The sequence below is a fragment of the Clavibacter michiganensis subsp. tessellarius genome, assembly GCF_021922985.1.
GTDB classification, from domain to species: Bacteria; Actinomycetota; Actinomycetes; order Actinomycetales; family Microbacteriaceae; genus Clavibacter; species Clavibacter tessellarius.
The window spans coordinates 57,672-115,342 of sequence record NZ_CP040788.1; the positions used below are offsets into that span (position 1 = coordinate 57,672).

The window sequence follows — 57,671 nt, forward strand, 5'->3', positions numbered from 1 at the left end:
TGGTCTCGGGCGCCGCGCACACGACGGCGCACACGATCCGGCCGGGCTTCGAGATCATCAAGACCACCGACGGCGTCTCCGTCGTCTCCTCCGTGTTCCTCATGGCGCTCGCGGACCGCGTGCTCGTCTACGGCGACTGCGCCGTGAACCCGGATCCCACGGCCGACCAGCTCGCCGACATCGCCATCTCGTCGGCGGCGACCGCGGCGCAGTTCGGCATCGAGCCGCGCATCGCGATGCTGTCGTACTCGACGGGGGAGTCGGGCGCCGGCGCCGACGTGGAGAAGGTGCGCCAGGCCACGGCGCGCGTGCGGGAGCTGCGGCCCGACCTCGCGGTCGAGGGCCCGATCCAGTACGACGCGGCCGCCGACGCGGCGGTCGCCGCCACGAAGATGCCGGGATCCGCGGTCGCCGGACGCGCGACGGTGTTCATCTTCCCGGACCTCAACACGGGCAACAACACCTACAAGGCCGTGCAGCGCTCGGCCGGCGCGGTCGCCATCGGGCCCGTGCTGCAGGGCCTCCGCAAGCCCATCAACGACCTGTCGCGCGGCGCGCTCGTGCAGGACATCGTGAACACCGTCGCCATCACCGCCATCCAGGCCGAGGGGATCGACGCGGTCTGACCGCGCGTCCTCCCGCACCGCACCTCCCCGCCCCGCCCCGCCCCGCACCTCCCCACCCCGTCCGCCGCCCCCGTCAGGAGCCCGCCCGTGCCCGTCGTCCTCGTCGTCAACTCCGGATCGTCGTCCTTCAAGTACCAGCTCATCGAGATGGACTCGGAGTCCGTGCTCGCGTCCGGGCTCGTGGAGCGCATCGGCGAGGGGACCGGATCCACCCGGCACAAGGCCGGCGGCGACTCGTGGGAGCGCGAGCTGCCCATCGCCGACCACACGGCCGGGTTCCAGGCGATGCTCGACGCCTTCGCCGAGCACGGCCCGTCGCTCGAGGAGGGCCCGCCCGTCGCGGTCGGCCACCGCGTCGTGCACGGGGGCGACGTGTTCGTCGAGCCGACCGTCGTCACCGACCGGGTGAAGGCCGACATCGACGACCTCTCCGCGCTCGCGCCGCTGCACAACCCGGGCGCGCTCCAGGGCATCGAGGCGGCGCAGCAGGCGTTCCCCGACGTGCCGCACGTCGCCGTCTTCGACACCGCGTTCCACCAGACGCTGCCGCCCGAGGCGTACACGTACGCGATCGACCGGGAGCTCGCGGCCGCGCACCGCATCCGCCGCTACGGGTTCCACGGCACGAGCCACAAGTACGTGTCCGAGGCGGCGGCCCGGCTGCTCGGGAAGCCGCTCGAGGAGACGCGGATCATCGTGCTGCACCTCGGCAACGGCGCGTCCGCCGCGGCCGTGCAGGGCGGGCGATCCATCGACACGTCCATGGGCCTCACGCCGCTCGAGGGCCTCGTGATGGGGACGCGCTCCGGCGACCTCGACCCGGCGATCCTCTTCCACCTCGCCCGCCACACCGACCTCGGCCTCGACGACCTCGAGACGCTGCTCAACCGGCGCAGCGGCCTGCTCGGCCTCACGGGCCTCGGCGACATGCGCGACGTGCAGCGCGCCGCGGCCGACGGCGACGAGGCCGCGCAGACGGCGCTCGGCGTGTACCGGCACCGGATCCGCCACTACGTCGGCGCGTACGCGGCGCAGCTCGGCGGCGTCGACGCGGTCGTGTTCACCGCGGGCGTCGGCGAGAACAACCCGCTCGTGCGGCGCCGGTCGCTCGCGGGGCTCGAGTTCATGGGCATCGGCATCGACGACGACCGCAACGAGCTGATCAGCTCCGAGGCCCGGTTCGTGAGCCCCGAGGGCTCGCCCGTCGCCGTGCTCGTGATCCCCACCGACGAGGAGCTCGAGATCGCCCGGCAGTCCCTGGCGGCCACCGCGGGCTGAGCAGCCGCCTCCTCGAACGGCACCCGAAGGGGCCCGTGATCCGCCTGGATCACGGGCCCCTTCCCCGTGCCATCCGCGCTCGTCGACCCCGTAGCGCCACTGGGACGACTACTGGAGCGGCACCGCATCCGGCCCCGCGCAGATCAGTACGCCGCAGTGTTGTCGCGCCCGCGAGCGGATGCGAGCCTTCGATGACCGTGGGTGTGGTGGGGGCCGCCCCGCGGGACGCACGGCTGCGCCCCACGAGCGCGGCCGGCCATGCAATCGAGGGGAACGCACATGGCTCTACACATGCCCAGGCGCCGAAGCCGCCTGGCGACCGCGACGGCCTTCGGGGTCACCGCGGCTCTCGTCGCGTTCGGGGGCACGCTGCCCGCGAACGCCGCGGCGGGGGATCAGTCCGAGGCGGAGGCGCGTCTCGTGACGCTCACCGGCCTCGCGCAGGCCGTCGCCCTGGACGGCGCGTACACCGCGTACGCGCCCGGCGGGACGGACGACCCCACCCGCCTCGACGGGCCGATCTCGGCATCCGTCCTCCAGCAGCTCGCGACGGCGCGGGTATCGGCCGGCGTCACGCTCGGCTCCGTCCTCGACCTCAGCGGCGTGCGCGCCGGCGCCGACCGGCAGGTGTCCACCAGCGGCACCGCGGGCGCGACCGCCGCCGCGGGCGCCGTCACCGACTCGGGGGCCGTCGCCGTCAACGGCGGCACCGGCCAGGCGGCGCAGCTGGACCTCCAGCCGACGCTGCAGGCCGCGGGAGTCGCCGGCGTCCTCTCGGACCTCGACCTCCGGATCGGGGCGCTCGGCGCCACCGCGACGGACGCCGGGGCCGCCGCGCCGACGAGCTCGTACGGCATCGCCTCCGCGGACGCCACGATCACCAGCCCCGTGATCCAGGGCCTCCGCGCGAACCTCGTCGGCGTCGTCGACGGCGTCAGCGCGGGCCTCTCGACCCGCGCCGTCGTCTCGCCCGCGACGCTGGGCCTGCTCGACGGGATCCTCACCCGGGCGCTCGGCGTCCCGCTGCTCGACACGACCAACGCGACCGCCGACCTCCGCACCACCGTGGACGCGCAGGCGGCCGTGGACGCGGTCCTGTCGCAGCCGCTCACCAGCGGTGCGGTCACCATCGACATCCGGACGGGCACGCTCACGCTCGACCTGGACGCGATCCAGACCCTCGACGGGCAGCCGGCGAACACGCGCGTGCTGACCACTGCGGTGCTCACGCAGGCCGTGAACGCCGCGCTGACGGACATCCTCACGCGGCAGCTGCCCGACCGCCTCCTCGAGGCGGTGCTCGACTCCACCGCCGTGGCGCTGACGATCCGCACCGACATCGGGACGCCGCGCCTCAGCGTCCTCGCGCCCGCCGTGGACCTCGGCGACGTCGTGATCACGACGAACACCACGCTCGCGAACCTGGTGAACCCCACCGGACCGGGCAACTCGGCGCCGGTCATCAGCACCGCGGGCACGGCCCTCCTGCCGCCCCTCACCCTCACGACCGCGCTCACGGAGTCGCTCGTCTCCGGCCTGACGACCGGGCTCCTCCCGGCGCTCGCGACGGATCTCGGCGGCGCGGTCAGCCGCGCGAGCGTGGTCACCGGCCTGACGAACGCCACCGGCGCCGTGCTGACCGCCGTCGCCCCCGTGCTCGCGGCGGTCGACTCCGTCGTCCGCCTGACCGTCAACGCGCAGGACCGACCGGGCGACTTCGCCGACGCGGACGGCCTCGACGCCGGCTCGTTCACGGTGAGCGCCCTGCGGATCGGGCTGCTGCCCACCGCGGGCGGCCCGACCGTGAGCCTCGCGTCGGCCACCGTCCGCGCGGACGCCGCGGTCGTCGGGCCGGTCCAGCCCGTGGCCATCACGTCGCCGGACCCCGCGCAGGCCTTCCCCGCCGGGACAACCACGGTCGCGGTCGAGGGGACGGCGGAGCCCGGCGCCGAGGTCGACGTGACGGTCGGGAACCAGACGCTGACCTCCACGGCCACCACGGCCGGTCGGTACCGCGTGCTGTTCGCGAACCTGTCGTCCGGGACCTTCACCGCCAGCGCACGTCAGCGCGTCGGCGGCGAGCAGACGGGCCTCCCGACGTCGGTGACCTTCGCGATCGCGGCCCCCGCGGCCGACGCGGACACCGCTGACGCCGACGTGCTCGACCTCGACGGCCTCGACCTCCTCGACGCGGACGCCGCTGACCTGGACGCGCTCGACCTCGACGTGGTCGACGCGGTGGACGCCCTGGACGTGGACACGACGGACCTCGACGGGACCGACGCGGACACGATCGACACCGATGCTGACGTCCTGGACGTCGTCGACGTGGCGGACGTGGTCGTGGATGCCGGTGCGGATGTGATCGACGCCGGTGACGTGCTCGACGTCGACGGCGGCCTAGACGTGCTCGACGCGGACGCTGCTGACCTGGACGCCCTGGACATCGATGTGGTCGACGCAGTGGACGCGCTGGACGTGGACACGACGGACCTCGACGGGACGGACGCGGACACGATCGACACGGATGCTGACGTCCTAGACGTCGTCGACGTGGCGGATGTGGTGGTGGATGCTGGTGCGGATGTGATCGACGCGGGCGATGTGCTCGACGTGGACGGCGGCCTGGACGTGCTCGACACGGATGCCGCTGACCTCGACGCACTGGACATCGACGTGGTCGATGTCGTGGACGCGCTGGATGTCGACACGACGGACCTGGACGGGACCGACGTGGACACGGTCGACACGGATGCTGACGTCCTGGACGTCGTCGACGTGGCGGACGTGGTCGTGGATGCCGGTGCGGACGTGATAGACGCCGGTGACGTGCTCGACGTGGACGGCGGCCTGGACGTGCTCGACACGGACGCTGCTGATCTGGATGCCCTGGACGTCGATGTGGTCGATGTGGTCGACGCGCTGGACGTGGACACGACGGACCTCGACGGGACCGACGCGGACACGATCGACACCGATGCCGACGTCCTTGATGTCGTCGACGTGGCGGACGTGGTCGTGGATGCCGGTGCGGACGTGATCGACGCGGGCGATGTGCTCGACGTGGACGGCGGGCTAGACGTGCTCGACGCGGACGCCGCTGATCTCGACGCCCTGGACATCGATGTGGTCGACGTGGTCGACGCCCTCGATGTCGACACGACGGACCTCGACGGGACCGACGTAGACACGATCGACACCGACACCGACGCCGATGTGCTCGATGTCGTCGACGTCGCCGATGTGGTGGTGGATGCCGGTGCTGACGTGATCGACGCGGGCGATGTGCTCGATGTGGACGGCGGGCTGGACGTGCTCGACACGGATGCTGCTGATCTCGACGCGCTGGACATCGACGTGGTCGACGTGGTCGACGCCCTGGATGTCGACACGACGGACCTCGACGGGACGGACGCCGACACGGTGGACGTGATCGTGGACGCCGGCGCGGATGTCCTGGATGCCGGTGACGTGCTCGACGTCGACGGCGGCCTGGACGTGCTCGACACGGACGCTGCTGACCTGGATGCCCTGGACGTCGACGTGGTCGACGTGGTCGACGTGGTCGATGCCCTGGACGTGGACACGACCGACCTCGACGGGACGGACGCCGACACGGTCGACGCCGACCTGGACAGCGCGGACGTGATCGACGCCGGTGACGTGCTCGACCTCGAGGGCGTCGACTCCGACGCCAACGACTCGGACGACTCGACGGACATCTCGTTCGACCTCGACGTGGCGGACGCGGACACCGCGGACGTCGCCGACGTGGTCGCCGACCTCGACGTGACCGACGCGGACACCGCGGACGTGATCGTGGACGCCGGGGACGTGGTCGACGTGGACGGTGGCTTGGACGTGCTCGACACGGACGCCGCTGACCTGGACGCGCTGGACCTCGACGTGGTCGATGTCGTGGACGCGCTGGACGTGGACACGACCGACCTCGACGGGACGGATGCCGACACGGTCGACGCCGACCTGGACAGCGCGGACGTGATCGACGCCGGTGACGTGCTCGACCTCGAGGGCGTCGACTCCGACGCCAACGACTCGGACGACTCGACGGACATCTCGTTCGACCTCGACGTGGCGGACGCGGACACCGCGGACGCGACGGACGCGGCCGATGTGGTCGACGCCGACGGTGACGACGTCTCCGACGTGGTCGACGCCGACGGGAACGACGTCTCCGACGTGGTCGACGCCGACGGGGTCGATGCGGTCGACTCGGTCGACGCGGCCGATGGTGACAACGACGCCGACAACGATGCCGACGGTGACAACGACGCGGACAACGACGGCGACAACGACGTCGACGGTGACAACGACGCGGACAACGACGGCGACAACGACGCTGACGGTGACAACGACGCCGACAACGACGGCAGCGACGATGTGGCCGACGCAGTCGACGCGACGGATGCCGCTGACGCGACGGATGCCGCTGACGCGACGGATGCCGCTGACGCGACGGATGCCGTGGACGCGACGGATGCCGTGGACGCGACGGATGCCGTGGACGCGACGGACGCTGCTGACGCGACGGACGCCGCTGACGCGACGGACGCCGCTGACGCCGCCGACGCCGATGCCGCGGACGCCGCGGACGCCGCCGACGCGGACGCCGCTGACGCCGCCGACGCCGCCGACGCCACGGACGCCGCCGACGGCGGCACCGACGGCAGCGAGCTCCGCACCCTCGCCTCGGTCCGCTTCTTCGAGGTCATGCGCGGCATGGGCATCGACCAGGAGGTGACCGCCGTCGGGTTCATGCCCGGTGAGACGGTCTCCGCCACGGTCAACTCCACGCCGATGCCGCTGCCGGACCAGATCGCCCCCGCGAACGGGCAGGTGACCTTCACCTTCCCGATCCACGAGGACTTCGAGATCGGTCAGCACTCGGTCACCATCTCGGGCAGCGTGACCGGCCCGGTGGACGTGGCGAACACGCGGTTCTCGGTCATCGGCCAGACGGTCCCGGCCGGCCTGCCGAGCACCCCGATCCGCGGAGGGACCGGCGGCTACGGCGGCGGGATCCTCCCGGTGACGGGCGGTGACGCCGACGGGATGCTCTTCCTCGGCGGCATCGCGCTCCTGATGATGCTGACGGGCGCCGGTGCCCTGCACCGCGGCCGTCGCAGCCGCCAGGCGTGACGCACCGCTGACGCGGGCGGGCGGGTGATCCGGCACGACAGCCGGGTCACCCGCCCTCCCGCTCCCGCCGTCCGCCTCGCGGGGCGACCGGCGCAGCACGACCCGCACGACCCGCACGACGAGCACGACCAGCACGACGGCTCGGCAGGATCCACCCGCTCCCGCCGCCGACAGGACCCACCCGACGCACGAGGGGGACGGCGCATGACCGACACGACCCACCACCACGACACCGGCACCGACGATGCCCGGGACGCCGACGGCCTCGACGCCGACGCCGACGCCGAGTCCGACACCGACGCGACCGCCTCGCCGCCGCCCGCGGATCCGCCCGGAGCGCATGCCCGGGACCGCCGGCCGCTCACCCGCGGCGCCCGCATCGGCACCGCGATCGCCGCGCTCGTCGTCGCCGTCTACGTCGCGACCACGATCCTCATGGTCGTCCCGCAGACCTCCACGACCCGCGCGCTCACCGCCCCGGCCCGCCCCTACTTCGGCCAGCAGTGGAACGTGTTCGCCCCCTCCATCCAGAAGACGAACCGCTACCTCCAGATGCAGGCGCAGTGGCGCGACGGCTCGGGCGCGCTGGTGAAGAGCGAGTGGGTGGACATCACGGACGCCGAGTACGAGTCGGGCGACGGGCACGTCCAGGCGTCGCGGGCCAACAAGCAGAGCGCGAACCTCCTCAAGACCTACAGCGCCCGCTACCTCGCCCTCAGCGAGGAGCAGCGGGCCGTCGCGCGGGACACCTTCATCCGCCGCACCGACGACGGCTTCGCGGCCAAGACGCCGACCTCGCTCGTCCAGCAGCTCACCGGCCTCACCGAGGGCACGAGCGGCCGCGTCGTCTCGTTCCTCCGCTACGACTACGTGATGAAGGAGTTCGCGACCTACTGGGGCACGGCCTACTTCGGCCGCGACGTGGAGCGGGTCCGCTGGCGCATCGTCACGACGCGCCCCAACGACTTCGAGCACCGGCTCGACCAGGAGCGCCAGTTCGCGCCCTCGGTCCGCACCTTCGGATGGCGTCACGTCGACGACGTCATCGACCCCCGGGCGCTCGGCGCCTACCAGGCAGTGGTGGAGAGGTACGCACGATGAGCACCCGCACGGACGACACCCGTCCCGCCGACCGTCCCGTCCCCGAGGCCCCTCGCACCGGCCCGCGCGCCCAGGCGGCAGCGCGGTTCCGCCAGGTGGTGCAGGACCGCGAGCTGCTGCGTGCGCTCCGCGACCCGCGCGGCTGGCCGCGCGGCGTCGCCACCTGGATGACCGAGCGGGAGCACGCGACGTACAGCTTCGCCGCGCTCCGCATCACGCTCGGCTCCGTGATCCTGCTGGTGCTCGTCACCTGCTTCGCCGACCGGCACTACCTCTGGGGCGTCGGATCCCGGTTCATCGACCCCGAGGCCAGCCGCCGCGGGTGGCCGCCGTTCTTCGAGGGCCTCTTCTCCAAGACCGACGCGACGCTGTTCGACCTCGCCTACCTCGCCCTGGCGGCGCTCGCGGTGCTGTTCACGCTCGGCTGGCGCACCCGGATCGTGACGCCGTTCCTCCTGCTGCTCTGGATCAGCCTCTCCACCAACAGCACGCTGCTCAGCAACGGCGGCGACACCGTGCTGCGGCTCACGCTGTTCTTCGCGCTCTTCGCGGACCTGTCGCGGCACTTCTCGCTCGACGCCGTGCGCCGCCGCCGCGAGGCCGAGCCGGGCGCCCGGCGTCCGTCGTCCGCCGTGGTCGCGACGCGTCGCCTCGTGGCGCGGATCCCGCGGCTCGTGCCGGTGCTCCTGCACAACACCGCGCTGGTGCTGTCGGCGTACCAGATCATGCTCATCTACGTGAACTCCGCGTTCCTCAAGCTGCAGGGGGAGGAGTGGCGCAACGGCTCGGCCACCTACTACTCGCTCGTCATCGACGGGTACCGCCCGTGGCCGTGGATCAACGACCTCCTCGTGCAGTCGAGCATCGGCATCGCGCTGGCGAGCCTCGCGGCGGTGGCGTTCCAGGGCCTGTTCCCGCTGCTGATCCTCTGGCGGCCGACGCGCATCGTGGCGCTCGTGGTCATCACGGGCATGCACGTGATGATCGGCGTGCTGCTCGGCCTGTGGCCGTTCTCGCTCGCGATGATCGCGCTCGACTTCCTCTTCGTGCGCGATGCGACCTGGCGGGAGGGGCTCGCGCTCCTCGGGCGCTGGCGGTCGCGGGCGCCCGGGCGGATGCGCGAGGGCGGGGCCGTCCACGGGCGCCGCGCCTCCTCCCCAGCCGCGTCCGTCGAGGCCCCGGCCGAGGCCTGACCGGAGGGCGGCGGCGCGGTCGGGGGTGCCCGGTATCCTCGGGATCGTGGTCACCGCCCTGTATCGCCGTTATCGGCCAGAGAACTTCGCCGAGCTCATCGGCCAGACGCAGGTGACGGATCCGCTGCGCACCGCGCTCCGCACCAACCGCGTCAACCACGCGTACCTCTTCAGCGGTCCGCGCGGCTGCGGCAAGACCACGTCGGCCCGCATCCTCGCGCGCTGCCTCAACTGCGCCGAGGGGCCCACCGACACCCCGTGCGGCGTCTGCCCGAGCTGCGTCGAGCTCAGCCGCGACGGCAGCGGCTCGCTCGACGTGGTCGAGATCGACGCCGCGAGCCACAACGGCGTCGACGACGCGCGCGACATCCGCGAGCGCGCGGTCTTCGCGCCGGCGCGCGACCGCTACAAGATCTTCATCCTCGACGAGGCGCACATGGTCACGCCGCAGGGCTTCAACGCGCTGCTCAAGATCGTGGAGGAGCCGCCGGAGCACGTGAAGTTCATCTTCGCCACCACCGAGCCCGACAAGGTCATCGGCACCATCCGCTCCCGCACGCACCACTACCCGTTCCGGCTCGTGCCGCCCGCGCAGATGCTCGACTACGTGGAGCACCTGTCGCGCGAGGAGGGCGTGCAGGTGGCACCCGGCGTTCTGCCGCTCGTCGTCCGCGCCGGCGGGGGATCGGTGCGCGACACCCTCTCGCTGCTCGACCAGCTCATCGCGGGCTCGGAGGACGAGAGCGTCGAGTACGAGCGCGCCGTCGCGCTGCTCGGCTACACGCACGCCGCCCTGCTCGACGAGGTCATCGACGCGGTCGCCCGGCACGACGCGGCGGGCGCCTTCGCCGGGGTCGACCGGGTCATCCAGACCGGCCAGGATCCGCGCCGCTTCGTGGAGGACCTCCTCGAGCGCCTGCGCGACCTCATCATCGTCGGCGCCACGTCCGTCGAGGGCGCGGCCGCCGTGCTCCGCGGCACCCCGGAGGACGAGCTCGAGCGCATGCGCGCCCAGGCCGTCGCCTTCGGTGCCGTCGAGCTGTCGCGGGCGGCCGACGTGGTCAACGCCGCCCTCACGGAGATGACGGGCGCCACCTCGCCGCGCCTCCACCTCGAGCTCCTGGTCGCGCGCGTGCTCGTGCCCGCCAGCGACGACACGCATCGCGGCGCCCTCGCCCGCGTCGAGCGCCTCGAGCGCCGGGTGGGCGTCGCGGACGCGGGGGCGGATCCGGTGCCCGCCGCCTCTGCTGCTGCTCCGGCCGCCGCTGCGCCCGCCGCGGCTCCGGCCGCGGCGGCGTCCGCGCGCGCCGTCGCACCCGCTGCGGCTCCGGCACCGGCCGCGGCACCTCCTGCCGCGCCCGCTGCGGCACCCGCCGCAGCGCCGGCGTCCGCGCCGCCCGCCGCTCCCGGGCCGGATGCCGTCGAGGCCCCGTCGGCACCCGCCGTGGCCCCGGGGGCCACCGCGCCGGAGCCGTCCGCACCCACCCGCGGCGCGGGGACCGCCGCGTCCGACACCGCGGCGGCCCCCTCGGCGACGACGCCCGCGCCCGCCGCCGCGACGCCCGCGCCCGCCGCCGCGACGCCCGCGCCCGTCGGGCCGGTCACGTTCGAGCAGCTCCGCGACTCCTGGCCGTCGGTCGTCGAGGCCGTCGAGAAGGCGAAGCGCAGCGCGTGGCTCGTCGCCGTCACGGCCACGCCGCGGGCCCTCGCCGGCGACGTCCTCACGCTCTCCTTCGTCAGCGCCAACGACGCCGAGCGGTTCAAGGAGCGCGGCGTGCCCGGGCAGGGCGTCAGCGACATCCTCCGCACCGCGATCCTCGACGTGCTCGGCCTCCGCGTGAAGTTCATCGCGCGGGTCGAGCCCCACGGCGGCACCCCGGCTCCGGCCGGCACGACCGCCCCGGCGCCGACGGGCGGGAACTCCGCGCCCGCCACGCCTCCCGCCGCACCGGCACGGGCCTCGGGGACCGGCGGCGGCTCCCGATCCGCGGAGAACGCGTCCGCGACGACCGCGCACGACGGCGGCGCTCCCGCGGCGGGATCGACCGCACCGGCCGCCGCGCCCGGCCCTCGCGCCACGTCGACGCCTCCCGCGAAGACCACCCCGTCCGGCGGCGGATGGGCCACCGTCGCGATCCCCACGTCCGACCCCGGCGCGAGCGATCCCGCCCCGGACCGGCGCGCTCCCGCCGGGCGTCCCGAGCGCACCGCACCGTCCACGCCGACGGCCGCGCCCGCCGCGGCGGCCGCGCCCGCCGCGTCGCCGTCCCCGTCCCCCGCGAGCACGCCCGGCGCGACCCCCCGCGGATCCGCGGTCGTCCCGGACGCGCACGTGCCCGACTTCGAGGAGCCGGAGCCCGACGAGTTCGGCCCCGCGGAGCCCGGCTGGGCCACCGGCGGCGGCTCGCACGACTCCGCCCCGCCGATCTCGCGCCCGGCCCCGGCCCCGGCCGCCGCGCCGCGGACCGCCACCCCGGCCGCCGCACCCGCGCCCGACGCCACGGCCGGAGCCGCCCCCTCCGCGAAGGCGGCCCCGTCCACCAAGGCCGCCCCGCAGCGCTACGGCGAGTCCGTCGTCCGCGAGATCCTCCAGGCGAGCTTCATCGAGGAGAAGCCCGTCGAGCGCAAGGCCCGCCCCACCATCCGCCCCACAGGTCAGGACTAGCGCCGCATGTACGAGGGAATCGTCCAGGAGCTGATCGACGAGCTCGGCCGCCTGCCGGGCATCGGCCCGAAGTCCGCCCAGCGCATCGCGTTCCACATCCTCCAGACCGAGACGTTCGACGTCTCGCGCCTCGCCGAGGTGCTCACCGTCGTCCGCGACAAGGTCCGCTTCTGCGCCATCTGCGGCAACGTGAGCGAGGAGGAGACCTGCGGCATCTGCCGCGATCCCCGCCGCAGCCCCGCCACCATCTGCGTCGTCGAGGAGGCCAAGGACGTCGTCGCCATCGAGCGCACGCGCGAGTTCCGCGGGCTCTACCATGTCCTCGGCGGGGCCATCAGCCCCATCGACGGCATCGGACCGGACGACCTCCGCATCCGCCAGCTCATGCAGCGCCTCGCCGACGCCACGGTCACCGAGGTCATCATCGCCACGGATCCGAACCTGGAGGGCGAGGCGACCGCCACCTACCTCTCGCGGCTGCTCTCCACCTTCGACATCCGCGTCACGCGCCTCGCCTCCGGCCTCCCCGTCGGCGGCGACCTCGAGTACGCCGACGAGGTCACCCTCGGCCGCGCCTTCGAGGGCCGGCGCCTCGTTGGGGAGTGACCGCGCGCCCCTGCGTCATGCGGCGGATCCGCGGATGCCGCCCCCATATGATCGTGATCCGGGCCGCCCGCGCCCACCCGAACCCCAGGAGTCGCCCGTGAGCCTCATCGTGCAGAAGTTCGGCGGATCGTCGGTCGCCGATGCCGAGAGCATCAAGCGCGTCGCGAAGCGCATCGTCGCCGCGAGGAAGGCCGGCAACGACGTGGTCGTCGCCGTCTCCGCGATGGGCGACTCTACGGACGAGCTGCTCGACCTGGCGCACGAGGTCACGCCCATCCCCGCGCCGCGGGAGCTCGACATGCTCCTCACCGCGGGCGAGCGCATCTCCATGGCGCTGCTCGCCATGGCCATCAAGAGCATGGGCTACGACGCCCGCTCCTTCACGGGCAGCCAGGCGGGCATGATCACCGACGCCCAGCACGGAGCGGCCCGCATCGTCGACGTCACGCCGGGCCGCGTCCGCGACGCGCTCGGCGAGGGCGCCATCGCCATCGTCGCCGGCTTCCAGGGCTTCAACCGCGGCACGGGCGACATCACCACCCTCGGCCGCGGCGGATCCGACACCACGGCGGTCGCGCTCGCCGCGGCCCTCGGCGCCGACGTGTGCGAGATCTACACCGACGTCGACGGCATCTTCACGGCCGACCCGCGCGTGGTGCCGCTCGCCCGCAAGATCGACCGCATCACGAGCGAGGAGATGCTCGAGCTCGCGGCGTCCGGCGCGAAGGTCCTCTACATCCGCGCCGTCGAGTACGCCCGCCGGCACGGCGTCCTGCTGCACGTCCGCTCCTCGTTCACGCACAACGAGGGCACCATCGTCTACAACCCCACGGATGGAGAGAATGTGGAAGAGCCCGTCATCGTCGGCGTCGCCGCCGACCTCAGCGAGGCCAAGGTCACGGTGGTCGGCGTCCCCGACGTGCCGGGCAAGGCCGCGCAGATCTTCACCATCGTCGCCAAGACCGGCGCCAACATCGACATGATCGTGCAGAACGTGTCGGCCGCCGCCACGAGCCTCACGGACATCTCGTTCACGCTCCCGAAGTCCGACGCGCAGCGCGTGCTCACCGTGCTCGCGGCCGAGCAGTCCGCGGTCGGCTTCACCGGCCTCCAGCACGACGACCAGATCGGCAAGCTCGCGCTCGTCGGCGCCGGCATGCGCACCAACGCCGGCGTCTCCGCGCAGCTCTTCACGGCGCTGTCCGACGCGGGCATCAACATCGAGATGATCTCCACCAGCGAGATCCGCATCTCCGTCGTCACGCGCGCCGACACCATCGACGAGGCCGTCCGCGTGGTCCACCACGCCTTCGGGCTCGACGCGGACGACGTCGCCGTCGTCCACGCCGGCACCGGCCGCTGAACCGCTGAGCCCGACCCGCACGCCCGCGCACCGCAGGAGGAGACACCCGTGACCGACACCGCCCCCGCCGCATCCGCCGCCCCGGCTGCCGAGACCGCCGGCCTCCGCGTCGGCGTCGTCGGCGCGACCGGCCAGGTCGGCGCCGTGATGCGCCGCCTGCTCGAGGAGCGCGCGTTCCCCATCGCGGAGATCCGGTTCTTCGCCTCCGCGCGCTCGGCCGGCACCACGCTCCCGTTCGCGGGCCGCGACGTCGTCGTGGAGGACGCGGCGACAGCCGATCCCACGGGCCTCGACATCGCGCTGTTCTCCGCGGGCGCCACCACGTCGCGGGCGCAGGCGCCGCGCTTCGCGGAGGCGGGCGTGCTCGTCATCGACAACTCCAGCGCCTGGCGCATGGACTCGGACGTCCCCCTCGTCGTCTCCGAGGTCAATCCCGAGGCCATCGCGGACGCGCGTCGCGGCATCATCGCGAACCCGAACTGCACCACCATGGCCGCGATGCCCGTCCTCAAGGTCCTGCACGAGGAGGCCGGCCTCACCCGCCTCGTCGTGAGCACCTACCAGGCCGTCTCCGGATCCGGCCTCGTCGGCGCCGAGGAGCTCGCGGGCCAGGCCGAGGCCGCGGTCGCGGCCGGCCCGGACGCGCTCCGCCGCCTCGTGCACGACGGCCGCGCCGTGGAGCTCCCCGCGCCCGCGGTCTACCAGCGCCCCATCGCGTTCGACGTGATCCCGCTCGCCGGCAGCATCGTCGACGACGGCCTGTTCGAGACCGACGAGGAGAAGAAGCTCCGCAACGAGAGCCGCAAGATCCTCGGACTGCCGGAGCTCCTCGTGAGCGGCACGTGCGTACGCGTCCCCGTCTTCACCGGCCACTCGCTGTCGGTGAACGCGGAGTTCGCGTCGCCGATCAGCGTCGCGCGCGCCACGGAGCTCCTCGCGACGGCGCCGGGCGTCGAGCTCTCCGACATCCCCACGCCGCTCCAGGCGGCGGGCACGGACCCGAGCTACGTCGGCCGGATCCGCGCCGACGAGGGCGCGCCCGACGGCCGCGGCCTCGCCCTCTTCATCAGCAACGACAACCTCCGGAAGGGCGCGGCCCTCAACGCCGTGCAGATCGCCGAGGTCGTCGCCGCCCGCCGCTGACCCCTCCCCAGCTGCGCGCGGAAGGGTGCCCGTACCACCCGGCGGCCCTCCGGAGGGCCGCCGGAGGGCGGGCGTACACTGATCGGCGTGAGTGAATCAGCGGAACCGGTAGACGTCGTCCTCGTCGGCGGCGGGATCATGAGCGCGACGCTCGGCACCCTCATCAAGCAGCTCGAACCCGACTGGACCATCCAGATCTTCGAGCGCCTCGGTGAGGTCGCCATGGAGTCGAGCAACCCGTGGAACAACGCGGGCACCGGCCACGCGGCGCTCTGCGAGCTGAACTACACGCCGGAGAAGGACGGGAAGATCGAGATCGGGTCCGCGACCCGCATCAACGAGCAGTTCCAGCTCTCCCGCCAGTTCTGGGCCCACCTGGTCACCGCGGGCGCCGTCCCGGAGCCCAAGGAGTTCATCAACCCCACCCCGCACATGACGTTCGTGCGCGGCAAGGAGAACGCGGAGTTCCTGCGCCGCCGGTTCGACGCCATGCGCGCGCACCCGCTCTTCGAGGCCATGGAGTACTCCGAGGACCCCGCGGTCATCCACTCCTGGGCCCCGCTCCTCGTGCTCCAGCGCGACAAGGACGAGGTCATCGCGGCCACGCGCTTCGAGGGCGGCACCGACGTCGACTTCGGCGCCCTCACCAACAAGCTCGTCGACTACCTCACGGAGCACGGCGCGGCCCTGCACCTCAACCACGAGGTCCGCAGCCTGTCGCAGAACCCGGACGGCACCTGGCACCTCCGCATCCGCAACGACGTCGGCCGCTCGACCGTCCAGGTGGACGCGAGGTTCGTGTTCATCGGCGCGGGCGGCGGCGCGCTGCCCCTCCTGCAGAAGTCGGGCATCCCCGAGATCAAGGGCTTCGGCGGATTCCCCATCAGCGGCGAGTGGTTCCGCACCGATGACCCGGAGATCGTCGCCAAGCACCGCGCGAAGGTCTACGGCAAGGCCGCCATCGGCTCCCCGCCCATGTCCGTGCCGCACCTCGACACGCGCGTGGTGGGAGGCGAGACCTCCCTCCTCTTCGGGCCCTACGCCGGCTTCAGCCCGCGCTTCCTCAAGAAGGGGTCCCTGCTCGACCTGTTCGCGTCGATCCGCCCGCACAACATCGTCCCGATGCTCGCCGTCGCCAAGGACAACCTGGGCCTCATCAAGTACCTCGTCAGCCAGCTCCTCGCCTCGAAGGAGACGAAGTTCGACGCGCTCCGCGAGTTCATGCCCACGGCCGACCGGAAGGACTGGTACCCGGTCACGGCCGGCCAGCGGGTCCAGGTCATGAAGAAGGACGCGAAGAAGGGCGGCGTCCTGCAGTTCGGCACCGAGGTCGTCGCGGCGGCCGACGGGAGCATCGCGGGCCTCCTCGGCGCCTCGCCGGGCGCCTCCACGGCCGTCCCGATCATGCTCGACGTGCTCGAGCGCTGCTTCCCGGAGCGCATCGACGGCTGGCGCAAGCCGCTGAAGCGCATGATCCCGAACTACGGAACCCTCGTCGCGTCCGACCCGAAGAAGACGCCGAAGATCATCGCGGAGACCGCCGAGGTCCTCGAGCTCCAGCACTGACGGGCGGGGCGGTCGCGCACGGTGCGGCCGCCCTCCTCGGCATCCGCTCGCGCTCCGTTCGAAAGTGTGTTCGAATGTCCGCATGAGGTGGAGCGCGCAGAAGCTGTCGGATGCGAGCGCGGACGCGCTGCCGGGGCTCGTCCGGTTGAGCAACCTGGTGCAGAGCGTCCGCACCCCGGAGTTCCAGGGCGTGACGTTCCACGAGGTGCTCGCGAAGTCGGCCCTCAACCGCGTGCCGGGGGAGTCGAAGGTCATGCCGTACGGGTGGACCATCAACCCGTACCGCGGCTGCACGCACGCCTGCGTCTACTGCTTCGCCCGGCCGACGCACGCGTACCTCGACCTCGACGGCGGCCGCGACTTCGACGACCAGATCGTCGTCAAGGTCAACGTCGCCGAGGTCCTCGCCCGGGAGCTCGCGAAGCCCACGTGGACGCACGACGCGGTCGCGCTCGGCACCAACACCGACCCGTACCAGCGCGCCGAGGGCCGCTACGCGCTCATGCCGGGCATCATCGCGGCGCTGGCCTCGTCGGGCACGCCGCTCTCGATCCTCACCAAGGGCACGCTCCTCCGGCGCGACCTGCCGCTGCTCGCCGAAGCGTCCGCGACCGTCCCCGTCGACCTCGCGATGAGCATCGCCGTGCTGGACGACGACCTGCAGCAGTCCGTCGAGCCGGGCACGCCCACGACCGCCGCGCGCCTCGCGACCGTCACCGCGATCCGCGAGGCCGGCCTCGACTGCACGGTCTTCATGATGCCGATCCTGCCGATGCTCACCGACTCGGTGGAGCACCTCGACCACGCGCTCAGCCGCATCCGCGAGGCCGGCGGCACGCGCGTCCTCTACTCCGCGCTGTACCTCAAGCCCGGCGTGAAGGAGTGGTACCTCGAGTGGCTCGAGCGGGAGCGGCCGGAGCTGGTGGGCCGCTACCTCGACCTGTACGCGCGCGGCGCGTACGCCCCGCAGGCCTACCGCTCGTGGCTCACGGCGCGCATGGCCCCGCTCGTCCGCCGGCACGGGCTGGGCGGCGGCCGGGTGGATCCCCGCACGGGTGGCGTGCTGTCCCGGGCCGACGTGCCCGGCATCGAGGGTCAGGTCGCGCGGCCCGCCGCACCGCGACCGGGCTGGAGCCAGGAGGGCGCGGACAGCCGGGCCACCACCTCCCGGGGGCGCGGCAGCTGGGCGGCGGGGCCCACGCGGTCGTCGGCGCCGGGACCCCTGGTCGCCGCCGCGCTGCCCGCCGGGCCCGCGAGCACGCAGGCCACCCTGTTCTGAGCCGGGGCGACGGCGGTGTCCGCGGAGGGTCCGCGCCCTCGGCGGACCCGGCGCGCTGGCTACAGTTCTCCCATGACCACCCTGCGGCTCCCGGGGGCGGGCACGACGTCGGCCGCCGGGCGCGGGGTCGCGCAGCCCGTCCGCGTCGCCGTGCTCATGGGCCACGAGTCGGCGCTCGACGAGGTCTGCTCGATCCTCCAGAGCCGCGCACCCGAGGTCGACGTGGTCGTCGGCACCACGGGCTGGCTCCAGCTCGTCCGGTCGCCGCGCTTCCCGACCGAGGTCGTCGTGCTCGACTACGACCTCGCCGACGCGGTCAGCGTCGAGGGGCGCGTGCGGTCCTGCCGGGCGGCCGGGGCGAGCGTCGTGGTGCTCTCCCGATCCGGGAGCCCGGAGGTCCGTCGCCGGGTGCTCGGCTCGGGTGCCTCCGCCCTCCTCGCCGGTCCCGTCCCCGCGCGTGACATCGTCGTGGCGGTGCGCTCCGCGGTCGCGGCGGCCCGGGCGGCCGCGCACGACCCGGATCCGGCTCCCGCGTTCCCGAGCCCCCGGCTCAGCCAGGGCGAGGAGCAGGCGCTCCGCCTCTACGTCACGGGCCGCTCGACCGTCGACGTGGCGGCGCAGATGAACGTGCAGTACGAGACGGCCAAGACCTACCTCCGGCGGGTGCGCGCCAAGTACCGGCTGGTGGGTCGCGCGGCGGGGCGCCGGGCCGACCTGATCGAACGGGCCGCCGAGGACGGCTACCTTCGGTAGATGGCCAAGCTCTACTTCCGATTCGGCGCGATGAACAGCGGCAAGAGCACCTCGATGCTGCAGGCCGCGTACAACTACGAGGAGCGCGGGCAGCACGTCCTGCTCACGAAGCCCGTCATCGACACCAAGGGCGACCGCGACATCGTGTCCCGCCTCGGGGTCCGCCGCCCGGTCGACTTCCTGCTCGAGCCGGACGCGGACGTCTGGCAGGAGTTCGGGATCCACCGCGACCGCGTGCTGCAGGAGCTCGGCGGCCCCACGGCCTGCCTCCTCGTCGACGAGGCCCAGTTCCTCCGCGAGTCGCAGGTCGACGACCTGCTGCGCATCGCGATCCTGCAGGACGTGCCCGTGATCGCCTACGGCATCCGCACCGACTTCCAGACCGTCGCGTTCCCGGGCAGCCGTCGGCTCCTGGAGATCGCGCACAGCCTGGAGGAGATGAAGACCATCTGCCGGTGCGGCCGCAAGGCGGTCTTCAACGCCCGCCAGGTCGGGGAGCGCTTCATCTTCGCCGGCGACCAGGTCGCCATCGACGGCGCGGACGTCACCTACATGTCGCTGTGCGGCGCGTGCTACCTGGCCGAGAGCGGGGGAGCGCTGTCGAGCGGACGCCCGGTCGAGGCCGCGCCCGCCGCCTTCGGCTACGCGGCGGGGCCGGACGCCGACTTCGCCTGAGCGGTCGCCGCGCCGGTCGTCGGGAGCGCCTCCGCGGGTCAGTCCCGCAGGTACCGCAGCCCGCATGCGGTGAGCACGCCGGTGATGAGCAGGGTGGCCAACGGGACCAGGGCAGCGCAGACGTCGGGCATCGGGATCCGGACCTTCTCTTCGGGTGAGCGTTCGGTCGAGCGAGGTGCGGGTGGGTGGCCCGGTCCCTCGCGCCCACGCTAGCCCCCGCCCGCCGGGGCGGCCCCGCCCCAGAAGGTGGGGCGCGATCCGGTGGACGACATCCGGCCGCTCGGAGGTCGGGCGGGAGTGCCCGGCTGTGGGAGCATGGGCGGAGGTGCCATCGGGGGGCACCGCACCGACGAGGGGGAGCGCCTGTGGAACTGCGTGAATACATCCGGATCCTGCGACGTTCGTGGATCCTCATCCTGCTCGCGCTGCTGCTCGGGGTCGGGGCCGCTGCCGGCTACTCGCTCGTGCAGACGCCGGAGTACCGGGCCTCCGCGAAGGTGTTCGTGTCGACGCAGTCGGCGGGCACCGTGTCGGACCTGAGCCAGGGCAACTCGTTCACGCAGCAGGCGGTCAAGAGCTACGCCGACGTCGTGTCCACGCCCGTCGTGCTGGAGCCGGTCATCGCCCAGCTCGGCCTCGACGAGACCGCGGAGTCGCTGGCGCCGCGCGTGTCCGCCTCCGCCGCCGCCGACACCGTCATCATCGAGATCGCGGCGCAGGACGAGCAGGCCGAGACGGCCGCCGTCATCGCGAACGCCGTCGCGAAGAGCTTCTCCGACGTCGTCGCGCAGCTCGTCCCGGAGGACACCGGCGGTCAGCCGCAGGTGAAGATCACGACGCTGCAGGAGGCGCGGATCCCCGCGTCACCCGTGTCGCCGCGCGTGCCGCTGAACCTCGCGCTCGGCGCGCTGGTGGGCCTCGCGCTCGGCATCGCCGTCTCCGTGCTCCGCTCCACGCTCGACACGCGCATCCGCGGCGAGCGGGACCTGCGGCTGGTCACGGACGCGCCCGTCCTCGGTGGGATCGCGTTCGACCCGAAGGCGAAGGACCGCCCGCTCATCGTGCAGTCGGACCCGCGGAGCCCCCGCGCCGAGTCCTTCCGCAGCCTCCGCACCAACCTGCAGTTCCTCGACTTCGGCGGCCGGGCGCGCAGCTTCGTCATCACGAGCGCGGTCGAGTCGGAGGGCAAGTCCACCACCACCGCCAACCTGGCGATCGCCCTCAGCGACGCAGGTGCCCGCGTCGCCGTGATCGACGCCGACCTCCGCCGCCCGAAGCTCGCGTCGTACCTCGGGCTCGAGGGCGCCGTCGGCCTCACCGACGTGCTGATCGGGCGCGCGAAGCTCACGGACGTGCTGCAGCCCTGGGGCAACCGCAACATGTTCGTCCTGCCCGCGGGGCAGATCCCGCCGAACCCGAGCGAGCTGCTCGGATCGCGCACCATGGTCACGCTGCTCAAGGACCTCGAGGCGGAGTTCGACACCGTCCTCATCGACGCGCCGCCGCTGCTGCCCGTCACCGACAGCGCCGTGCTCTCCAAGAGCGCCGGCGGGGCGATCCTCGTCGTCTCCTCCGGACGCGCGCACCGCGGCCAGGTGCACGCCGCCATCGAGTCGCTCAACAGCGTCGGCGCGGAGGTCCTCGGCGTCGTCCTCACGATGCTGCCCACCAAGGGCCCGGACGCGTACGGCTACGGCCAGTACGGCTACTCGTACGTCCGCCCCGAGGGTGCGGACGGCACCTCGCCCGCCCCCGCATGACCCGCCGGCCGTCCGCCTCCGGGCGCGACGGCCGGACCCGTGTCATCGGGGGCCGCCCGGCTGTGGCCTGTACGATCCGGATGACACCACCGCTCCGCCCCGCATCTCCCGATGCGCGGATCCCGAGCCCGAGCGCCCCACCGGGTCCGGGTCACGGGTCCCCGCCCGGGCGCGACCGGGAGCCGGCTTCCCCCGAGGCCGGATCCGACGGCCGCTCGATGCCCGCCACACCGGGAGACACCATGTCGGCTCAGGCCGAGGCGCCGACGCGCCGCCCAGGAGGACGTCCCTCCGCCCTCCGCGCCCGTCGAGCCGCGGGAGCCGCACGTGGCTAGGCCGCCCGCCGACGGCCGGAAGCCGATGGCCGTCACCGGACGCCCGGCGCGCCGTCGCGCCTCCCTGTCGCGCGTCATCCCGGGCGTCGGGGTCACCGCCGTGGTCGCCTTCCTCGTCATCGACCTGATCCTGGTCTCCGCCGCCGTCACCCGCACCGGCGGCGGCACGGGGGGCCCGGCGCCGAGCCCGGACGCGGCCGCCTCCGCCTCCGCCTCCGCCTCCGCCGATCCCGCACCGGCGACCGCCGCTCCCACGCCCGAGCCCACCGCCGCCCCGGCGCCGTCCGTCGCCGCGCCGACGGTGTTCCTCGCCGCGGGGAACGCCGACGTCGCCTGGCGCACCACCGCCGGGTCCTGCACGGGCGAGGCCGCGCGCATCCAGACCACCATCGACCGGGGTCGCACCTGGGACACGCGCACGACCGACTCGTTCGACGCCCGCCGCGTGCTGGCGCTCTCGGTCGCGAGCCCGGACGTCGGCAGCATCGTCGCCGACGTCACGGCCGCGTGCTCCCGCACCGCACTGCAGAGCTTCACGGGCGGCGAGTTCTGGCGCGACTCCCCGGCGCTCGCGAGCACCACGGCGTACGTCGACCCCGCGGACCCGGGCACCGTCCACCTCGTGCAGGGCCAGCGGGACGCGCCGTGCGACGACGCCGTCCAGGCGGTCGACAGCGGCCAGGCGGCCGCGGTCCTCTGCGGATCCGGCGCCGTCCACGTGCGCTCCGGCGGCGGCGACTTCCGACGCGTCGACGCGCCCGGCGTCCTCGCGCTCGCGCTCGGCCCGGACGGCATCCTCACCGCCGGGACCGCGGAGTCCTGCCGCGGCACGAGCGTCGGACGCATCGTCCCCTCGACGGGCGCGGTCAGCGTCCTGGGCTGCGCGTCCGCCGTCCCCACGAGCGGCGCGGTCGCGCTCTCCGCCGCGGGCCGCGACGTGTGGCTCCTGACGGGCGACGCCGTGAGCGTCTCCACCGACGGCGGGGCCAGCTGGTGAGCTCCTCCACGATCCGCTCCCGCCGCGTCCGCCGCTCCCGACGTCCGTGGACGCGCCGACGGATCCTCGCCGCGGTCGCCGCGGGCCTCGCCCTGCTCGTCGTCCTCTGGATCGCGTGGATCGCCGCGCGCGCCCTCCTCGCCCGTGGCGAACTCGAGCAGGCCGTCCCGCTCGCGTCCTCCGTGCAGCGCGACCTCCTCGCGGGCGATCCCGCGGGTGCCGCCTCCGGCGTCGACAAGCTTCGCGAGCACTCCGCGCGCGCCGTCTCCCTCACCTCCGACCCCGTCTGGGCCGTGACGGAGCTCGTCCCGGGCGTGGGCCCGAACCTGCGCGCCTTCCGCTCCGTGGCCGGCGTCGTCGACCGCATCGGCGGCGACGCCCTCCAGCCCGTGGTGGGGATCGCCGGGACCCTCGACCTCGACAGCCTCACGCCGAAGGACGGGCGCATCGACCTCGATCCGATCATCGCGGCGCAGGAGCCGGTGCGGCAGGCGGACGACGCGCTCGACGCCGCGCTGCAGGACGTGACGGACATCGACACCGGATCGACCCTCGCCCCGGTCACCGACGCCGTGACCCGCCTGCGCCAGACGGTGTCGTCCGCGGCCGAGACGCTCGCCATCGTGCGCCACGTCGCCGACCTCGCGCCGGCCATGCTGGGCGCGGACGGCGACCGCTCCTACCTCCTCATGTTCCAGAACAACGCCGAGGTGCGTTCCACGGGCGGCATCCCCGGGGCGCTCGCGCTCGTGAAGACCGGCGACGGCGCCTTCTCGCTCGGCACGCAGGACTCCGCCCGCGCCTTCCCGCGCCTCGCCGAGCCCGCGCTCCCGCTCGACCCGCAGACGGCGGGCCTCTACGGGACGATCACGGGTCGCTACATGCAGGACGTCACGCTCACGCCGGACTTCCCCCAGGCCGCTCCGCTCGCGGCCGAGATGTGGCGCCTCAAGCACCGCGAGCCGGTGGACGGCGTCATCAGCATCGACCCGGTGGCCCTGTCGTACCTGCTCGAGGCCACCGGGCCCATCACGCTCCCGACCGGGGACGTGCTGAAGTCGGATGACGCCGTCAGCCTCCTGCTCCACGACGTCTACCTCCGCTACCCGAACCCCGACGTGCAGGACGCGGTCTTCGCGAGCGTGGCCGAGACGGTCTTCTCGAAGGTCTCCTCCGGCGACGTGAAGCCGGCGGCCCTCGTCTCCGCGCTCACCCGCGCGGCCGAGGAGCGGCGGATCCTCATCTGGAACGCGCGCGCGGACGAGCAGGCGACGCTGGACGGCACCACGCTGCAGGGCTCGCTGCCGGTGGACAACAGCGAGTCGACGGTCTTCGGCGTGTTCCTCAACGACTCGACCGGCGCCAAGATGGACTACTTCCTGAAGCTCGGGACGACGCTGGGCATGTCGATGTGCCGCGACGACGGTCGCCCGAACTACCGCACGGAGGTCACGCTCACCTCGACCGCCCCGGCGGACGCGGCGTCGCTGCCCTACGTCGTCACGGGCGGCGGCCAGTACGGCGTCGCCCCGGGCGACGTCAAGACCCGCGTGGCCGTCTACGGTCCTCCGGGCACGGTCCCGCTGAGCGTGCGCATCGACGACCAGGAGGCGCCCTTCCAGCCCGAGGTCGTCGGCGGTCGGGCCGTCGCCCAGGTCGAGGTGACTCTGAAGCCGGGCCAGGAGGTCCGCATTTCGGTGGACACGCTGGGGGACAAAAAGACCGACACGCCGCTGTCGATCGTGACCACGCCGGTGATCGATGCCACGGATACGCAATTCCGCTCGCTGTCCTGTGACGGATCCCGGTAGTGTCCTCAGTGGGGGATTGACCGACGGCGGACCCGAGTCCGACGAGTGCCCCCTTGCACCACGCAATCTCACCCAGGGGGAACCACACATGCTCAAGAAGATCCTCGCCGGCGCGGCCATCGCGCTCGCCGCGACGTTCACCGTCTCCACCGCCGCCAACGCGGACCCGTACACGCCCGAGGGCGGCGTGACCGTCAGCGACCCGACCGTCGCTCCCGGCCAGAGCACCGTGCTCACGTTCGCGGACGGCTCGTTCGCCGCGAACAGCGCGGTCACCGTCACCATCACCGGCGAGGACGCGGCCAACGCCACGCTCGCCTCCTTCCGCACGGCCCCCATGGCCGTCACCTCGAACTCCATCACCAAGAACGCGACCAACGCCGGCGGCCTCCGCGTCACCGTCACGCTGCCCGCCGGCACCGCCACGGGCTCCTACGCGCTCGTCGGCACGGACGCCCAGGGCAACACCGTCTCCACGTCGATCTCGGTCGTCGCGGCCGCCGGCACCGGCACCTCCAACGGCACCGGCTCCGGTTCCGCAACGGACGCCTCGGGCCTGCCCGTCACCGGCGGCCAGCTCCCCGTCGTCCTCATCTGGACCGGCGGCGGCCTGCTGCTCCTCGGCGCCGCGCTCGTGGTCGTGCTGACCACGGTCCGTCGCCAGCGCGGAACGGTCTGATCCACACCACGACCCGCGTCGCCTGACTCCCCGGAGCGGTGCGACGGAAGGCCCCGAGGCATCGCCTCGGGGCCTTCCGCCATGTCCGGGCGGCGCACCCCCAGTCCGGGGCCCATCGCTCCGGACGGGGCCGCCATCGCGGACGGACCCGGCTAGCATCTCGATCGTGGGTTTACCCGACCCGCTGTCCGCCCCATGGCGCCGACCCGAAATCGCGCGCCGCGGACACCACCGCCCCGAGGCGATACCCGTCGTGCCCCGCACGTCCGCCTCGGGCGTACCCGTGAAGGCACACCCGAGATGCTCGCCAAGACCCTGGCGGGCGCGTTCGTCGCGCTCGTCATCACCGTTTCCGCACCCCTCGCCGCCCAGGCCGAGAACTACGTCCCCAAGGACTCGCTGCTCGCGTGCGACGGCATGTCCGTCACCCCCGCGGCCGTCGAGCCCGGCGGGTCGGTCACGATCACCGGCGCAGCCGGGTCGTTCACCGCGGGGGAGACCGTCGCCCTCCGTCTCGCCGGCGCAGCCGGGGCGCCCGCCGTCGCCGGGGATCCGGCGGCGACGGCCGTCGCCGCGGCGGACGGCTCCGTCTCCGGCACGCTGGTGGTCCCCGCCACCGCGTCCGGCACGTGGCGCGCCAACGAGGACGCCGCGTCCGGCTCGCACTGGTGCGGCCTCGTCTCGGTCGTCCCGGCCAGCGCGACGACCGCGGCGACGCGTTCGCTGCCCGTGACGGGCGGCACCGTCCCCACGGGACTCGCGATCACGGGCGGCGGGCTCCTCCTCGCCGGCGCCGCGGCCGCGGGCATCGCCGCGACGCGTCGCCGTCGCGCCTCCTGAGGCCCGACCCCATCCGACCGCCGACGCGGGCGGCCCCGCTCACGACCGGGGCCGCCCGCGTCGTCGCGTCCGCGCCCCGATGGCCGAGGCGAGGGCCACGCCGATGACGGCGCCGGTGCCGTTCGCGGCCACGTCCGTGAGGGAGGCCACCCGCGCCGGCAGGAACGCCCCCTGGGCGAGCTCGACGCAGGCCGACAGCGCGACGGCCGCGAGGGCGACCGCCCACCACCGCCGGATCCCGAACGCGAGCACGCCGAGCATCCCCAGCGGCACGAACAGCGCCACGTTCGCCCCCTCCTCGATCATCGAGTACCGGAAGCCCGGGACGCCGTGTCGCTGGACGAAGCCCACGCCGCGCATGAGGAGCGGGTAGACGCCGCGGTCGACGCTGTCGGGCGTCAGCGTCACGAGCGCGACGAGGCCCACGTACATCGCGAGCAGCCCGCCCGCCTGGCGGTGCCGACGGCGGGTCCGTCGCCGGTCCCGCTCCGCGCCCCACGGCGATCGCGCCCTGTCGGGATCCGCCGGGCGGCGTGGGGGAGCGGGGGTGACGGGATCCATGTGGGCGGCAGACTAGCAACGCCCCCTGCGCCGGGAGCGGCCGTCGCATGCACCCTCCGCGCCGCCGTCGGGACGGATCGTGCGTGCACTCATCACATTTCGGCCACGGGGAGCTGAGACCCTCCCTGAGGCGGATGTCCCGCCTCCGAGCGCGGGTTAGATTCGTACCATGAGGAAAACTGACCTGACCATCTCGACCCGGTTGGGCGCGTTCCTCGGACTCGTCGGCATGAGCACGATCGCCGGCGTCCTCGTCGCCGCCATGGTGACCCCCGCCATCGCCGTCTCCGGCATCGCGGCCAACAGCACCATCGGCGTGTTCGAGGACATCCCGGACAACCTGCAGATCGACAACCTCGCGCAGAAGACGGTCCTGTTCGCCAAGCAGGGCGACCAGCAGGTCCCCTTCGCGGAGTTCTTCTCGCAGGACCGCGAGGAGGTCCCGTGGGAGGCCGTCTCGCAGTACGCGAAGGACGCCGCCATCGCGACCGAGGACCCCCGCTACTACGAGCACGGCGGCGTCGACGTGCTGTCGGCCGCCCGTGCGCTCGCGCAGAACGTCCTGAACGACGAGGTCCAGTCCGGCGCCTCGACGATCACCATGCAGTACGTCCGCAACGTCCTGGTCCAGAAGGCCCAGAACATGGTCGACTCCTCGGACGAGGCGACGCAGGCCGAGGGCCGCAAGGCCTTCACCGAGGCCACGCAGCCCGACATGCCCCGCAAGCTCAAGGAGATGCGGATGGCGATCGGGGTGGAGAAGAAGTACTCGAAGAACGAGATCCTCCTCGCGTACCTCAACATCGCGAACTTCGGCAGCCGCGTGTACGGCATCGAGTCGGCCGCCCGCTACTACTTCAACGTCTCTGCCGCCGACCTCACGCTCGAGCAGGCCGCGAGCCTCATCGCGACCGTCAACGCGCCGGAGATCTACAAGATCGACAACCCGGAGAACCTCGACCGCAACAAGGCGCGGCGCGACCTGCTCCTGCGCAACATGCTCAAGGAGCAGAAGATCACGCAGGAGCAGTTCGACACGGCCGAGGCTGCGCCGATCACGCCGACGATCACGCCCTCCACGAGCGGCTGCATCCAGGCGAACCCGATCTCGGCCGCGTACTTCTGCGACTACGTGAAGAACGAGATCCTCACCAACCCCGAGTTCGGCGCGACGCCGGCCGAGCGCGACGCGGTGCTCAAGCGCGGCGGCATGCAGGTCTACACGACGCTCGACCTCGACATCCAGGGCAACGCGGCGGAGCAGATGCGCAAGCAGGTGCCCACCACGGCGCGCTTCACGAAGATCGGCGGATCCGTCGTCTCCCGCGAGGTGAAGACCGGCCGCATCATCGCGATGGCGCAGAACACGGACTACGGCGTCGCGGCCGACCAGCCGGGCGTCACCGAGATCAACTACGCGGCCGATAAGGCGCACGGCGGCTCCGCCGGCTTCCAGGTCGGATCGACGTACAAGATCTTCACGCTCGTCGACTGGCTGAAGAGCGGGAAGTCGATCTACCAGACGGTGAACGCGTCCAAGACCACCTGGTCGGCCAGCGAGTTCACCCGCTGCGGCGACAACCTCGCCGGATCGCCGGACTACAAGGTCACCAACGACACGAACACCGGCGCGACGTCGAACCAGAACGTCCTCGCCGCCACGGTCGCCTCGGTGAACTCGGCGTTCGTCGCCATGGCGAGCCAGCTGGACCTCTGCGACATCAGCAAGACGGCGACGGAGATGGGCGCGTACAACGCGGACAAGCGCGACCTGTCGAGCTTCCCCTCCGACGTCGTCGGCTCGGGCGGCAACACCGTCGCCCCGCTCCAGATGGCCACCGCCTTCTCGTCCGTCGCAAATCAGGGCACCATGTGCCCGCCCATCGCGATCGACAAGGTCGTCCTCCCGGACGAGACCGAGCTGGTCACGCCGAAGAGCGAGTGCGCCCAGGCCATGAGCCCCGAGGTCGCCAACACGGCGGCGTTCACGCTCAAGGCCGTCATGGGCGGCACCGGCGCGGCGTCGAACCCGCGGGACGGCACCGAGATCATGGGCAAGACCGGCACGACGGACCGCTCGAAGGACACGTGGTTCGTCGGATCCTCCACCGAGGTGACGACGGCCGTCTGGGTCGGCAACGTCGAGGGCTTCGCGTCCATGCGCCGGAACGTCCTCAACGGATCGGCGGCGGACAGCGCACGTCACCGGATCTTCAAGCCGCTGCAGACGTTCATCGACGACCGCTACCCGGCCGAGGGCTTCCCCTCGCCGAGCAGCGCGCTGACGAAGCGGCCCTACGTGGCGCCGAAGCCCCAGCCGACCCAGTCGGCGGCGCCGACGGCTCCCGAGGCGCCCGCCGCTCCGGCGCAACCCGCCCCGGCCCAGCCCGGCCCTGCGCCGGAGGGGTGAGCCCGCGCTCGATGGGGAGCGCGCGTCGACGGCCGTCGCCTCCGGGCGGCGGCCGTCGTGTCGTGTGCCGCCCGGCCGCGGACACCTCCGATCCGGCGGCTCGTAGACTGGACGACCGCCGATCCACCGACCCGGGAAGGCCCTCATGACCGGGACCCCGACGTCCGCGCCCGCACGCGTGCGCACGCTCCTGCCCGGCATCGAGGGGCTGCGCGGGGTCGCGGCCGTCGCCGTGCTCCTGTACCACGTGCAGCGCCAGCTGGCCCGGCCGACGACCGACGTGCCCCTCGTGGGGGAGGTCGCGTTCTTCAGCCACGGCGTGACGCTGTTCTTCGTGCTGAGCGGCTTCCTGCTGTTCCTGCCGTTCGCGCGGGCGCTCGTCGACGGCGGGAGGATGCCGCGGCTCTCCCGCTACGCCGCGAACCGCGCGCTCCGCGTGCTCCCCGGGTACGTCGTCGTCCTGCTGCTCGTGAGCCTGGTGCTGCGCGTCGCGATCCTGCCGCGCGAGACGCGTGACGCCGGCATCTCCGTCGGCACCCTGGGGCCCCTCGACACGGTCGTCAACGCGCTGCTCCTCCAGGGGTACTCGCCGCGCACGCTGCGCAGCGGCATCGAGGTCGCCTGGACGCTCGCCGTCGAGGTGTCGTTCTACGTCGTGCTGCCGATCGTCGCGCTGCTCGCGGCACGGCTGCTGCGCCGTCGGTCGACCTGGATCCGCGCCCTCGCGCCCGCCGTGGTCCTGCTGCTGGTCGGCGTGGCCGGCAAGGTCTGGTCGATGGTCGCGCAGGCCCCGCTCGGCCACCGCGGGCGCCTCGCGAGCGAGTGGGGCGTCACGTGGGAGGCCGTGGCGAACCGCAGCATCCTCGTGCACGCCGACCTCTTCGCCTACGGCATGGCGGCGGCCGTGGTCCTGCTCGCCCTGTCCGCGGACGAGGGCCTGCGCGACCGCGTCGCCCGCTGGCGCGTGCCGGCCGGGCTCGGCGCCGCGGCGCTCATCGTGGTCGCGTCCGAGGCGCCCGTGGGGGCGTTCGAGGAGAGCGTCGTGGCGGCCTCCTGCGCGACGCTGCTGCTCCTCGTGGCGTCGCCGCGAAGCGGGGGATCCCTCGGCCCCGTCACGCGCGTCCTCGAGCTCCGGTGGGTCGCGTGGCTCGGCACGATCTCCTTCAGCGTCTACCTCTGGCACCTGCCGGTGATCCGCTTCCTCCGTCGAGCCGGCCTCGTGCTGCCGGACACGCTCGCGGGCTTCGCCCTGAACACGCTCGTGGTGGGGGTGGTGACGCTCGCGCTCTCGGCGGCGACCTACTACGCGATCGAGCGGCCGGCGCTGCGGCTCAAGCCCGGCTCGCGCTAGCCGCGGCGGCGGAGCGGGCGGCGCCGCACGCGATCACGTCGCCGGCCGGACGACGAAGGGCCGCTCCCGGAGGAGCGGCCCTTCGTCGTGCTGTGCCTCCCGGAGGAGGCGGTGTGTCGGGGTAACAGGATTTGAACCTGCGACCTCTTCGTCCCGAACGAAGCGCGCTACCAAACTGCGCCACACCCCGATGGCCCGAGGGCCGGGATCTACGATACCCGATGTTCCGGGCTCCCGAGTACGCGGCGGGCGGTCAGACCGCCGTGAGCGTGAGCAGCGTCGCCTCGGGGAAGCAGGCGAAGCGCACGGGCGCGTAGATCGAGGTGCCGAGCCCAGCGCTCACGTGCAGGAACGACGCCCGGTCGGCGTGCGGCCAGACGCTGAGGCCCTTCACCTGACGGCGCGGGATGTCGCAGTTCGTGACGAGCGCGCCGTAGCCGGGCACGCAGACCTGGCCGCCGTGCGTGTGCCCCGCGAAGACCATCCGGGCGCCGTTCGTGACGAAGGAGTCGAGCACGCGGCGGTAGGGCGCGTGCGCGACGCCGATGGAGACCACCGGGGCGTCGGAGGCGCCCTGGTAGGCGTCGCCGTCCTCGCGCAGTTCCTCGAGGGCCCCGGGGATCGCCTCCAGGTGGTCGAAGTCGCGGTGCGGGTCGTCGACGCCGAAGAACTCGAGCAGGGTGCCGTTGACCTCGACCGCGCCCGCGGCGTTGTTGAGGTCGAGCCAGCCGAGCGACGCGTAGAGCCGCTCGAGGCGGGGGAGGTCGAGGTCCGCCGGGCGCTGCGTGGCGTGCGTGTTGGCGGTGAAGTACTTGAACGGGTTCTTCATCATCGGGCCGTAGTAGTCGTTCGAGCCGTGGACGAAGACGCCGGGGATCCCGCGGAAGGCCTCGAGCGTCTCCTCGACGGCGACGATGCCCTGCTCGTGCCCCGTGTTGTCGCCGGTGTCGACGACGAGGTCGGGCTGCAGGTCGGCGAGCTCGCGCACCCACCGCTGCTTCTTGTGCTGCCACGGCGCCATGTGCATGTCCGAGAGGTGCAGCACGCGGATGGGGTCGGCGCCGACCGGCAGGACCGGCACCGTCACCTCCCGCAGCGTGAAGCGGCGGCGCTCGTAGAACGACGCGTACGCGAAGACCGCGGCGCCGGCCGCGACGACGCCGCCGGCGGTGCGCGCGAGCGTCCCGAGGACGCTCATCAGGTGCGCCCGATGTAGAGCGTCACGGGACCGCCGCTCTGCTGGCCGGCCGCGGGATCCGTGCGGGTCGCCTTGCCGATCTGCGAGTTGTCCTGCACCTGCTCCTGGGCCATGGTCACGTTGAAGCCGGCGGACCGCAGGGTCTGGCGGGCGCTCGTCATGTCCTGCCCGCGCACGTCCGGGACGGTGCCCGGGATGCCCTGCTGCTGCTGGCTCTGGTCGGGCCCGCTGCTGGTGAACACCGTGACGGTGGATCCGCGCGCCGCGTTGGCGCCGGCGCCGGGGTCGGATCCGGCGACCTGGCCGGCGGGGACGCTCGAGGAGGCGCGCGCGCCGCCCTGCGCGAAGGACAGGCCCGCGCCCTCGATGGCGGACTGGGCGTCGGCGGGCGACATGCCTGCGACGTCCGGCACCTGCACCGTGGGGGTGCGGGTGAGGTCCGCTGCCGGGCCCGGGAACGCCCCGCCCTTGTAGATCCCGTTCACGGCCTGCATGAACGGCTTCCACACGGCGAAGCGCGCGGTGGACATGAGCTGGCCGCTCGGGAGCTTGGTCTTGCGCTGCTGGATCTGCTGACCCGAGGCGCTGCCGACCCAGATGGCCGTCGTGACCTCGGTGCTGGAACCGACGAACCAGGTGTCCTTGGCCCGGTCGGTGGTCCCCGTCTTGCCGATGAGCGGCGTGCCGTCGTTCGTGTCGCCCGCGGCTCCGGTGGCTCCCATGACCCCCGCGAGGGCGTACGCCGCGGTGTGGGCCACGTCCGGGCTCACGGTCTCCTGGCACTCGGCGGAGGGCGGCGTGACCTCGGTGTCGTCCGGCAGCACGACCTTGTCGATCATGATCGCCTTGCACGTGGTGCCGTTGTTGGCGACCGTGGCGTAGGCGGACGCCATCGTGAGCGGAGCGATGTTGTTGCCACCCGAGCCGATGATGTCCGACACGTAGTTCGAGAGCTGCTTCTTGGGATCGGCCTGGTGGATGCCGATGTCCTTCGCGGTCTGCGCGATGCCGCACATGTCGAGCTCCGAGGCCATGGCCATGAACGCCGTGTTGGTGGAGTTCGCCGTCCCGGACATGACCGTGCGGTTCGCTCCGGGCGCCGCGCCGTCGTTGGTGACGGTGAGCGGCGGCGAGCCCAGGGTGCCGCCCGTGCACGAGTCGCGGAAGTCCTTGCCCGCCCAGGTGCCCTTGGACGACTGGACGACCTCGTTGACCGAGTGGCCCTCCTTCAGCCACTCGAGGAGGGTGACGAGCTTGTACGTCGACCCCACCTGGAAGCCGCCGGATCCGCCGTAGTTCTGGTCGGTGTTGTAGTTGACGCTCGTGACGCCGCGCTGGTCGCCGTTGCCGTAGTCGGTGTTCTGCACCATCGCGATGACGCGACCGGTCTTGGCCTCGACGCTGGTCATCGCGGATCCCACGTTGATGCTGTTCATCGTGGTGGGGATCTGCTTGCGCATGTCGTCCGTGGCCTTGGCCTGCAGGTCGAGGTTGAGCGTCGTGTAGATCTTGTAGCCGTTGCGGTTGAGGTTGCGGCGGGCCTCGTCCGGGGTCGCGCCGAACTCCGTGGAGTTCTCCACGGTGTACTTCACGGCGTCGCAGAAGTAGGCGGCGCTGGCGGGCTGGGCGGCGTTGCAGCCGCTGACCGACGGCGTGATGGCCGGCGTGACGGGGGTGGCGATCGCCTCGTCGCGCTGCGCCTGCGTGATGCTGTGGTGCTTCAGCATGTTGTCGATGAGGATGTCGCGCCGCGCCTGGTTGGCCTTGATGTTCTCGGGCTTGTCGATGCGGAGGGCGGTCGGGTAGTTGACGGTGGCGACGAGGCTCGCGGCCTGGGCGACGGTGAGGTCCTTGGCGTCCACGCCGTAGTAGTACCTCGCGGCCGACTGGATCCCGTAGACGTTGCCGCCGTAGGTGGCGATGTTGAGGTAGCCGAGCAGGATGTCGTTCTTGGAGAACTTCTTCTCCAGCCCGATCGCGAGGCGCATCTCCTTGAGCTTCCGCGCGGTCGACTCCTGGGTCGCCTCCTGGTAGGCCTTCTTGCCGGCGTCGGCGTCCGTCTCGGCCAGCGCCTCCGCCTTCTGCACGAGCACGTTCTTCACGTACTGCATGGTGATGGTGCTCGCGCCCGACTCGACGCCGCCGCCGATGACGTTCTGGGCGAGCGCGCGGAACGTGGACTGCACGTCCACCCCGGCGTGCTCGTAGAAGCGGGGGTCCTCGGTGTCGACCGCGGCCGCCTTGGCGTTGTCGGACACCTCGTCCCAGCTGACCTCCTGGCGGTTCTGCGCGTAGAACTCGGCGAACTTCACCGGCTGGCCGCCCTGCGTCGCGTACAGCTCGGTCTTCTGCGCGAGGTTGTCGATCTGCAGGTAGTCCGGCAGGTCGTCGAAGATGCCGATGGTGTCGTTGGCCGCGAGGCTCGTGACGGCGATGGCCGGGGTGACCATCGCGGCGACCAGCACGCCGGCGACGACGCTCATGCCGAGGACGCCCGTGAGCGCGGCGGCGACGCGGCCGGGCGTGTTCTTGGAAGCAGACATAGACTCCAGAGTACGGGAAGGGTGTATGGGAACCCGTGAGACCTGTGCGCCGGCCGCCCGCGCCCGTCCCGTCATGCATCCAGACCCGACCGGCAAGGAGCCGAGATGACCGCAACGCCCGGGCAGTGGGAGTACCTCACCACGCCGCTGATGATCCACAACACCGCCGCCATCCTGAACACCTGGGGATCGCAGGGCTGGGAGCTCGTGCAGGTCGTCACCGGCCCCGAGGGCGGGCTCGTCGCGTACATGAAGCGCCCGGTCGCCGGCGCGGAGCACGGCGCCTGATGGGCGCCATCGCCGACCGGCTGGCCGAGCTCGGGATCGAGCTGCCCGCGGTCGCCGCGCCCGTCGCCGCCTACGTCCCCGCCGTCGTCCACGGCGGCCTCGTCTACACGAGCGGCCAGCTGCCGTTCGTCGACGGCGCGCTCGCCGCGACCGGCAAGGTCGGCGCCGGGGTGTCGCCGGAGGACGCGAAGGCGCACGCCCGCACCTGCGCGTTGAACGGCCTCGCGGCGGCGGCGGATGCGGCGGGCGGCCTCGACCGCATCGCGCGCGTCGTCAAGGTCACGGGCTTCGTCGCCTCCGCGGAGGGCTTCACCGGCCAGCCCGGCGTGATCAACGGCGCCAGCGAGGTGCTGGGGGAGATCCTCGGCGACGCGGGCATCCACGCGCGCTCCGCCGTGGGCGTCGCCGAGCTGCCGCTCGGAGCGCCCGTCGAGGTCGAGCTCGTGGTGGCGCTCGTCGAGTAGTCGCCGCCCGCCGCGGCCGGGACGTGAGGAGGGCCGGGTGCGCATCGCACCCGGCCCTCCTCACGTCCCGGTCGTCCGCGCGGATCAGCCCGCGGACATCCGCTCGGTGATGACCTGCATCACCTGCGTGTCCGCGAGTGTGGTCGTGTCGCCGACCGCGCGCCCCTCCGCCACGTCGCGGAGCAGCCGTCGCATGATCTTGCCCGAGCGCGTCTTCGGCAGCTCCTGCACCACGAACACGCGACGCGGCTTCGCGATGGCGCCGATCTGCTCCGCGACGTGCGCGCGCAGCACCTCGTTCGGGTCCTCGTCGCCGAAGGCGCTCGCCTCGGCCGTGCGGAGGATCACGAACGCGACGACCGCCTGCCCCGTCGCCTCGTCGGAGGCACCCACCACCGCGGCCTCGGCCACGTAGGGGTGGCCGACCAGGGACGACTCGATCTCGGCGGTGGACAGGCGGTGGCCGGAGACGTTCATCACGTCGTCCACGCGGCCGAGGAGCCAGACGTCGCCGTCCTCGTCGAGCCGGGCGCCGTCGCCCGCGAAGTACCGGTCGCCGAAGCGGTCCCAGTACGTCTCGCGGTACCGCTCCGGATCGCCCCAGATGCCGCGGAGCATGCCGGGCCACGGCTCGGTGACCACGAGCAGGCCGCTCTCGCCGGGGCCGACGGGCTGGCCGGCGTCGTCGACCACGGCGATGGAGATGCCCGGGAGGGGCGTCTGCGCGGAGCCGGGCTTGGTGGCGGTGATCCCGGGCAGCGGCGAGATCATGATCCCGCCGGTCTCCGTCTGCCACCACGTGTCGACCACGGGCACGTCGCCGCCGCCGATCACGTCGCGGTACCAGCGCCAGGCCTCCGGGTTGATGGGCTCGCCCACCGAGCCGAGCAGCCGGATGGAGGAGAGGTCGCGCGCGTCCGGGATCTCGCGCCCCGTCTTCATGAAGGAGCGGATCGCGGTGGGCGCCGCGTACAGGATCGTCACGCCGTGCTTCTCGACGATGTCCCACCAGCGGCCGGGCTCCGGGGTGTCGGGCGTGCCCTCGTAGACCACCTGGGTCGCGCCGTTGGCGAGCGGGCCGTAGACGACGTAGCTGTGGCCGGTGATCCAGCCGACGTCCGCCGTGCACCAGTAGACGTCGGTCTCGGGGTGCAGGTCGAACACGTTGCGGTGCGTGTAGGCGGCCTGCGTGAGGTAGCCGCCCGAGGTGTGCAGGATGCCCTTCGGCTTCCCCGTGGTGCCGCTCGTGTAGAGGATGAAGAGGGGGTGCTCGGCCTCGAACGCCTCCGCCTCGTGCTCCGGGTCGGCGGCGGCGACGCGCTCGTGCCACCAGATGTCGCGGGACGCGTCCCACTCCACCTCGTTCTCGCCGCGCCGCACGACGAGGACGTGCTCGACGGATCCGGCGGATCCCACGAGCGCCGCGTCGACCGCGGGCTTCAGCGGGAACACCTTGCCCTTGCGCCAGCCGCCGTCCGCCGTGATGACCACGCGGGCCGCGGCGTCGTCGATCCGCGCGCGGAGGCTCTCCGCGCTGAATCCGCCGAAGACGACGGAGTGCACCGCGCCGATGCGCGCCACGGCGAGCATCGCGACCACCGCCTCCGGGATCATCGGGAGGTAGATCGCCACCCGGTCGCCTGCCGTGACGCCGAGGTCGAGCAGGGCGTTCGCCGCGCGCTTCACCTCGGCCGTGAGGTCGGCGTAGGTGAGGTCGCGGGTGTCGCCCGGCTCGCCCTCCCAGTGCAGCGCCACGCGGTCGCCGTTCCCGGCGAGCACGTGCCGGTCGAGGCAGTTGTAGGCGACGTTGAGGCGGCCCTCCGGGAACCAGCGGGCGACCGGGGCGTCCGACCAGTCGAGCACCGTGTCGAACGGGGTCTCCCACGTCACGAGCTCGCGGGCGCGGTCGCCCCAGAAGCCGAGCCGGTCGGCGGCCGCGGCCTCCGCGAGCGACTCGTCGGCGACGCGCGTGGCGCGGAACGCCTCGGTGGGCGGGTGGACCTGTCCGGGCTCGGGGGCCTCGGGCGGGCGGGAGAGGGACGTCGTCCCCTCCTCGTCCTGTTCGCGCGGGGCGGCCGTCGGGGTTCCGGGCTCGGTCGATTCGGGGTTCGTGGACATCGTCATCCTCTCCGCGCACCACGTTAGCGGTGGTCGAGCGGCTGCCGGAGGATCCGGGGGGAGCAGCCTGGCCGGGAGACCGGTGTGGGAACGGCCAGAACACGCACAACCCTCCCGTCGCGGGAGGCGCCCGGCGTATGCTCGGGGACGTCGGGCCAAGTCCGACGTGTGGCGACTCCAGGATTCCCCCGATCCGTCGTCACGTGGCGGCGCCCGTTCCCCCGATGGGCGCCGCCCCTCTTCTTCCCTCCCCAGGCGCGGATGGTTGCGCGCCGTCCCGATCGATCGCGACCAGGCGGTTCCGCGCCGCGCGGGTCCCTAGCCTCCGCGCATGGATGAGCAGCGGGGGCGGACGGGCGGCCGTGGGGTCGGGGTCGGGATGCGCAGCGGCGGGCGGTCGGGTCCGTCCGGTCTGTCGGGCAGGTCGGCGGCTGTGCCGGCGGCAGGGGTGGCGGGGGCTGCGACGAGCGCGGCCTTCGTGCCGCGACCCCGGCGGGTGCCGCCCGACGGCGGTGGCGTCGGTGTCGCGTCGCCCGGTCGCACCGCGGACGCCGTCTCGATCACGGGCGGAGCGGTGGGGTCGTGCGTGGATCCGGGATCGGGCGCGCTCGCGGCGATCCGCGGGCCCGGAGCGACGGCGGCGGTCGGGGCGACGACGGCGGTCGGGGCGCGACATGCGCCGGACGCGTTCGGCGTGCTCGCCCACCTCGTCCGGGACCCGCGCACGACCGACGTCTTCGTCAACGGCGACGGCGAGGTGTGGGTCGACCGGGGTGCCGGCATGGAGCGCCTCCCGGCCGTCGACCTCGGCGGCGAGTCCGCCGTGCGCGCGCTGGCGGTGCGGCTCGCATCCGAGGGCGGTCGGCACCTCGACGAGGCGGCGCCCTGCGTCGACGTGCGCATCGGGGACGGCATGCGGGTCCATGCTGTGCTCCCGCCGGTGTCCACCCGAGGGACGCTGCTGTCGATCCGCCTCCCCGCCCGATCACGCCCGACGATGGACGCGCTCGACGCCGCGGATGCCTTCCCTCCCGGCTGCCGCGCGCTCCTCGAGGAGGCCGTGCGACGGCGCACGAACCTCCTCGTCACGGGGGCCGGCGGCAGCGGCAAGACCACGTTGCTCGGGGCGCTGCTCGCGCGCGCGGATCCGCGGGAGCGGATCGTGCTCGTCGAGGACGTCGCCGAGCTCCGCATCCGGCACCCGCACGTGGTGTCGCTCGAGGCGCGCCAGGCGAACATCGAGGGCGCGGGCGAGCTCCCGCTGCCCCGGCTCGTGCGGGAGGCCCTGCGGATGCGACCCGATCGGCTCGTGGTGGGGGAGTGCCGCGGCAGCGAAATCCGCGAGCTGCTCGGCGCCCTCAACACGGGGCACGACGGCGGGGCCGGCACCCTGCACGCGAACGGCATCGTCGACGTGCCGTCGCGGTTGGAGGCACTCGGCGCGCTCGCCGGCATGGACGCCGTCGCGATCGCACGTCAGGCGGTCAGCGCCATCGGGCTGGTCGTGCACCTGGCCCGCACGCCGTCCGGCCGTCGCGTGGTCGGCGCGGGTCGGTTCGCGACGGCCCAGGACGGGCGGCTCCGCATCGTGCCGGTCCGCTGGGAGGGCGGCGCCGTCCGTCCGGCCGTCGAGGCGGGGCGCGGCGTGGCGGGCGGAGGATCCGCATGATCCGGGTCGGCCGCGGTCGCGGGCGCGGGCGCGCAGCCGCGGGTGGTGCGGGCGTGGAGGAGGTCGAGGATATCGCCGCGTCGGTCCGCCGCATGGCCGTGCTCCTCCGCGCCGGGCTGCACCCCGAGCGGGCGTGGGAGCAGCTCGCGCCGCCGGGGCCCCGGCCGAGGCGGTCCGACGATGCGGTGCAGGCGGTCGTGCGGGAGGTCGCGGCCGGCCCGCGCTCCCTCTCCCTGGCGGAGCGCATCGCCCGCGCCGCATGCCGCGACGAGGCGGCCGGCCACGCCGACGCCGCCCGCTCCTGGCGTGCGCTCGCCGCCGCGCTCGAGGTGGCCGACCGCACGGGGGCGCCCCTCGCGGCGGCGCTCTCGCGGCTCGCGGACGCCCTCGTCGCCGTCGGCCGGGTGCGGCGCGATGCGGGCACGGCGCTCGCGGGTCCCGTCGCCACGGCGCGGACGGTGCTGCTCCTGCCGGGGGCGGGGCTCCTGCTCGCCGCCGGGCTCGGGTTCGATCCCCTGCGCGTCCTCCTCACGACCGTGCCGGGCGCCGCCTGCCTCGTGGTCGGCGCCTCGCTGGTGGTCCTCGGCTGGCGGTGGAACCGTCGGCTGGTCCGGGCGGCGATGCCCTCGGATCCGGCGCCCGGCCTCGTGCTGGACCTCGTCGCGACGGCCATGGCCGGAGGATCGTCCGTGCCCCGGGCCACCTCCGTGGTCCGCGTCGCGTGCGAGCGGACCGGTCTCCCCGTCGGGTCGGACCTCGAGCGCGTCCGCGAGGTCGTCGCCGCCGCGACGCGCACGGGCGCTCCCGTGGCGGTGCTCCTCCGCGGCGAGGCGGATCGGGCGCGACGCGACGCGTCCACGTGGGCGGAGCGGGCGGCTGCCCGGCTGGGGGCGCGGTTGATGCTCCCCCTCGGGGCCTGCATCCTGCCCGCCTTCCTCGCGGTGGGCGTCGTCCCGATGCTCATGGCGGTCGTGTCCTCAACACTCGGCCGTCGGTGAGGGACTCCACCGGCAGCGGGCGGGAGGGTCGCCGACCGCCACGACGCGGGCATGGTGACCACCTGGCCGACAGGCGGCCGGGATCAGGACGGCGCGAGCGGGAGCTCCGCCGAAGGAGGGCGAAGGACATGTCTCGGATCGAGGAGAGCGGTGGAGCGGTGGTCGTGGAGCGCAGGGAGTCGGGGTCGACGGGGAACGGGGAGCGCGCCGTCTGGCCGCTGACGGCGGCAGCGTCGTCGGAGCGAGGATCGGGCGACGCTCGCGCCGAGTCCGCGTGCTGCGCGTGCATCGGGGCCGCGCGCCCCGCCGCGCCGGCGCCCGTGTCGACGCGCGTGGTGCTCGCCGCCCGGCGCGCCGTGCGCGCATGCGTCCCCGGGGACGGAGGCGCGGCGACCGCGGAGTACGCCATCGCGACCATGGCCGCCGTCGCGTTCGCGGGGCTGCTCGTGGTCATCCTGCAGAGCGACGAGGTGCGGGGGATGCTCCTCGACCTCGTCCGACGCGCCCTCACGTACGACCGGTGAGGGGCGTCGCGCATGCTCCTCACCAGGTCGGGCCGGTGCGTCCCGTCGTGCCGGGGGACCTCGGGGCCGCGGCCGCGGAGGTCGCGGTGGTCCTCCCGGCAGTCGTCCTCGTGCTGGGGCTGTGCCTCGGAGCGGTGCAGACGGTGGGCCAGCAGGTGGCGCTCACCTCGGCCGCCGAGGAGGCGGCGCGGAGCCTCGGCCGAGGCGAGACTCCCGACACCGCGGCCGCGCGCATCGAGGGAGCCGCATCCGGCGCCTCCCTCGAGGTCGAGCATCGGGGGCATGACGTCTGCGTGCACCTGACCGCATCCAGCCGCTTCGCCCCTGCGGCCGCCGCGGGCGTGGTCGTGCAGGCGCGGGGGTGCGCGCGGCAGGAGGACACCGATGGGCCGTGACGATGACTCGGGCTCGGGCTCGGTGCTGGCGGTCGGACTCATCGGGGCGGTGGCGGCGCTCGGGTTCGCCACGATGTCCGTCTCGGCCCTCCTGGTCGACCGGGCGGTCGCGGCGGGGGCGGCGGACTCCGCCGCCCTCGCCGCGGCGGACGCGGCCGCCGGGTACGTCAGCGGTGCGCCCTGCGACGCCGCGGAGGAGCTCATGGCACCCGTGGGCACGGAGCTCGTCGGATGCGCGGTCGACGGGACGACGGCGGACGTCCGCGTCCGTGTCCCCGGCACCCCGTTCGGGGTGCCGGTCACCGCTCGGGCGAGGGCGGGTCAGCCGGACGAGCGCATCGCAGGTGCCATGGATCCCGACCCGTGATCCGGCCGCTCGCGCCTCAGCGGCCGTCGGCGCCGTCGCGGAACCGCCGCACCAGCACGGCGCCGAAGGCACCGGCGAGCAGCACCAGAGCGAACACCCCGAGCACCAGTCCCATGGCTGCATGCTAGGTGCTCGGGAGGCCCCTGCCGAGCTCGGAGGGGGCCGTGTCCGACCGCCTCCGGGATTAGGTGCACGGTCGGTGCTCGTGTGTATGGTGTGCCTTGTCGGGGACCCCGCCGCACGTCGCCCGGAGCGCATCCCGTGCCGGCACGCATCCCGCAACCCGGGCCGGACACCGGCCCCCGCGAACGCATATATAAGGAGTCACGTGCCCGGCACGAAGAAGTTGGTCATCGTCGAGTCGCCGGCCAAGGCCAAGACGATCGGCCAGTACCTGGGCAGCGGCTACGAGGTGCAGGCCTCCGTCGGCCACATCCGCGACCTCATCGAGCCCAAGAACCTGCCGCCCGAGCTCAAGAAGGGCACGCTCGGCAAGTTCTCCGTCGACGTCGAGAACGGCTTCGAGCCGTACTACGTCGTCAGCGACCAGAAGAAGAAGACCGTCGCCGACCTCAAGCGCGCGCTGAAGGACGCCGACGAGCTCTTCCTCGCGACGGATGAGGACCGCGAGGGGGAGGCCATCGCGTGGCATCTGCTGCAGGTGCTCAAGCCCAAGGTGCCGGTGAAGCGGATGGTGTTCCACGAGATCACCAAGGAGGCCATCGAGCGCGCCCGCGACAGCACGCGCGACATCGACACGGCGCTCGTCGACGCGCAGGAGACCCGCCGCATCCTCGACCGCCTCTACGGCTACGAGGTGTCGCCGGTGCTGTGGCGCAAGGTCGGCCCGGGGCTGTCCGCGGGGCGCGTGCAGTCGGCGGCCACGCGGCTCGTGGTCGATCGCGAGCGCGAGCGCCTCGCCTTCGTCACCGCCAGCTACTGGGACCTGACCGCGTCGCTCTCGCCGCTCGAGCAGCAGCTGCCCTTCGACGCCCGGCTCGTCCGCATCGACGGGGCGCGCATCGCCACCGGTCGCGACTTCGACGACAAGGGCGCGCTCAAGAACGACTCGCGGCCGCTCGACGCGTCGACGGCCGAGGCGCTCGCCGAGGCGCTGCGCGACCCCTCCGTCCCCCTGCGGGTGCAGAGCGTCGAGTCGAAGCCGTACACGCGTCGGCCCGCGGCCCCCTTCACCACGTCGACGCTCCAGCAGGAGGCGGCCCGCAAGCTCCGCTTCTCCGCGCGCCAGACGATGAGCGTCGCCCAGTCGCTCTACGAGAACGGCTACATCACCTACATGCGCACCGACTCGCCGTCGCTCTCGCAGCAGGCGATCAACGCGGCGCGGAAGCAGGCCGCGGAGCTCTACGGTCCGGAGACGGTGCCCGACAAGCCGCGCCTCTACGCGGGCAAGAGCAAGAACGCGCAGGAGGCCCATGAGGCCGTCCGCCCGGCCGGGGAGACCTTCCGCACCCCTCAGCAGCTCGCGTCGACGCTGCGCGGCAACGACCACAAGCTCTACGACCTCATCTGGAAGCGCACCATCGCCTCGCAGATGGCGGACGCGAAGGGCTCGACGGCGTCGGTCGTCATCGCCGCGGGGCCCACGTCCGCGGGTGAGGTCGCCGAGTTCGCCGCCTCGGGCACCGTCATCACGTTCCGCGGCTTCCTCGCCGCCTACGAGGAGGGCCGCGACGAGGAGCGTCACGGCACCGCCGAGCCGCGAGAGGCGAAGCTGCCCGACCTCAAGAAGGGGCAGGACCTCCGCCTCGTCGACGTGGACGCCAAGGGGCACGAGACCAGCCCGCCGCCGCGCTACACGGAGGCGAGCCTGGTCAAGACCCTCGAGGAGCTCGGCATCGGGCGTCCCTCCACCTACGCCGCCATCATCTCCACCATCGTCGACCGCGGCTACGTGACCCCGCGGGGCACGGCGCTGGTGCCCAACTGGATCGCCTTCTCGGTGGTCCGGCTGCTGGAGGAGTTCTTCACCGAGCTGGTGCAGTACGACTTCACCGCGGGCATGGAGAACGACCTCGACCGCATCGCGGACGGCTCGGCCGAGCGCGTCGACTGGCTGAAGGGCTTCTACTACGGGAACGACGCCCACAAGGGCCTGCGCCCCACCATCGACAACCTCGGCGAGATCGACGCCAAGGAGATCAACTCCCTGCGCATCGCGGACGACATCACGCTGCGCATCGGCAAGTACGGCCCGTACCTCGAGGTGCACGAGGAGGGCGCCGCGCCCGACGCGACGCCGCGCCGCGTCAACCTCCCCGAGGACCTCGCGCCCGACGAGCTGACGTCCGCCAAGGCGCGCGAGCTCATCGACGCGCCGGTCGTCACGGACCGCGTCATCGGCATCAACCCGGCGAACGGCAAGCAGGTCGTCGCGAAGGACGGCCGCTACGGCCCCTACGTCACCGAGCTCGACCCCGAGCCCGAGGAGGCCCCGGCGGCTCCCGCGGACGGAGTCGACCCGGCGACGGGCGTGGTGCTGGAGGCGGCCGCGGCCCCCACCGCGGCGGCGCCGGCGAAGAAGGTGCCCGCCAAGAAGCCGGCGGCGAAGAAGGTGGCCGCCGTCAAGCCGCGCACGGCCTCCATCTTCAAGTCCATGGACCTGGCGACGGTCGACCTCGAGACGGCGCTCCGCCTGCTCGACCTGCCGCGCGTCGTCGGCGAGGACCCGGAGACCGCGACTCCCATCACCGCGCAGAACGGCAAGTACGGCCCGTACCTCAAGAAGGGCACGGACTCGCGCTCGCTCACGAGCGAGGAGCAGATCTTCGAGATCGACCTCCCGGGGGCGCTCGAGGTCTTCGCGCAGCCGAAGTACGGCGCACGCCGGCCCTCGAGCGCGCTCAAGGAGTTCGACGCGGATCCGGTGAGCGGCAAGGGCATCAAGGTCAAGGACGGCCGGTTCGGCCCGTACGTCACCGACGGCGAGACCAACGCCACCATCCCCAAGAGCGAGTCCGTCGAGGACGTCGACTTCGACCGGGCCGTCGAGCTGCTGGCCGACAAGCGCGCCAAGGGCCCCGCGAAGCCCAAGGCGAAGGCCAAGGCCCCCGCGAAGGCGAAGGCCAAGGCCCCGGCGAAGCCGCGGACCACCGCGGCCAAGACGACCGCGACGAAGACGGCAGCCGCGAAGACGACGGCCACGAAGTCCGCGGGTTCCGCCGCGAAGACGACGACCGCGCGCTCGGCCGCCGCGACCAAGGCGGCCGCCACGCGGGCCGCCAACAAGGCCGCGGCCGCAGCGGCGGCAGCGTCCGACGCGACGTGACCGGCGTCTTCATCACCCTGGAGGGCGGCGACGGTGTGGGGAAGTCCACGCAGTCGGCGCTCCTCCGGGTGTGGTTGGAGGAGCGGGGCCAGGAGGTCGTCCCCACGCGCGAGCCGGGTGGCACGGACCTCGGGGCCGAGATCCGGGAGATCGTCCTCCATCGACGGGGTCACATCGCCCCGCGCGCGGAGGCGCTCCTCTACGCGGCGGACCGCGCGCACCACGTCGACGCCATCGTGCGCCCCGCGCTCGAACGCGGTGCCGTGGTGCTGCAGGACCGGTACCTCGACTCGTCCGTGGCGTACCAGGGTGCGGGCCGCGTCCTCGACCCCACGGAGATCCGGAGCCTGTCGCTCTGGGCGGCCGAGGGTCTCCTCCCGCACCTGACCGTGCTCCTCGACCTCGACCAGGCGTCCGCCCGCACGCGGTTGGACGCCGCCCGCACGCGGTTCGACCGGCTCGAGTCCGAGCGGGCCGAATTCCACGAGCGCGTGCGCCAGGCGTTCCTCGCCCTCGCGGACGCGGAGCCCGACCGCTTCCTGGTCGTCGACGCCTCGCTGCCGCGGGAGGAGATCGCCGAGCGCATCCGCGCGCGGGTCGCCGCGCTGCTCGACGTGGGAGCGTCCGCATGAGCGGCGCGGTCACGGCACCCGACGGGCGCGCCATCTGGGACGACCTCACCGGGCAGTCGGAGGCCGTGGCGCTCCTCGCGTCCGCGAGCAGCCCCCGCGCCACCGCCCGCGACGCCGCAGGCACCGCGCTCGCGCACTCCTGGCTCATCACCGGGCCCCCCGGATCCGGCCGGTCCAACCTCGCCTACGCCTTCGCGACCGCGCTGCTGAGCGACGGGACGCCCGAGGGCGACGCGGCCACGGCGAAGCAGGTCGCCGCCCGCAGCCATCCCGACCTCGGCGTCCTCGCCACGGAGCGGGTCATCATCGCCATCGACGAGGTGCGCGCGCTGGTCACGTCGTCGCAGTACTCGCCCTCGGTCGGCCGCTACCGCGTCATGGTCGTGGAGGACGCCGACCGCATGACCGAGCGCACCTCGAACCTCCTGCTCAAGGCGCTCGAGGAGCCGCCGGAGCGCACCATCTGGATCCTGTGCGCGCCCAGCGAGGCCGACCTCATCCCCACCATCCGCTCGCGCGTGCGCAGCGTCCGGCTCCGGATGCCGTCGGTGCAGGACGTCGCCGCGCTCATCCAGCGCCGGGACGGCGTCGACGCGGCGACGGCCACGCGGGCCGCCCGCGAGGCGCAGAGCCACATCGGCATGGCCAGGCGGCTGGCGACGGACGCCGAGGCGCGCGAGCGCCGCAGCCGCACGCTGGAGCTCGCCCTGGGCATCCGCACCGTCGGCGACGCCGTGCGTGCCGCCGCCGCCCTCCTGGAGCTGGCCGGTCAGGACGCCAAGGCGTTCACGGTCCAGCGCGACGCCGACGAGCGCGAGAGGGCGCTGCGCTCGCTCGGAGTCCAAGAGGGCGGGTCGATCCCGCCGCAGCTGCGCTCGCAGATCCGACAGCTCGAGGAGGACCAGAAGCGGCGCGCCACGCGGAGCCTGCGCGACGGCATCGACCGGATCCTCGTCGACCTCATGTCCCTCCACCGCGACGTGCTGCTCCACCAGCTCGGGGCCGACCTCCCGGCCGTGAACGAGGCGATCGCGCCGCGCGTCGCCGAGGCCGCCGACGCCGGATCCGCCGCCGCGTCCCTGGCCGTGCTCGACGCCGTGGCGGTCGCGCGCCGGCGCATCGACGGCAACGTGTCGCCCGCCCTGGCACTCGAGGCCATGCTCGTCTCGCTCACCCGCACGCGGTCGGGGGGCGGGTCATGAGGCGCGGCGCGGATGCGGGTACGCCGCCCGACCGGGTCCTCCGCGCATCCGGCCGGCGTCGATCCGCACGCCGAGCGGCCGGTGCGGTCGCGGCCCTCGTGGTCGGCGTCCTCGTCCTCAGCGGCTGCGGGGCCTTCGGGATCCCGGCGCCGCGCAGCGCGACGTCCAGCCCCTCCGCGGAGGAGGTCGCGCCCGACCTCGCCCGCTACTACGGCCAGACGCTGCAGTGGTCCCCGTGCGAGGACGGCGCCGAGTGCACCACGGCGACGGCGCCGCTCGACTGGTCGGCTCCCGACCCGGCGACGGACATCCAGCTGGCGCTCGTGCGGCACACGGCGCGCGGATCCGGCGAGCCCCGGGGATCGCTCTTCGTGAACCCCGGCGGCCCCGGCGCGTCCGGCGTCGACTTCGTGAAGGCCGGCGTCGACTCCGCCACCTCGCGCGCGCTCCAGGACGACTACGACGTCGTCGGCTGGGATCCGCGCGGCGTCGGCGCCTCCACCGCGGTCGACTGCGTGGACGACGCCCAGCTCGACGCGCTCCTCTACCAGGAGACGGACGCCGCACCCGGCACCCCGCAGGCCGACGACGAGCTGATCCAGGCCTCGAAGGACTTCGCCGCCTCCTGCGCCGCGCGCTCCGGCGACCTGCTCGAGTTCATCGACACCCGCAGCACGGCCCACGACCTCGACATGCTGCGGGCGCTCGTCGGCGACCCGCAGCTCAACTACCTCGGCTACTCGTACGGCACGAGCATCGGGGCGCAGTACGCGCAGGACTTCCCGGCGCACGTGGGCCGCATGGTCCTCGACGGCGCGACGGATCCCGCGGCCAGCGCCTTCGACGTGGTGCTCGCGCAGACCACGGGCTTCCGCGACTCGTTCGAGGCCTACATGTCTGCGTGCCTCGCCGCGAGCGGCTGCCCGTTCCGCGGATCCGTCGACGACGGGATCGGCATGGTCGCGTCGCTGCTCGCCACGCTCGACGCCAGCCCGGTGCGCGCCGCCGACGGGCGCGAGCTCGACCGGGCGGTCATGCGCAGCGCCATCGACGCGGCCCTGTACAGCGAGAAGCAGTGGCCCACGCTCACCACGGCGTTCACGCGGGCGATGCAGGGCGACCCGTCCATCGCCTTCGCGCTCGCGGACAACTACTTCGGGCGGAACCCGGACGGCACGTACCGCGGCAACTACTTCGAGGCGTTCCTCGCCATCCAGTGCGTCGACCACCCCGTCGAGCGCGACGCGTCGGTGCTCGCGACCGAGGCGCGCGAGATCCGCTCCGCCGAGGGCGAGCTCGCCGACGCCGACACCTCCCGCGACGCCGAACCGGACCCGATCTGCGGCAACTGGCCGTACGCGGCCCGGCAGGCGCCCGGGCCCGTGTCGGCGGAGGGCGCCGCGCCCATCGTGGTGGTCGGCACGACCGGGGACCCGGCCACGCCGTACTCCTGGGCGCAGGCGCTCGCGGGCCAGCTGTCCTCGGGCGTGCTCCTGACGTACCGCGGCGAGGGGCACATCGCCTACGACGAGCGCGATCCCTGCATCGTCGCGGCCGTGGACGGGTACCTGCTCGGCGGCGACCCGCCGGCCGACGGCACCACCTGCGGCTGACGCCGGAGCCGGCCGGTGGACGGGAGGGCCCTCGGCATCCGGTATGCTCTCTATTCGTGCCCGGTACTCCCTGAGTCCGGGCCGGGCCGCCTTAGCTCAGTCGGTAGAGCATCTCACTCGTAATGAGAAGGTCGTCAGTTCGATTCTGACAGGCGGCTCCACGCGCATCACCGCGCACCCGCATCGCACCCGCACCGCCGTCGGGCGGTCTCCGACCCATGGGCGGCAGGCGCGCCGGCATCCGGCGGCGCCGGCCCGTCCCTCCCCAGGGCGTCGGACGCCGGGCTCCCGTCCGACGGGCGGACGCAGGGGGAGCGCCCGGCGTCGCCGTCTAACATGTCCCCATGCGATCCGAAGCCGACGGCCCCGACGCCCCGCGCGCGGACCGCGGCGCCGCGGGTCCCACCTCGCGCCGCGCCGCACGCCGTCCGGGCAGCGGCCGCGCCCGCACCATGACGGCCGGCGTCGCCGTCGTCGCCCTCCTCGCGGCGGGCGCGGTCGGCGCGGGAGCGGCCACCGGACGGGCGGGCAGCGCCTCGGCGAGCGTCGCGGCCACCGCGGATCCCGCCCCCGCTCCGAGCCCGACGCCCACGGTGGCCCCCGCGCGGCCCGTTCCCGCGAGCGCGGCCACCGCCCGCGACCTCCGCATGTGCTCCCTCTCCTCCCTCGCCCAGGACCCGCGTCTCGCGACGTTCGAGGGCCAGGTCCGCGACGCCGCGACCGGCCGCGTCCTGTTCGACCGGAACGGCGGCACGCCGGAGCGCACCGCGAGCGTCATGAAGGTCATCACCTCGGCCGCCGCGCTCGCCGCCCTCGGCCCGGATCGGCGCATCGCGACCACGGTCGTCCGCGGCGCCGAGCCCGGCACCGTCGTGCTGGTCGGCGGCGGCGACCCCACGCTGTCCCGCCTCACGAGCGGCAGCTCCGTCTACCCCGGCGCCCCGCGGCTCAGCGACCTCGCGCAGCAGGTCCGCACGGCGTGGGCGGCGGATCCTGCCACCGCGGGCACGCCCATCACCCGCATCGTGCTCGACACGTCCCTCTTCTCCGGCGAGACATGGGCGCCGTCGTGGGCCGCGACCGAGCGCCAGGCCGGCTACTCCAGCTTCATGACGCCCCTCCAGCTCGATGCCGACCGCGCCGACCCGGCGGCGGTCGTATCCGCCCGCAGCGAGGATCCGCTGGCGCGCGTCGGGAGCACCTTCCGCTCGATGCTCGGCGGATCCGCGCAGGTCACCCAGGGCACGGCGCCCGCGGGCGCCGCGGTGCTCGGCAAGGTCGAGTCGCAGCCGGTGTCGTCGCTCATCCAGACGGCCCTCATCAACTCGGACAACGTGCTCGCGGAGTCGCTCGCCCGCCTCGTGTCCATCCAGGTCGGCGCCGGGAGCACGCAGCAGTCGCTGGCCCAGGGCATCCCGAAGGCGCTCCAGGCGTACGGCCTCGACACCTCCAGCCTCACCATCGTCGACGGGCAGGGCCTCAGCCCCGACAACCGCGTGCCCCCGTCCCTCCTGGCCCAGCTGATGATCCAGGTCGACCAGCGGAAGCAGGCGCTCGGCTACCTGCACGACGGGCTGCCGGTCGCGGGGAAGACGGGCACGCTGTCCAGCCGGTTCACCGGCGACAGCGCGGTGGCGCGCGGTCACGTGGTCGCGAAGACGGGCTGGATCGACACGGGATACACGCTCGCCGGCATCATCGACGCGGCCGACGGCACCAAGCTCACGTTCGCCTTCTACGCCATCGGGAACGTCACCGGGAACGCGAAGATCGCGCTCGACGCCCTCGCGGCCGGCGCCTACCGCTGCGGAGCGGACCTGGGGGACGGATGACGCGCGGCCCGGTCCCGGGCGGCGGATCCACGGCATCGGGCATCGCCCGGGGAAGGAGCGGCGCATGAGCCGAGCGCTCTTCATCATCGACGTGCAGAACGACTTCACGGAGGGCGGCGCCCTGGGCGTGGACGGCGGCGGTGACGTCGCCCGCGGCATCACCCGTCTCCTCGCCGACGAGCCGTACCGGTACGACCACGTCTTCGCCTCGCGCGACTGGCACGAGGCCACGGGCGGCAACGGCGGGCACTTCGCCCCCGCCGGGACGGTGCCGGACTTCTCGACCACCTGGCCCGAGCACTGCGTGCAGGGCACGGCCGGCGCCGAGTACCACCCCGACCTCGACGTGACGGCGGTCGACTTCCACCTCCGCAAGGGGCAGGGCGCTCCCGCCTACTCGATCTTCGAGGGGACCACCGAGGACGGGGTGCCGCTCGCGGACCTCCTCGTGCTCCACGACGTGACCGACGTCGACGTGGTGGGCCTCGCGACCGACTACTGCGTGCTCGCCTCGGCCCTCGACGCCGTGCACCAGGGCAGGCGGGTGCGCGTGCTCGAGGACCTGGTCGCGGGCGTCGCCCCGGCCACGAGCACCGCGGCGCTCGAGCGCCTGCGGGACGCCGGCGCCGAGATCGTGTCCGGTCCCGGCGACTGACGCGGCGCGCGGCACGCGCGCACGCAGAACGCGACACGGGACACGTGACGCGCACGCGGCAGGCACGGACAGGCCGCACCCGCACGCCGCACGCACGAACAGGCAGCACGCACCAACAGCCAGCACCCACGAACACGCACCCACGAACACGCAGCACGCACCCGCACGACGCAGAAGCGAGGACAGCATGACCGCATCCACCCCGTCCGAGACCGACCTCCTGGCCGGCACGCCCACCGCGTTGCTGATCGGCGGCGACCGCGTCGACGCCGAGGGCGGCGCGAGGTTCGACGTGCGGGATCCCGCGACCGACGAGGTCATCGCCCGGGTCGCCGACGCGCGTCCGGCCGACGGCATGCGCGCGCTCGACGCGGCGGTGGGCGCCGCCGCGGAGTGGGCGGCGACCGCGCCGCGCGTGCGGGGCGAGATCCTCCGCCGCGCCTTCGACCTGCTGCAGGAGCGGAAGGACGAGTTCGCGCTCCTCATGACGCTCGAGATGGGCAAGCCGCTCGCCGAGTCGCTCGGCGAGGTCACGTACGGCGGCGAGTTCCTGCGCTGGTTCTCCGAGGAGGCCGTGCGCATCACGGGCCGCTACGGGGTGAACCCCGAGGGAACCGGCCGCATGATCGTCTCGCAGCACCCGGTCGGCCCTGTCCTCCTCATCACGCCGTGGAACTTCCCGCTCGCGATGGCGACCCGCAAGATCGCGCCGGCGCTCGCCGCCGGCTGCACCGTCGTGATCAAGCCGGCCGACCTCACGCCGCTCACCACGCTGCGCTTCGCCGAGCTGCTCGCCGAGGCGGGGCTGCCCGCGGGCGTGCTCAACGTGATCCCCACCACGGACGCCGCGGGCGTCACCGGCCCGCTCATCGCGGACCCGCGGCTCCGCAAGCTGAGCTTCACGGGATCGACGCCCGTCGGGCGCCAGCTCGGCGCGCAGGCGGCCGAGAACGTGCTGCGGGTGTCGCTCGAGCTCGGCGGCAACGCGCCGTTCGTGGTGTTCGACGACGCGGACCTCGACAGGGCGGTCGAGGGCGCCATGGCGGCCAAGTTCCGCAACGTCGGGCAGGCGTGCACCGCCGCCAACCGCTTCATCGTGCAGGCCTCCATCGCCGACGCGTTCGCCGACCGCCTCCGGGAGCGCATCGACGCGATGCGGATCGGACGCGGCACCGAGGAGGGCGTGACCGTGGGGCCGCTCATCGACGGGCGAGCCGTCGACAAGGCCGATCGGCTCGTGCGCGACGCGGTCGAGCGCGGGGCGGACGTGCGCGCGGGCGGCGAGCCGCGTGCGGGCGCCGGCCACTTCTACCCGCCGACGCTCCTCACCGGGGTCGTCGAGGGCAGCGACATCCTGCGCGAGGAGATCTTCGGGCCGGTCGTCGCGATCGTGCCGTTCGACGACGAGGACGACGCCGTGCGCCTCGCCAACGACACCGAGTTCGGCCTCGTCTCCTACGTCTTCACGCGCGACCTCGCGCGCGGCCAGCGGATGATCGAGCGGCTCGAGACGGGCATGACGGGCCTCAACATGGGCGTCATCTCCAACGCGGCGGCGCCGTTCGGCGGCGTGAAGCAGTCCGGGCTCGGCCGCGAGGGCGGGCTCGAGGGCATCCACGAGTACCTGAACACGAAGTACACGCTCACGCCCGACCCGTTCGCTGGCTAGTGGCGCACGTGGTCGAGGTCACCGACCTCGCGGATCCGCGGCTCGCCGACTACAGCCACCGCACGGACGTCGCGCTGCGCAAGGCGGAGGGCGCGGGCCACGGGATCTACCTCGCGGAGTCGGCGCTCGTGCTGGAGCGGGCGCTCCGGGCCGGGCACGCGCCGCGGTCCGTGCTCGCGCTCGGCGGCACGGTCGACGAGGCCCTCGCGCTCGTCGGCGACCGCGACGTGCCCGTGTTCACCGGCCCGGGCGAGCTGCTGGCGGAGCTCACCGGGTACGTGCTGCACCGCGGCGTCGTCGCCTCGCTCGACCGGCCGGCCCTGCCGTCCGTCGCGTCGCTGCTCGCGGACGCGCGCCGGGTCGTCGTGCTCGAGGACGTCGTGGATCCCACCAACGTCGGCGCGATCTTCCGCTCGGTCGGGGCGATCGGGGCGGACGCCGTGCTCGTCACGCCGCGCTGCACGGACCCGTTCTACCGCCGCGCCATCCGCGTGAGCATGGGCACGGTGCTGCAGGTGCCGTGGACGCGCACGGGGGAGTGGCCCGACACGCGCCTCGCGCTGGCTGACGCCGGCTTCCACGTCGCCGCGCTCGCCCTCACGCCGGACGCGGTCTCGCTGCGGGACTTCCGCGCCGACGCGCACGAGCGGCTGGCCATCGTGCTCGGCTCGGAGGGTCCGGGCCTCTCGGCGGAGGCGATCCGGTCGGCGGACACGGTCGTCCGGATCCCGATGGCGCACGGCATCGACTCGCTGAACGTCGCCGCCGCCAGCGCGGTGGCGCTCTACGCGCTCACGGCGCCGGCGGCCAGCGCCTAGCCTGGCGTCAGCCCCAGGAGGTCCCATGCCCGCTCGACCCGCACGCCGCCGCCCCACGCGCCTCGCCGTGGTCTACCTCGTGCTCGCGGCCGCCGGCCTCGTGCTGACCTGGTCCGCGAACATCCGCGTGATGACGGAGGGCCGCGACTTCCTCGCCGACCTCGGCGCGGGCGGCCCGGCGGTGTCGTCGCTGTCGTGGGACCTGCTGATCGCGGCGGTCGCGAGCGTCACCTTCATCATCGTGGAGGGGCGCCGGCTCCGGATGCGGCGGGTGTGGGTCTACGTGCTGCTCGCGCCGCTCGTGGCGTTCGCCGTCGCGCTGCCGGTGTTCCTCGCGGCGCGGGAGATGCACCTGGCCGCGGCGGAGCGGTCGGAGCACACTCCGGGCGCCTGAACCCCGGCCGGGCGCTCCCGCGCCTGCGGGCGCGTGAGCCGTCGCCGGGCGCTCCCGCGCCTGCGGAGTCAGGAGCCGCCACCGGGCGCCGGAGGCCTGAGCCGACGTCGGGCACCCGACGCCGGAGCCGACGCCGCGGATCCGAGCGCCGCTAGACCAGCAGCTGGTGCTTCGCCAGGTCGCGGTACAGCGGCGTCGAGACGACGAGCTCCGCGTGCGTGCCGGTGCCGACCACACGGCCCTTCTCGACGACCACGATGAGGTCGCTGTCGACGACGGTCGAGAGCCGGTGCGCGATCACGATGAGGGTGCGGTGCTCGGCGACCGCGTCGATCGCCTTGCGGAGCAGCTGCTCGTTGAGGCCGTCGAGGCTGGAGGTCGACTCGTCGAGCAGCAGGATCGGGGGCGCCGACAGCAGCGTGCGCGCGATCGCGAGGCGCTGGCGCTCGCCGCCGGAGAGCATGATCCCGTCCTCGCCGACGGGCGCGTCGAGGCCGAGCTCGTTGCGGGCGAGCACCTCCGTGAGGTTCACGGCGTGCAGGACCTGGACGCAGTCCTCGTCGGTCGCGTCGAACGCGGTCAGCGTGAGGTTCTCGCGGAGCGTGCCGGCGAGCACGGGGGCGTCCTGCTCGACGTACCCGATCTGGCGGCGGAGGTCCTCGCGGTCGACCGTGCGGATGTCGCGGCCGCCGATGCGCACGATGCCGGATGTCGGGTCGTAGAAGCGCTCGATGAGGGCGAGGATCGTGCTCTTGCCGGCACCCGAGGGGCCGACGAGCGCGATCCGCGTGCCCCGCTCGGCGCGGAAGCTGATGCCCTGCAGGACGCCGCCGCCGGTGCGGTCGGCGCCGGGGGCGTCGTCCACGACCGGGGTCGGTTCCGCGGCGCCGTCGCCGCCGGCCGCGCCGTCGCCCGCGGCCGCGTCCTCGCCGTCGGACGAGGCCGCCACCGGGTACGCGAACCGCACGTCGACGAGCTCCACGGCGGGCGCGTCGGTGCGGTCGTCCGCCGCCGGCGAGCCGTCGCGGAGGCGGCCGGCGAGCTCCGCATCGCCGTCGGTCTCGCCCGGCAGCTTGACGATCTCCTGGATCCGGCCGAGCGCGCCGAGCGCCTGGTTGACGGCGGTCACGGCGCCGAACGCCTGGCCGAGCGGCATGATCATGAGGAAGAGGAACAGGATGAACGCCACGAGGTCGCCGACCGCGATGGCGCCCGACGCGACGCGGAACCCGCCCACGCCGACCACCACGAGGAACGACGCCTGCAGGGCGATGCCCGCGATCGGCACGACGACGGCCGACGCCTTCGCGACCTTGATGCCCATCTCCCACGCGCCCTCGGCGTCGGCCTCGATGGTGCGGATCTCGCGGTCGGTGGCGTTGCTGGCGCGGACGGTGCGGATCGCGCCGATGGCCCGCTCGACGCTCGCCGCCAGGTCGCCGACCTTGCGCTGCGCGCGCTGGCTGGCGATGCGGATCCGGCCGGAGAGGCCCACGACCGCGACGACCGAGACGGCCACGACCAGCACGGTGAGGCCGAGGAGCACGGGGTCGATGATGAACATCGCGATGATGGCGCCGAGGAACGTGACCGCGCCGCCGATCGCCTCGACGAGGCCCTGCGTGAGCACGGCGCGGAGGAGCGTGGTGTCGGAGCCGACGCGCGAGACGAGGTCGCCCGTGCGGCGCGTGTCGAACTCGGAGATGGGCAGGCGGAGGATCCGGCGCACGAGGGTGCGGCGCGACGAGAGGACGATGCCCTCGCCCATCCGCTGCAGCAGGTAGTGCTGGTAGCCGGAGAGGAGCCCGGACACGACCACGAGGCCGACGAGCGCCCACACGAGCGCGCCCAGCGCGCCGCCCGCCTGCACGACCCCGACCACGCGCTGCACGAGGAGCGGCTGCGCGAGGCTCGCGGCGGCCCCCAGCACGCTGAGCACGACGACGAAGGCCATCAGCCCGCGCTGCTCGAGGATGTACGGCAGCAGCTCCGAGAAGCGCGCGCGGGGGCCGTCGTCGGCGGAGTCGCGGCGCGCGAACGGGCTGCGGGACCGGGCGCGCGGGGCGGCGGAGGAGGGGCGGGCGGTGCTCATGCGTGGTCTCCGGGAGGTGAGCGGGATCGAGACGGACGGCCGCGGTCTCCCGCGGGGCGTCGTCGGCGAGGCCGGGAGCCCGGGATCGGGCGCGTCGCACCGCCTCCAGGACTCTACGCGCCGCGTGCCGGGGGTCCGCCGGGCGGGGGCGGGGTCGGGCAGGGCGTCTCCGGTGCCTCCGCGCCCATGGTGGAACCCCGGGGCGCTCCCTAGTCTGGATCCGTGCCCGTCCCCGCCGTCCTCGCCGAGCGCGACGGCTCCCGGTGACGGTCCGCCGCCCCGCGCCCACCGCCGTCGACCTCGCGGGCGGGGCGCTCGTCGTCCTCGTCCTGTGGCTCACCGTGCCGGTCCCGGATGACCGGGCCCGCGCCGCGCAGGTCGCCCTCGGCGTCGTCGCGGTCGCGGGCGCCGCCCTCCGGCGCCGCGCGCCCCGCACGGGCGTCGCCCTCGCGGCCGCCGCGACGGCCGCGGCCTGGTCGCTCGGGCTCACGGCCGATCCGCTCCTGCTCGTGGGCCTGGCGCTGCGCTCGGTCGCCCGCCGGCACGGCCGTCGGGCGGTGCCGCCGGCGCTCGTCGTCGGCGTCGCACTCGTCGTGGCGGCGTCCGCGGTGATCGCCGTGCCGGGGCGCGAGGACGGCCTCCGCCAGGCGGCCCTCGCCGGGATCGTGCTCGTGGCGGCGTGGGCGTCCGGCGTGGGCGCCCGCAGCGGGCAGCTCGTGGCGGCCGAGAACGCGGTCCTGCGCGAGCGCGCCCGCCTGGCCCGCGACGTCCACGACGTCCTCTCGCACGCGCTCGGCAGCATCGGCGTGGAGGCGGGCGCGGCCGCCCACGTCCGCACGCTGCGCGAGGAGGACCTCCGCCGCACGCTCGCGGGCATCGCCGCGACCTCGCGGGGCGCCGTCGCGGAGCTCGGGAGCGTCCTGGCCGGCCTCCGGGCCGGCGACGGCGAGGACGCACCGGTCGACGTCCCGCTCGAGGGACTGCTGCGGGAGACGGCGGCCGTCGCCGAGCGCGCGGGCATCCGGGTGCGCCTCCGGGTCGACGACGTGCGGGGTGTGCCCGAGCCCGTCCGGACGACGCTGCACCGCGTCGCCCGCGAGGCCGTCACGAACGCGGTCCGGCACTCCGGCGGGACGACCTGCGACGTCGACGTCGTCGTCCGCGCGGATCCGCCCGCGGTGCGGCTCGCGGTCGCCGACGACGGATGCGGCCTGGGGCCCGACGCGGTCGAGGGCGACGGGCTCCGGGGCGTCCGCGAGCGCATCGCCCTGGTCGGCGGCACGCTCGAGACGGGCCGCGGCGCCGCGGGCGGGCTGGAGATCACGGCCGTGGTGCCGCTCGCCACGAGCGCTGCGGGCGCGCGCCCGTGAACGCCCCGATCCGCGTGGCCGTCGCCGACGACCTGGCCGCCCTCCGCGCCTCGTCGCGGATGCTCGTCGACGGCGAGGAGGACATGGTCGTGGTGGGCGAGGCGGAGGACGGCCCCGGCATCGTCGCGTTGGCCGCGGCGACCCGGCCCGATGTCGTGCTGATGGACGTGCGGATGCCGGGCATGGACGGCATCGAGGCGACGCGGAGGATCACCGCGCTCGGCGAGCGGCCGCGGGTCGTGGTGCTGACCATGTTCGGCGCGGACGAGCACGTGCACGCCGCGCTCCAGGCGGGCGCGTCCGGCTTCCTGCTGAAGACCGCGCCCCCGACCGAGCTGCTGCGCGCGGTGCGCGTCGTGCACGCGGGAGACGCGCTGCTGTCACCCGAGGTGACGCGTCGGCTGATCGCGTCGTTGACCCGGACCCCGGGCGACGACGGACGCGACCGGGTCCCCGGGGCCCGCGACACCCGCGACCGCGTCGCCCGGCTGACGCCGCGGGAGCACGCGGCGTTCGCGCTCATCGCGCGCGGCCTCTCCAACGAGGAGATCGCCGACCGGCTGACCGTGACGCACGCGACGGTGCGCACGTACGTGAGCCGCATCCTGACCAAGACGGGCTCCCGCGACCGCGCGCAGCTCGTGGTGCTCGCCTACGAGTCCGGGACCGTCGGGCGGGCGTCCGGCTGACCGGACCGTCGACATCCGCATGACGACACCGCCCCGGCCCGGCGCTTGGCTGGGCCCATGATCCAGATCTCGCACCTCGTCAAGCGCCGCCGCGGCAGGACGCACGTCGACGACGTCTCCTTCGACGTGCAGCCCGGCCGCGTCACCGGCCTCCTCGGCCCGAACGGCGCCGGCAAGAGCTCCACGATGCGCGTGCTGCTCGGGCTCGACGCGGCCACCTCCGGCACCGCGCTCATCGGCGGCGTGCCGTACCGCGCCCTCCGCGATCCCCTGCGGACGGTCGGCGCGATGCTCGACGGGCCCGGCGCGAACCGCGGCCGCACCGTCGCCGCGCACTTCACCTGGATGGCGCAGAGCAACGGGATCCCGCGTCGCCGCGTGGACGAGGTCCTCGAGGTCGTCGGCCTCCCCGGCGAGCGGCGCACCCGCGTCGGCAGCCTCTCCCTCGGCATGGGGCAGCGGCTCGGCATCGCGGCGGCGCTCCTCGGCGACCCGCAGATCCTGGTGCTGGATGAGCCCACCAACGGCCTCGACCCGGACGGCATCCGGTGGATCCGCCGGTTCCTCCGCGGCATGGCCGACGAGGGACGCACGGTGCTCGTGTCCAGCCACCTGATGAGCGAGATGGAGGACACCGCGGACGACTTCGTCGTCATCGCGCGCGGACGCATGGTCGCGCAGGGCGGGTCGGCGGAGATCA

Annotated in this window: 44 protein-coding genes and 2 tRNA genes (2 of these 46 cut by a window edge); 40 read left to right on the plus strand and 6 right to left on the minus strand. The window is 73.8% G+C overall.

The genetic code is table 11. From position 1 onward, the window contains the following. The 18 genes from pta to FGG90_RS00350 all read left to right on the plus strand — a co-directional run. Nucleotides 1–626: the 3' end of a phosphate acetyltransferase gene (gene pta / locus FGG90_RS00265; protein WP_094126152.1), read on the plus strand. 1,492 nt of this gene lie to the left of the window's left edge; 626 of the gene's 2,118 nt are visible here — the last part of the coding sequence; its start codon lies off the left edge, out of view; its stop codon occupies nt 624–626. 87 nt (nt 627–713) lie between these two features. After that, nucleotides 714–1,904: an acetate/propionate family kinase gene (locus FGG90_RS00270; protein ID WP_094126151.1), complete on the plus strand. Its 1,191-nt coding sequence runs from the start codon at nt 714–716 to the stop codon at nt 1,902–1,904. 291 nt (nt 1,905–2,195) lie between these two features. Continuing rightward, entirely contained in the window at nt 2,196–7,064 is a 4,869-nt protein-coding gene (locus tag FGG90_RS00275) for a choice-of-anchor G family protein (RefSeq protein ID WP_165771345.1), read from the plus strand. Nucleotides 7,065–7,268: 204 nt separating this feature from the next. Continuing rightward, on the plus strand, nt 7,269–8,165 hold the full coding sequence (locus FGG90_RS00280; RefSeq protein ID WP_237583472.1) for a DUF5819 family protein: 897 nt from the start codon (nt 7,269–7,271) through the stop codon (nt 8,163–8,165). After that, nucleotides 8,162–9,358 carry an HTTM domain-containing protein gene (locus tag FGG90_RS00285; protein WP_094126150.1) on the plus strand — a complete coding sequence of 399 codons (1,197 nt, stop codon included), beginning with the start codon at nt 8,162–8,164 and terminating at the stop codon, nt 9,356–9,358. The genes FGG90_RS00280 and FGG90_RS00285 overlap by 4 nt, the downstream gene beginning before the upstream one ends. Nucleotides 9,359–9,404: 46 nt before the next feature. Then, nucleotides 9,405–12,023 (plus strand): DNA polymerase III subunit gamma and tau, encoded by a 2,619-nt coding sequence (locus tag FGG90_RS00290; protein ID WP_094126149.1) that lies wholly within the window; start codon nt 9,405–9,407, stop codon nt 12,021–12,023. A gap of 6 nt (nt 12,024–12,029) precedes the next feature. Further along, entirely contained in the window at nt 12,030–12,629 is a 600-nt protein-coding gene (gene recR / locus FGG90_RS00295; RefSeq protein ID WP_012297640.1) for a recombination mediator RecR, read from the plus strand. Between the two features lie 97 nt (nt 12,630–12,726). Beyond that, nucleotides 12,727–13,992, plus strand: a complete 1,266-nt coding sequence (locus tag FGG90_RS00300; protein ID WP_086517980.1) for an aspartate kinase — start codon at nt 12,727–12,729, stop codon at nt 13,990–13,992. A 48-nt stretch (nt 13,993–14,040) separates the two neighbouring features. Then, nucleotides 14,041–15,135 carry an aspartate-semialdehyde dehydrogenase gene (locus FGG90_RS00305; protein WP_094126148.1) on the plus strand — a complete coding sequence of 365 codons (1,095 nt, stop codon included), beginning with the start codon at nt 14,041–14,043 and terminating at the stop codon, nt 15,133–15,135. A gap of 87 nt (nt 15,136–15,222) precedes the next feature. Beyond that, entirely contained in the window at nt 15,223–16,701 is a 1,479-nt protein-coding gene (locus FGG90_RS00310) for a malate:quinone oxidoreductase (RefSeq protein ID WP_094126147.1), read from the plus strand. Nucleotides 16,702–16,783: 82 nt separating this feature from the next. Next, nucleotides 16,784–17,980, plus strand: a complete 1,197-nt coding sequence (locus FGG90_RS00315) for an Rv2578c family radical SAM protein (RefSeq protein WP_094126146.1) — start codon at nt 16,784–16,786, stop codon at nt 17,978–17,980. 72 nt (nt 17,981–18,052) lie between these two features. Then, nucleotides 18,053–18,733 (plus strand): helix-turn-helix transcriptional regulator, encoded by a 681-nt coding sequence (locus FGG90_RS00320; RefSeq protein ID WP_094126145.1) that lies wholly within the window; start codon nt 18,053–18,055, stop codon nt 18,731–18,733. After that, on the plus strand, nt 18,734–19,408 hold the full coding sequence (locus tag FGG90_RS00325) for a thymidine kinase (RefSeq protein ID WP_094126144.1): 675 nt from the start codon (nt 18,734–18,736) through the stop codon (nt 19,406–19,408). A gap of 365 nt (nt 19,409–19,773) precedes the next feature. Continuing rightward, nucleotides 19,774–21,168: a tyrosine-protein kinase domain-containing protein gene (locus FGG90_RS00330; protein ID WP_094126143.1), complete on the plus strand. Its 1,395-nt coding sequence runs from the start codon at nt 19,774–19,776 to the stop codon at nt 21,166–21,168. A 327-nt stretch (nt 21,169–21,495) separates the two neighbouring features. Next, nucleotides 21,496–22,500 carry a hypothetical protein gene (locus FGG90_RS00335; RefSeq protein ID WP_237583473.1) on the plus strand — a complete coding sequence of 335 codons (1,005 nt, stop codon included), beginning with the start codon at nt 21,496–21,498 and terminating at the stop codon, nt 22,498–22,500. After that, nucleotides 22,497–24,311, plus strand: coding sequence for a DUF4012 domain-containing protein (locus FGG90_RS00340; RefSeq protein ID WP_237583474.1), 1,815 nt, complete (start codon nt 22,497–22,499; stop codon nt 24,309–24,311). The genes FGG90_RS00335 and FGG90_RS00340 overlap by 4 nt, the downstream gene beginning before the upstream one ends. Before the next feature lie 88 nt (nt 24,312–24,399). Beyond that, nucleotides 24,400–24,990 (plus strand): sortase, encoded by a 591-nt coding sequence (locus FGG90_RS00345; protein ID WP_094126141.1) that lies wholly within the window; start codon nt 24,400–24,402, stop codon nt 24,988–24,990. Between the two features lie 300 nt (nt 24,991–25,290). Continuing rightward, complete coding sequence (locus tag FGG90_RS00350; RefSeq protein ID WP_094126140.1) at nt 25,291–25,830, plus strand: sortase; 540 nt, start codon at nt 25,291–25,293, stop codon at nt 25,828–25,830. Nucleotides 25,831–25,869: 39 nt separating this feature from the next. On the opposite strand, the gene FGG90_RS00355 is transcribed toward FGG90_RS00350, so the two are convergent. Continuing rightward, complete coding sequence (locus FGG90_RS00355; RefSeq protein WP_094126139.1) at nt 25,870–26,391, minus strand: VanZ family protein; 522 nt, start codon at nt 26,389–26,391, stop codon at nt 25,870–25,872. Between the two features lie 169 nt (nt 26,392–26,560). Here FGG90_RS00355 and FGG90_RS00360 point away from each other — a divergent pair, with 169 nt between their 5' ends. Next, nucleotides 26,561–28,801: a transglycosylase domain-containing protein gene (locus tag FGG90_RS00360; protein ID WP_094126138.1), complete on the plus strand. Its 2,241-nt coding sequence runs from the start codon at nt 26,561–26,563 to the stop codon at nt 28,799–28,801. Between the two features lie 145 nt (nt 28,802–28,946). Continuing rightward, nucleotides 28,947–30,152: an acyltransferase family protein gene (locus FGG90_RS00365; protein ID WP_094126137.1), complete on the plus strand. Its 1,206-nt coding sequence runs from the start codon at nt 28,947–28,949 to the stop codon at nt 30,150–30,152. Between the two features lie 116 nt (nt 30,153–30,268). Here the strand turns inward: FGG90_RS00365 and FGG90_RS00370 are convergent. From FGG90_RS00370 to FGG90_RS00380, 3 genes are all read right to left on the minus strand, one after another. Beyond that, nucleotides 30,269–30,342: transfer RNA gene (locus tag FGG90_RS00370), tRNA-Pro, on the minus strand. Between the two features lie 63 nt (nt 30,343–30,405). Continuing rightward, nucleotides 30,406–31,350 (minus strand): metallophosphoesterase, encoded by a 945-nt coding sequence (locus FGG90_RS00375; protein ID WP_094126136.1) that lies wholly within the window; start codon nt 31,348–31,350, stop codon nt 30,406–30,408. Then, nucleotides 31,350–33,893, minus strand: coding sequence for a transglycosylase domain-containing protein (locus FGG90_RS00380; protein WP_094126135.1), 2,544 nt, complete (start codon nt 33,891–33,893; stop codon nt 31,350–31,352). Before FGG90_RS00380 ends, FGG90_RS00375 begins: the two co-directional genes overlap by 1 nt. Before the next feature lie 105 nt (nt 33,894–33,998). Between FGG90_RS00380 and FGG90_RS00385 the strand changes: the two genes are divergently transcribed. Both FGG90_RS00385 and FGG90_RS00390 read left to right on the plus strand, forming a co-directional pair. Continuing rightward, on the plus strand, nt 33,999–34,181 hold the full coding sequence (locus FGG90_RS00385) for a DUF4177 domain-containing protein (protein WP_063072027.1): 183 nt from the start codon (nt 33,999–34,001) through the stop codon (nt 34,179–34,181). Beyond that, nucleotides 34,181–34,645 carry a RidA family protein gene (locus FGG90_RS00390; RefSeq protein ID WP_094126134.1) on the plus strand — a complete coding sequence of 155 codons (465 nt, stop codon included), beginning with the start codon at nt 34,181–34,183 and terminating at the stop codon, nt 34,643–34,645. Before FGG90_RS00385 ends, FGG90_RS00390 begins: the two co-directional genes overlap by 1 nt. A gap of 84 nt (nt 34,646–34,729) precedes the next feature. Here the strand turns inward: FGG90_RS00390 and acs are convergent, their stop codons facing one another. Next, nucleotides 34,730–36,769, minus strand: a complete 2,040-nt coding sequence (gene acs, locus FGG90_RS00395) for an acetate--CoA ligase (RefSeq protein ID WP_094126133.1) — start codon at nt 36,767–36,769, stop codon at nt 34,730–34,732. Between the two features lie 688 nt (nt 36,770–37,457). On the opposite strand from acs, the gene FGG90_RS00400 reads away from it, so the two are divergent. From FGG90_RS00400 to FGG90_RS00470, 15 genes are all read left to right on the plus strand, one after another. Beyond that, nucleotides 37,458–38,432, plus strand: coding sequence for a TadA family conjugal transfer-associated ATPase (locus FGG90_RS00400; protein ID WP_237583475.1), 975 nt, complete (start codon nt 37,458–37,460; stop codon nt 38,430–38,432). Further along, nucleotides 38,429–39,430, plus strand: a complete 1,002-nt coding sequence (locus FGG90_RS00405; protein ID WP_094126131.1) for a type II secretion system F family protein — start codon at nt 38,429–38,431, stop codon at nt 39,428–39,430. The genes FGG90_RS00400 and FGG90_RS00405 overlap by 4 nt, the downstream gene beginning before the upstream one ends. A 320-nt stretch (nt 39,431–39,750) precedes the next feature. Then, entirely contained in the window at nt 39,751–39,954 is a 204-nt protein-coding gene (locus tag FGG90_RS00410; RefSeq protein WP_094131158.1) for a DUF4244 domain-containing protein, read from the plus strand. Nucleotides 39,955–40,001: 47 nt separating this feature from the next. Next, nucleotides 40,002–40,349, plus strand: coding sequence for a TadE family type IV pilus minor pilin (locus tag FGG90_RS00415; RefSeq protein ID WP_237583476.1), 348 nt, complete (start codon nt 40,002–40,004; stop codon nt 40,347–40,349). Continuing rightward, nucleotides 40,339–40,716: an Rv3654c family TadE-like protein gene (locus FGG90_RS00420; RefSeq protein WP_094126130.1), complete on the plus strand. Its 378-nt coding sequence runs from the start codon at nt 40,339–40,341 to the stop codon at nt 40,714–40,716. The genes FGG90_RS00415 and FGG90_RS00420 overlap by 11 nt, the downstream gene beginning before the upstream one ends. A gap of 328 nt (nt 40,717–41,044) precedes the next feature. Further along, nucleotides 41,045–44,005: a type I DNA topoisomerase gene (gene topA / locus FGG90_RS00425; protein WP_094126129.1), complete on the plus strand. Its 2,961-nt coding sequence runs from the start codon at nt 41,045–41,047 to the stop codon at nt 44,003–44,005. Continuing rightward, nucleotides 44,002–44,637: a dTMP kinase gene (tmk, locus tag FGG90_RS00430; protein ID WP_094126128.1), complete on the plus strand. Its 636-nt coding sequence runs from the start codon at nt 44,002–44,004 to the stop codon at nt 44,635–44,637. The genes topA and tmk overlap by 4 nt, the downstream gene beginning before the upstream one ends. Beyond that, nucleotides 44,634–45,839, plus strand: a complete 1,206-nt coding sequence (locus FGG90_RS00435) for a DNA polymerase III subunit delta' (RefSeq protein WP_237583477.1) — start codon at nt 44,634–44,636, stop codon at nt 45,837–45,839. Before tmk ends, FGG90_RS00435 begins: the two co-directional genes overlap by 4 nt. 98 nt (nt 45,840–45,937) lie before the next feature. Continuing rightward, nucleotides 45,938–47,452 (plus strand): alpha/beta hydrolase, encoded by a 1,515-nt coding sequence (locus tag FGG90_RS00440; protein ID WP_237583478.1) that lies wholly within the window; start codon nt 45,938–45,940, stop codon nt 47,450–47,452. Nucleotides 47,453–47,537: 85 nt separating this feature from the next. After that, nucleotides 47,538–47,613, plus strand: a tRNA-Thr gene (locus FGG90_RS00445). Between the two features lie 183 nt (nt 47,614–47,796). After that, nucleotides 47,797–49,284, plus strand: a complete 1,488-nt coding sequence (dacB, locus tag FGG90_RS00450; protein ID WP_165771343.1) for a D-alanyl-D-alanine carboxypeptidase/D-alanyl-D-alanine endopeptidase — start codon at nt 47,797–47,799, stop codon at nt 49,282–49,284. Nucleotides 49,285–49,348: 64 nt separating this feature from the next. Beyond that, entirely contained in the window at nt 49,349–49,939 is a 591-nt protein-coding gene (locus FGG90_RS00455) for an isochorismatase family protein (RefSeq protein ID WP_094126126.1), read from the plus strand. Between the two features lie 187 nt (nt 49,940–50,126). Beyond that, on the plus strand, nt 50,127–51,608 hold the full coding sequence (locus FGG90_RS00460) for an NAD-dependent succinate-semialdehyde dehydrogenase (protein WP_094126125.1): 1,482 nt from the start codon (nt 50,127–50,129) through the stop codon (nt 51,606–51,608). After that, complete coding sequence (locus FGG90_RS00465; protein ID WP_094126124.1) at nt 51,608–52,426, plus strand: TrmH family RNA methyltransferase; 819 nt, start codon at nt 51,608–51,610, stop codon at nt 52,424–52,426. The genes FGG90_RS00460 and FGG90_RS00465 overlap by 1 nt, the downstream gene beginning before the upstream one ends. 25 nt (nt 52,427–52,451) lie before the next feature. Next, entirely contained in the window at nt 52,452–52,820 is a 369-nt protein-coding gene (locus tag FGG90_RS00470; RefSeq protein WP_094126123.1) for a DUF2834 domain-containing protein, read from the plus strand. Nucleotides 52,821–52,971: 151 nt separating this feature from the next. On the opposite strand, the gene FGG90_RS00475 is transcribed toward FGG90_RS00470, so the two are convergent. Further along, nucleotides 52,972–54,912 carry an ABC transporter ATP-binding protein gene (locus FGG90_RS00475; protein WP_094126122.1) on the minus strand — a complete coding sequence of 647 codons (1,941 nt, stop codon included), beginning with the start codon at nt 54,910–54,912 and terminating at the stop codon, nt 52,972–52,974. A 263-nt stretch (nt 54,913–55,175) separates the two neighbouring features. Here FGG90_RS00475 and FGG90_RS00480 point away from each other — a divergent pair, with 263 nt between their 5' ends. The 3 genes in view from FGG90_RS00480 to FGG90_RS00490 are tightly spaced (at most 57 nt apart) and all read left to right on the plus strand, a layout consistent with a single transcriptional unit that may run on beyond the window. Then, complete coding sequence (locus FGG90_RS00480) at nt 55,176–56,282, plus strand: sensor histidine kinase (protein ID WP_106408870.1); 1,107 nt, start codon at nt 55,176–55,178, stop codon at nt 56,280–56,282. Then, entirely contained in the window at nt 56,279–56,971 is a 693-nt protein-coding gene (locus FGG90_RS00485; protein ID WP_133065116.1) for a response regulator, read from the plus strand. Before FGG90_RS00480 ends, FGG90_RS00485 begins: the two co-directional genes overlap by 4 nt. Before the next feature lie 57 nt (nt 56,972–57,028). Further along, nucleotides 57,029–57,671 carry the 5' portion of an ABC transporter ATP-binding protein gene (locus tag FGG90_RS00490; RefSeq protein ID WP_094126119.1) on the plus strand. Its footprint extends 98 nt past the window's final position, so only the first 643 of its 741 coding nucleotides appear in the window; the start codon lies at nt 57,029–57,031; the stop codon falls past the right edge of the window.

Excerpts from the sequence above, each read along its gene's own strand:
- FGG90_RS00275 (WP_165771345.1), top strand. The coding sequence starts at position 2,196 with ATGCCCAGGCGCCGAAGCCGCCTGGCGACCGCGACGGCCTTCGGGGTC.
- FGG90_RS00280 (WP_237583472.1), top strand. The coding sequence starts at position 7,269 with ATGACCGACACGACCCACCACCACGACACCGGCACCGACGATGCCCGG.
- FGG90_RS00285 (WP_094126150.1), top strand. The coding sequence starts at position 8,162 with ATGAGCACCCGCACGGACGACACCCGTCCCGCCGACCGTCCCGTCCCC.
- recR (WP_012297640.1), top strand. The coding sequence starts at position 12,030 with ATGTACGAGGGAATCGTCCAGGAGCTGATCGACGAGCTCGGCCGCCTG.
- FGG90_RS00315 (WP_094126146.1), top strand. The coding sequence starts at position 16,784 with ATGAGGTGGAGCGCGCAGAAGCTGTCGGATGCGAGCGCGGACGCGCTG.
- FGG90_RS00320 (WP_094126145.1), top strand. The coding sequence starts at position 18,053 with ATGACCACCCTGCGGCTCCCGGGGGCGGGCACGACGTCGGCCGCCGGG.
- FGG90_RS00325 (WP_094126144.1), top strand. The coding sequence starts at position 18,734 with ATGGCCAAGCTCTACTTCCGATTCGGCGCGATGAACAGCGGCAAGAGC.
- FGG90_RS00345 (WP_094126141.1), top strand. The coding sequence starts at position 24,400 with ATGCTCAAGAAGATCCTCGCCGGCGCGGCCATCGCGCTCGCCGCGACG.
- FGG90_RS00350 (WP_094126140.1), top strand. The coding sequence starts at position 25,291 with ATGCTCGCCAAGACCCTGGCGGGCGCGTTCGTCGCGCTCGTCATCACC.
- FGG90_RS00355 (WP_094126139.1), bottom strand. The coding sequence starts at position 26,391 with ATGGATCCCGTCACCCCCGCTCCCCCACGCCGCCCGGCGGATCCCGAC.
- FGG90_RS00360 (WP_094126138.1), top strand. The coding sequence starts at position 26,561 with ATGAGGAAAACTGACCTGACCATCTCGACCCGGTTGGGCGCGTTCCTC.
- FGG90_RS00365 (WP_094126137.1), top strand. The coding sequence starts at position 28,947 with ATGACCGGGACCCCGACGTCCGCGCCCGCACGCGTGCGCACGCTCCTG.
- FGG90_RS00375 (WP_094126136.1), bottom strand. The coding sequence starts at position 31,350 with ATGAGCGTCCTCGGGACGCTCGCGCGCACCGCCGGCGGCGTCGTCGCG.
- FGG90_RS00380 (WP_094126135.1), bottom strand. The coding sequence starts at position 33,893 with ATGTCTGCTTCCAAGAACACGCCCGGCCGCGTCGCCGCCGCGCTCACG.
- FGG90_RS00385 (WP_063072027.1), top strand. The coding sequence starts at position 33,999 with ATGACCGCAACGCCCGGGCAGTGGGAGTACCTCACCACGCCGCTGATG.
- FGG90_RS00390 (WP_094126134.1), top strand. The coding sequence starts at position 34,181 with ATGGGCGCCATCGCCGACCGGCTGGCCGAGCTCGGGATCGAGCTGCCC.
- acs (WP_094126133.1), bottom strand. The coding sequence starts at position 36,769 with ATGACGATGTCCACGAACCCCGAATCGACCGAGCCCGGAACCCCGACG.
- FGG90_RS00405 (WP_094126131.1), top strand. The coding sequence starts at position 38,429 with ATGATCCGGGTCGGCCGCGGTCGCGGGCGCGGGCGCGCAGCCGCGGGT.
- FGG90_RS00420 (WP_094126130.1), top strand. The coding sequence starts at position 40,339 with ATGGGCCGTGACGATGACTCGGGCTCGGGCTCGGTGCTGGCGGTCGGA.
- FGG90_RS00435 (WP_237583477.1), top strand. The coding sequence starts at position 44,634 with ATGAGCGGCGCGGTCACGGCACCCGACGGGCGCGCCATCTGGGACGAC.
- dacB (WP_165771343.1), top strand. The coding sequence starts at position 47,797 with ATGCGATCCGAAGCCGACGGCCCCGACGCCCCGCGCGCGGACCGCGGC.
- FGG90_RS00455 (WP_094126126.1), top strand. The coding sequence starts at position 49,349 with ATGAGCCGAGCGCTCTTCATCATCGACGTGCAGAACGACTTCACGGAG.
- FGG90_RS00460 (WP_094126125.1), top strand. The coding sequence starts at position 50,127 with ATGACCGCATCCACCCCGTCCGAGACCGACCTCCTGGCCGGCACGCCC.
- FGG90_RS00470 (WP_094126123.1), top strand. The coding sequence starts at position 52,452 with ATGCCCGCTCGACCCGCACGCCGCCGCCCCACGCGCCTCGCCGTGGTC.
- FGG90_RS00475 (WP_094126122.1), bottom strand. The coding sequence starts at position 54,912 with ATGAGCACCGCCCGCCCCTCCTCCGCCGCCCCGCGCGCCCGGTCCCGC.